51 protein-coding genes, 3 pseudogenes and 1 other annotated feature (1 of these 55 cut by a window edge) are annotated in these 56,722 nt (G+C 60.6%); of the genes and pseudogenes, 19 read left to right on the plus strand and 35 right to left on the minus strand.

Annotated features, from left to right (window positions below; genetic code table 11):
- Positions 1–862 (minus strand): annotated as a pseudogene (locus FFS12_RS12510) (IS3 family transposase); the annotation flags it as partial.
- Positions 468–584: a sequence feature (AL1L pseudoknot), on the minus strand. It overlaps the preceding pseudogene by 117 nt.
- 358 nt (positions 863–1,220) lie before the next feature.
- Between FFS12_RS12510 and FFS12_RS12515 the strand changes: the two are divergent.
- The 8 genes and pseudogenes from FFS12_RS12515 to arsJ all read left to right on the plus strand — a co-directional run bounded on the left by FFS12_RS12515 (position 1,221) and on the right by arsJ (position 7,106).
- Positions 1,221–1,634: an arsenate reductase ArsC gene (locus FFS12_RS12515; RefSeq protein WP_137887127.1), complete on the plus strand. Its 414-nt coding sequence runs from the start codon at positions 1,221–1,223 to the stop codon at positions 1,632–1,634.
- Between the two features lie 8 nt (positions 1,635–1,642).
- Positions 1,643–1,999 (plus strand): metalloregulator ArsR/SmtB family transcription factor, encoded by a 357-nt coding sequence (locus tag FFS12_RS12520; protein WP_137887128.1) that lies wholly within the window; start codon positions 1,643–1,645, stop codon positions 1,997–1,999.
- Between the two features lie 43 nt (positions 2,000–2,042).
- Positions 2,043–2,509, plus strand: a pseudogene (locus FFS12_RS12525) (arsenate reductase ArsC).
- Between the two features lie 18 nt (positions 2,510–2,527).
- Complete coding sequence (gene arsB, locus FFS12_RS12530) at positions 2,528–3,589, plus strand: ACR3 family arsenite efflux transporter (RefSeq protein ID WP_137887129.1); 1,062 nt, start codon at positions 2,528–2,530, stop codon at positions 3,587–3,589.
- A 4-nt stretch (positions 3,590–3,593) separates the two neighbouring features.
- Positions 3,594–4,310 (plus strand): arsenical resistance protein ArsH, encoded by a 717-nt coding sequence (gene arsH / locus FFS12_RS12535; protein ID WP_137887130.1) that lies wholly within the window; start codon positions 3,594–3,596, stop codon positions 4,308–4,310.
- Positions 4,311–4,323: 13 nt separating this feature from the next.
- A pseudogene (locus FFS12_RS12540) lies at positions 4,324–4,838 on the plus strand (cyclin-dependent kinase inhibitor 3 family protein).
- Between the two features lie 23 nt (positions 4,839–4,861).
- Complete coding sequence (locus tag FFS12_RS12545) at positions 4,862–5,866, plus strand: ArsJ-associated glyceraldehyde-3-phosphate dehydrogenase (protein WP_137887131.1); 1,005 nt, start codon at positions 4,862–4,864, stop codon at positions 5,864–5,866.
- A 19-nt stretch (positions 5,867–5,885) separates the two neighbouring features.
- Positions 5,886–7,106, plus strand: coding sequence for an organoarsenical effux MFS transporter ArsJ (arsJ, locus tag FFS12_RS12550; RefSeq protein ID WP_137887132.1), 1,221 nt, complete (start codon positions 5,886–5,888; stop codon positions 7,104–7,106).
- Positions 7,107–7,237: 131 nt separating this feature from the next.
- Here arsJ and queD read toward each other — a convergent pair whose 3' ends face one another.
- Together queD and norR are read right to left on the minus strand one after the other, a co-directional pair.
- Positions 7,238–7,594, minus strand: a complete 357-nt coding sequence (gene queD / locus FFS12_RS12555; RefSeq protein WP_137819238.1) for a 6-carboxytetrahydropterin synthase QueD — start codon at positions 7,592–7,594, stop codon at positions 7,238–7,240.
- Between the two features lie 141 nt (positions 7,595–7,735).
- On the minus strand, positions 7,736–9,289 hold the full coding sequence (gene norR, locus FFS12_RS12560) for a nitric oxide reductase transcriptional regulator NorR (RefSeq protein WP_137887133.1): 1,554 nt from the start codon (positions 9,287–9,289) through the stop codon (positions 7,736–7,738).
- Positions 9,290–9,441: 152 nt separating this feature from the next.
- Here norR and hmpA point away from each other — a divergent pair, with 152 nt between their 5' ends.
- Positions 9,442–10,623 carry an NO-inducible flavohemoprotein gene (gene hmpA, locus FFS12_RS12565; RefSeq protein WP_137887134.1) on the plus strand — a complete coding sequence of 394 codons (1,182 nt, stop codon included), beginning with the start codon at positions 9,442–9,444 and terminating at the stop codon, positions 10,621–10,623.
- A 149-nt stretch (positions 10,624–10,772) separates the two neighbouring features.
- Here hmpA and FFS12_RS12570 read toward each other — a convergent pair whose 3' ends face one another.
- Positions 10,773–11,600 (minus strand): hypothetical protein, encoded by an 828-nt coding sequence (locus FFS12_RS12570; protein ID WP_137887135.1) that lies wholly within the window; start codon positions 11,598–11,600, stop codon positions 10,773–10,775.
- 78 nt (positions 11,601–11,678) lie between these two features.
- Positions 11,679–12,758 carry a patatin-like phospholipase family protein gene (locus FFS12_RS12575; RefSeq protein WP_137887136.1) on the minus strand — a complete coding sequence of 360 codons (1,080 nt, stop codon included), beginning with the start codon at positions 12,756–12,758 and terminating at the stop codon, positions 11,679–11,681.
- A gap of 112 nt (positions 12,759–12,870) precedes the next feature.
- Between FFS12_RS12575 and FFS12_RS19925 the strand changes: the two genes are divergently transcribed.
- The gene (locus FFS12_RS19925) at positions 12,871–13,095 is read left to right on the plus strand and encodes a hypothetical protein (RefSeq protein ID WP_171011870.1); all 225 of its coding nucleotides are present in this window, start codon (positions 12,871–12,873) and stop codon (positions 13,093–13,095) included.
- Positions 13,096–13,295: 200 nt separating this feature from the next.
- On the opposite strand, the gene nuoN is transcribed toward FFS12_RS19925, so the two are convergent.
- The 24 genes from nuoN to FFS12_RS12700 form a co-directional block, all read right to left on the minus strand.
- The gene (gene nuoN / locus FFS12_RS12585; RefSeq protein ID WP_137887137.1) at positions 13,296–14,765 is read right to left on the minus strand and encodes an NADH-quinone oxidoreductase subunit NuoN; all 1,470 of its coding nucleotides are present in this window, start codon (positions 14,763–14,765) and stop codon (positions 13,296–13,298) included.
- A 7-nt stretch (positions 14,766–14,772) separates the two neighbouring features.
- Positions 14,773–16,305, minus strand: a complete 1,533-nt coding sequence (nuoM, locus tag FFS12_RS12590) for an NADH-quinone oxidoreductase subunit M (protein ID WP_137887138.1) — start codon at positions 16,303–16,305, stop codon at positions 14,773–14,775.
- Positions 16,306–16,343: 38 nt separating this feature from the next.
- Positions 16,344–18,197: an NADH-quinone oxidoreductase subunit L gene (gene nuoL, locus FFS12_RS12595; protein WP_137887139.1), complete on the minus strand. Its 1,854-nt coding sequence runs from the start codon at positions 18,195–18,197 to the stop codon at positions 16,344–16,346.
- Positions 18,194–18,502: an NADH-quinone oxidoreductase subunit NuoK gene (nuoK, locus tag FFS12_RS12600; protein ID WP_119952124.1), complete on the minus strand. Its 309-nt coding sequence runs from the start codon at positions 18,500–18,502 to the stop codon at positions 18,194–18,196. Before nuoK ends, nuoL begins: the two co-directional genes overlap by 4 nt.
- Positions 18,502–19,005, minus strand: coding sequence for an NADH-quinone oxidoreductase subunit J (gene nuoJ / locus FFS12_RS12605; protein ID WP_137887140.1), 504 nt, complete (start codon positions 19,003–19,005; stop codon positions 18,502–18,504). Before nuoJ ends, nuoK begins: the two co-directional genes overlap by 1 nt.
- A gap of 159 nt (positions 19,006–19,164) precedes the next feature.
- Positions 19,165–19,713: an NADH-quinone oxidoreductase subunit NuoI gene (gene nuoI / locus FFS12_RS12610; protein ID WP_137819229.1), complete on the minus strand. Its 549-nt coding sequence runs from the start codon at positions 19,711–19,713 to the stop codon at positions 19,165–19,167.
- Between the two features lie 10 nt (positions 19,714–19,723).
- Positions 19,724–20,731: an NADH-quinone oxidoreductase subunit NuoH gene (gene nuoH / locus FFS12_RS12615; protein WP_137887253.1), complete on the minus strand. Its 1,008-nt coding sequence runs from the start codon at positions 20,729–20,731 to the stop codon at positions 19,724–19,726.
- Positions 20,731–23,463, minus strand: coding sequence for an NADH-quinone oxidoreductase subunit NuoG (gene nuoG / locus FFS12_RS12620; protein WP_137887141.1), 2,733 nt, complete (start codon positions 23,461–23,463; stop codon positions 20,731–20,733). Before nuoG ends, nuoH begins: the two co-directional genes overlap by 1 nt.
- Before the next feature lie 98 nt (positions 23,464–23,561).
- Positions 23,562–24,926, minus strand: coding sequence for an NADH-quinone oxidoreductase subunit NuoF (gene nuoF / locus FFS12_RS12625; RefSeq protein ID WP_137887142.1), 1,365 nt, complete (start codon positions 24,924–24,926; stop codon positions 23,562–23,564).
- Entirely contained in the window at positions 24,923–25,420 is a 498-nt protein-coding gene (nuoE, locus tag FFS12_RS12630) for an NADH-quinone oxidoreductase subunit NuoE (protein ID WP_137887254.1), read from the minus strand. Before nuoE ends, nuoF begins: the two co-directional genes overlap by 4 nt.
- 13 nt (positions 25,421–25,433) lie before the next feature.
- On the minus strand, positions 25,434–27,215 hold the full coding sequence (gene nuoC, locus FFS12_RS12635; RefSeq protein ID WP_137887143.1) for an NADH-quinone oxidoreductase subunit C/D: 1,782 nt from the start codon (positions 27,213–27,215) through the stop codon (positions 25,434–25,436).
- Between the two features lie 62 nt (positions 27,216–27,277).
- Positions 27,278–27,952: an NADH-quinone oxidoreductase subunit B family protein gene (locus FFS12_RS12640; RefSeq protein WP_119952130.1), complete on the minus strand. Its 675-nt coding sequence runs from the start codon at positions 27,950–27,952 to the stop codon at positions 27,278–27,280.
- A 10-nt stretch (positions 27,953–27,962) separates the two neighbouring features.
- Entirely contained in the window at positions 27,963–28,379 is a 417-nt protein-coding gene (locus tag FFS12_RS12645) for an NADH-quinone oxidoreductase subunit A (protein WP_137887144.1), read from the minus strand.
- 520 nt (positions 28,380–28,899) lie between these two features.
- Positions 28,900–30,906, minus strand: coding sequence for a PhoX family phosphatase (locus tag FFS12_RS12650; protein ID WP_137887145.1), 2,007 nt, complete (start codon positions 30,904–30,906; stop codon positions 28,900–28,902).
- 199 nt (positions 30,907–31,105) lie between these two features.
- Positions 31,106–32,701: an isocitrate lyase gene (locus tag FFS12_RS12655; protein ID WP_137887146.1), complete on the minus strand. Its 1,596-nt coding sequence runs from the start codon at positions 32,699–32,701 to the stop codon at positions 31,106–31,108.
- A gap of 515 nt (positions 32,702–33,216) precedes the next feature.
- Positions 33,217–34,026 (minus strand): secretin N-terminal domain-containing protein, encoded by an 810-nt coding sequence (locus FFS12_RS12660; RefSeq protein WP_137887147.1) that lies wholly within the window; start codon positions 34,024–34,026, stop codon positions 33,217–33,219.
- Complete coding sequence (locus tag FFS12_RS12665) at positions 34,023–34,661, minus strand: histone acetyltransferase HPA2 (RefSeq protein WP_137887148.1); 639 nt, start codon at positions 34,659–34,661, stop codon at positions 34,023–34,025. The genes FFS12_RS12660 and FFS12_RS12665 overlap by 4 nt, the downstream gene beginning before the upstream one ends.
- A gap of 46 nt (positions 34,662–34,707) precedes the next feature.
- Positions 34,708–35,148, minus strand: coding sequence for a GNAT family N-acetyltransferase (locus FFS12_RS12670; protein WP_137887149.1), 441 nt, complete (start codon positions 35,146–35,148; stop codon positions 34,708–34,710).
- Positions 35,141–36,307, minus strand: a complete 1,167-nt coding sequence (locus tag FFS12_RS12675) for a cupin domain-containing protein (protein ID WP_137887150.1) — start codon at positions 36,305–36,307, stop codon at positions 35,141–35,143. Before FFS12_RS12675 ends, FFS12_RS12670 begins: the two co-directional genes overlap by 8 nt.
- A gap of 78 nt (positions 36,308–36,385) precedes the next feature.
- Entirely contained in the window at positions 36,386–37,756 is a 1,371-nt protein-coding gene (purB, locus tag FFS12_RS12680; RefSeq protein ID WP_137887151.1) for an adenylosuccinate lyase, read from the minus strand.
- A gap of 84 nt (positions 37,757–37,840) precedes the next feature.
- Entirely contained in the window at positions 37,841–38,710 is an 870-nt protein-coding gene (locus FFS12_RS12685; RefSeq protein ID WP_137887152.1) for a DMT family transporter, read from the minus strand.
- 3 nt (positions 38,711–38,713) lie between these two features.
- On the minus strand, positions 38,714–39,334 hold the full coding sequence (gene hflD / locus FFS12_RS12690; RefSeq protein ID WP_137887153.1) for a high frequency lysogenization protein HflD: 621 nt from the start codon (positions 39,332–39,334) through the stop codon (positions 38,714–38,716).
- Entirely contained in the window at positions 39,331–40,449 is a 1,119-nt protein-coding gene (gene mnmA / locus FFS12_RS12695; protein WP_137887154.1) for a tRNA 2-thiouridine(34) synthase MnmA, read from the minus strand. Before mnmA ends, hflD begins: the two co-directional genes overlap by 4 nt.
- 64 nt (positions 40,450–40,513) lie before the next feature.
- Entirely contained in the window at positions 40,514–40,960 is a 447-nt protein-coding gene (locus FFS12_RS12700) for an NUDIX hydrolase (protein WP_137887155.1), read from the minus strand.
- 323 nt (positions 40,961–41,283) lie between these two features.
- On the opposite strand from FFS12_RS12700, the gene icd reads away from it, so the two are divergent.
- Complete coding sequence (icd, locus tag FFS12_RS12705) at positions 41,284–42,540, plus strand: NADP-dependent isocitrate dehydrogenase (RefSeq protein ID WP_137887156.1); 1,257 nt, start codon at positions 41,284–41,286, stop codon at positions 42,538–42,540.
- 72 nt (positions 42,541–42,612) lie between these two features.
- On the opposite strand, the gene cspD is transcribed toward icd, so the two are convergent.
- Positions 42,613–42,876 carry a cold shock domain-containing protein CspD gene (gene cspD / locus FFS12_RS12710; protein ID WP_137887157.1) on the minus strand — a complete coding sequence of 88 codons (264 nt, stop codon included), beginning with the start codon at positions 42,874–42,876 and terminating at the stop codon, positions 42,613–42,615.
- 230 nt (positions 42,877–43,106) lie between these two features.
- Here cspD and clpS point away from each other — a divergent pair, with 230 nt between their 5' ends.
- Positions 43,107–43,469: an ATP-dependent Clp protease adapter ClpS gene (gene clpS / locus FFS12_RS12715; protein ID WP_119952144.1), complete on the plus strand. Its 363-nt coding sequence runs from the start codon at positions 43,107–43,109 to the stop codon at positions 43,467–43,469.
- 29 nt (positions 43,470–43,498) lie between these two features.
- Complete coding sequence (clpA, locus tag FFS12_RS12720) at positions 43,499–45,769, plus strand: ATP-dependent Clp protease ATP-binding subunit ClpA (RefSeq protein ID WP_137887158.1); 2,271 nt, start codon at positions 43,499–43,501, stop codon at positions 45,767–45,769.
- 61 nt (positions 45,770–45,830) lie between these two features.
- On the opposite strand, the gene infA is transcribed toward clpA, so the two are convergent.
- The 4 genes from infA to trxB form a co-directional block, all read right to left on the minus strand.
- Positions 45,831–46,049 (minus strand): translation initiation factor IF-1, encoded by a 219-nt coding sequence (gene infA, locus FFS12_RS12725; protein WP_002553999.1) that lies wholly within the window; start codon positions 46,047–46,049, stop codon positions 45,831–45,833.
- A gap of 113 nt (positions 46,050–46,162) precedes the next feature.
- On the minus strand, positions 46,163–46,870 hold the full coding sequence (locus FFS12_RS12730) for an arginyltransferase (protein ID WP_137887159.1): 708 nt from the start codon (positions 46,868–46,870) through the stop codon (positions 46,163–46,165).
- Between the two features lie 54 nt (positions 46,871–46,924).
- Positions 46,925–47,605 carry a leucyl/phenylalanyl-tRNA--protein transferase gene (aat, locus tag FFS12_RS12735; RefSeq protein WP_137887160.1) on the minus strand — a complete coding sequence of 227 codons (681 nt, stop codon included), beginning with the start codon at positions 47,603–47,605 and terminating at the stop codon, positions 46,925–46,927.
- A 59-nt stretch (positions 47,606–47,664) separates the two neighbouring features.
- A complete protein-coding gene (gene trxB / locus FFS12_RS12740) occupies positions 47,665–48,618 on the minus strand; it encodes a thioredoxin-disulfide reductase (RefSeq protein WP_137887161.1) in 954 nt (317 codons plus the stop codon).
- A 180-nt stretch (positions 48,619–48,798) separates the two neighbouring features.
- On the opposite strand from trxB, the gene ftsK reads away from it, so the two are divergent.
- The 6 genes from ftsK to cysG are packed head-to-tail and all read left to right on the plus strand — an operon-like array spanning position 48,799 to position 56,310.
- Positions 48,799–51,246 (plus strand): DNA translocase FtsK, encoded by a 2,448-nt coding sequence (gene ftsK, locus FFS12_RS12745; protein WP_171011872.1) that lies wholly within the window; start codon positions 48,799–48,801, stop codon positions 51,244–51,246.
- 30 nt (positions 51,247–51,276) lie between these two features.
- Positions 51,277–51,903: an outer membrane lipoprotein chaperone LolA gene (lolA, locus tag FFS12_RS12750; protein WP_137887163.1), complete on the plus strand. Its 627-nt coding sequence runs from the start codon at positions 51,277–51,279 to the stop codon at positions 51,901–51,903.
- Between the two features lie 19 nt (positions 51,904–51,922).
- Complete coding sequence (locus FFS12_RS12755) at positions 51,923–53,248, plus strand: replication-associated recombination protein A (protein WP_137887164.1); 1,326 nt, start codon at positions 51,923–51,925, stop codon at positions 53,246–53,248.
- Positions 53,245–53,619, plus strand: coding sequence for a fluoride efflux transporter CrcB (crcB, locus tag FFS12_RS12760; RefSeq protein WP_137887165.1), 375 nt, complete (start codon positions 53,245–53,247; stop codon positions 53,617–53,619). Before FFS12_RS12755 ends, crcB begins: the two co-directional genes overlap by 4 nt.
- Positions 53,620–53,634: 15 nt before the next feature.
- A complete protein-coding gene (gene serS / locus FFS12_RS12765; protein ID WP_137887166.1) occupies positions 53,635–54,915 on the plus strand; it encodes a serine--tRNA ligase in 1,281 nt (426 codons plus the stop codon).
- Positions 54,916–56,310: a siroheme synthase CysG gene (gene cysG, locus FFS12_RS12770; protein WP_137887167.1), complete on the plus strand. Its 1,395-nt coding sequence runs from the start codon at positions 54,916–54,918 to the stop codon at positions 56,308–56,310.
- A 106-nt stretch (positions 56,311–56,416) separates the two neighbouring features.
- Here the strand turns inward: cysG and FFS12_RS12775 are convergent, their stop codons facing one another.
- Positions 56,417–56,722 carry the 3' end of a glycosyl transferase family protein gene (locus tag FFS12_RS12775; RefSeq protein WP_137887168.1) on the minus strand. The gene runs 693 nt beyond the window's last position, so the window shows 306 of its 999 coding nt (coding positions 694–999); its start codon lies beyond the right edge, outside the window; its stop codon occupies positions 56,417–56,419.

Consider the following 56,722-nt stretch of genomic DNA (forward strand, 5'->3'; position numbering starts at 1 on the left):
TGCTCCAGCGCATCGAGCACAAAGTCGGTACGGGCTGAGCTGGACACGCGCCAGCCAACGATACGCCGGACGAATACGTCGATGACAAAGGCCACATAGACGAAGCCCTGCCAGGTGCTGACGTAGGTGAAATCCGAAACCCAGAGCGCGTTTGGCCGCTCGGCGCGGAACTGGCGGTTGACCTTATCCAGTGGGCACGCTTTGGCCTTGTCGCTGATCGTAGTCTTGACCGGTTTGCCGCGTACGACACCTTGCAGACCCAGTCGCCGCATCAACCGCTCCACCGTGCAGCGGGCCGCCACTACGCCTTCGCGCTTGAGCTGCCGCCAGACCTTGCGCACGCCATAGACCTGGAAGTTCTCCTCCCAGACCCGCTGGATATGCTCACTCAGCACCTCGTCACGCTGTGCTCGTGGGGAACGCCGCTCGGGGGCAGCCTGGCACAGCGCATGGGCGTAGTAGGTCGATGGAGCGATCGGCAGTACCCGGCAGATCGGCTCGACTCCATAAACCGCACGATGCTCGTCGATGAACGCTGTCATGGCTTGAAGCGGCGGTCGAGCTCCGCCTGGGCAAAATACGCGGACGCCTTGCGCAGGATCTCGTTGGCCTGGCGCAGCTCACGCACTTCACGTTCCAATGCCTTGATCCGCTCGCGTTCGCTGCTGGTCTAACCTTCGCGCTTGCCACTGTCGCGTTCGGCCTGGCGCACCCAGCGGCGCAGCGTTTCGGCGGTACAACCAATCTTGGCGGCAATTGAGCAGATCGCCGCCCACTCCGAGTCATGCCCGTCTTGATGCTCCAGCACCAAACGAACCGCTCGCTCGCGGACTTCCGGGGAATACTTCGTTGCTGTCTTCATGGCTCCATCCTCTCAAGAGTTGGAGCCTCCGGGAAAGCCGGGGCGGTTCAGATAGACTTTTTCGACTTTGGCGTCGGGACGCATCATGGCGGCTGGCTCCAAAAAGAAATTGGAGAGCAGCATCGACCGGCATTCAGATCATTTGAAGACGGGGTTTATGGAGCGCTTACGAATAATCAGATGTTGCGGTACTGGCGAGTTGCGCATTGTTCCTTTCGTAGCGCGCAGGCTTTTCAGCGAAGAGTCTTCCGGTGAGTAAGCGAGGATAGGAGGTGTCGTCGCCATTCGGCCATGGAGCTTTACTGAGTATTCGTTAAATCGTATATTCGTTTAACCATATCTATGCAGAGACTTAGCAATGGCCTACAAGACTCGCGTCCTGTTCGTTTGTGTCGCCAATGCCGTTCGTTCGCAATTGGCGGAGGCGCTGCTGCGGCATACCGATTCCGAGCGCTTCGAGGCCTTCAGTGCCGGTACTGCGCCGAGCGAAGTCGACCCCCGCACCTTCGAGTCCCTCGGACACCTGGGGGTGAGCACCGAGGGGCTGCGCAGCAAGTCGATCGATGAGTTCGCGGGCGAGCGTTTCGATTATGTCATCACCTTGTGCGATAAATCGGCGCTGGAGTGTCAGGCCCTACCCGGAGCGGGCGAGGTGCTGGCCTGGAACTTCGAAGACCCGCTAACCAGCAGCAAGCCCGATGCCTTCCGCCATACCCTTCACGAGCTCCATGAGCGCATCAAGATGTTCGTTCTGGTGAAAACCAAACGTTGAGACCTGCAATGGCCGACCACCTGACACCGACAACCGTATTCAAATGCCTGGCCGATGAAACCCGCGTGCGCATGACGTTGCTGATCGCCCGCGAGCAAGAGCTGTGCGTCTGTGAGCTGACCTGCGCCCTGGATGAAAGCCAGCCCAAGGTATCCCGCCACCTGGCGCAGCTGCGCAACTGCGGGATGCTGGCGGATCGTCGACAAGGGCAATGGGTGTACTACCGCCTGCATCCCAACCTGCCGGACTGGGTGCACAGCATCCTGAGCACCGTGCTCGACGCCAACAAGCACTGGCTCAGCCCCAACTTGAAACGCCTCGAAGAAATGGGAGATCGGCCTGAACGGCTTGCCGCTTGCTGCTGAGCCCATCCGCCTGAGCCACGCTCGGCCATTACGAGATCACCCGATGAAGATTCTGTTCCTCTGCACGGCCAACAGCTGCCGCAGCATCCTCTCCGAAGCCGTGTTCAATCGGTGCCCGTCGGGATGAAGGCGTACAGCGCGGGCAGCCAGCCGAAAGGCTATGTGCATCCGCTGAGCCTGAAGACCCTGGAGAAGGCGGGTATCTCAACCGACGGGCTGCACAGCAAATCCAGCGATGTCCACGAAGGGCTGGCTCCGGATTTCGTTATCACCGTTTGCGACAAGGCCGCCGGTGAAGTCTGCCCAATATTTTTCGGCCCGGCGACCAAGGCCCACTGGGGGCTGGCTGCCCCGTCGGACTATCAGGGGACTCAAGAGGAGGTCGAGGCTGCTTTCGAAAGCACCTTGGAAACCATCCGCACGCGTATCCAAGCCTTCCTCGCGCTGCCGTTCAAGCAGATAAATGCCGAGCAGCTCAAGGCCGAACTGGCCCTAATCGGCACCCTCTGAGCAGCAGGAGAATCAATGATGAGCAAAAGCCGCCTTTCCTTCCTAGATCGCTACCTGACGGTCTGGATTTTCCTCGCCATGGCGCTTGGTATTGGTCTCGGTAGCCTGGTCGATGGTTTTCCGGGTTGGCTCAACAGCCTGTCGGTGGGTTCGACCAATATCCCCATTGCCATCGGCCTGGTCGTGATGATGTACCCACCCTTGGCCAAGGTCAGGTACGAGGAGCTGCCTGAAGTCTTCAAGGACAAGCGCATCCTGGCGTTGTCTCTGGTGCAGAACTGGGTCATCGGCCCGGTATTGATGTTTTTTTTGGCTATCGTGTTTCTCGCCGACAAGCCGGAGTACATGACAGGCCTGATCCTCATCGGCCTGGCCCGCTGCATCGCCATGGTGCTGGTGTGGAATCAGATCGCGGGGGGCAACAACCAGTACGTCGCCGGGCTGGTAGCCTTCAACAGCATCTTCCAGATCCTGTTCTTCAGCGTGTATGCCTGGATTTTCCTCGGCCTGCTGCCGCCACTGTTCGGCCTGGAAAGCAGCGTGTTCGAGACCAGCTTCGTCGACATCGCCGAGTCGGTGCTGATCTACATGGGCATTCCGTTCCTGGCCGGCTTCCTCACTCGCAAGATGCTGATCAGCCGCAAGGGCCAAAACTGGTACAGCGAGCGCTTCATCCCGAAGATCAGCCCACTGACCCTGGTGGCCCTGCTACTCACCATCGTTGCGATGTTCAGCCTCAAGGGCGACAGGGTGTTGCAACTGCCGGTGGACGTGCTGCGTATCGCCATCCCGCTGACCATCTACTTCGTGGTGATGTTCTTCATCAGCTTCTGGATGGGCAAGTTGCTTGAAGCGGACTACCCGAAAACCACCGCGCTGGCCTTCACCGCTGCCAGCAACAACTTCGAACTGGCCATCGCCGTGGCCATAGCCACCTTCGGCCTCGCCTCGCCGGTGGCCTTCGCCACGGTAATCGGCCCGCTGGTGGAAGTGCCGGTGCTGATCTCCCTGGTTGGCGTCGCCCTCTGGCTGAAACGCCGCTGGTTCGATCAGCTCAAAGGCGCCCTCGCTCAGGAGTGAGTTCATGTACGACGATCACACCCCAAACCTCGATGCCGAACTGGTCGAGTTACCGACGCCCGAAAAGCTCGGCATTGAACTGAAAGCCACGCACAAGCCGCGGATCTTGCTGCTCTATGGCTCGACCCGCGAGCGTTCCTTCAGCCGTCTGTTGGTGGAAGAAGCTGCGCGCCTGTTGCAGCACTTTGGCGCCGAGACGCGCATCTTCAACCCTTCCGGCCTGCCCCTGCCGGATGACGTTCCAGATAGCCATCCAAAGGTGCAGGAGCTGCGCGAACTGATGCTCTGGTCGGAAGGCCAGGTCTGGTGTTCGCCGGAACGCCACGGCTCGATGAGTGCCGTATTCAAGGCGCAGATCGACTGGGTTCCGCTGGCCATGGGTGCGGTACGCCCGACCCAGGGCAAGACTCTGGCGGTGATGCAGGTCTGTGGCGGCTCGCAGTCGTTCAACGTGGTCAACCAGTTGCGCGTGCTGGGCCGCTGGATGCGCATGGTCACCATCCCCAACCAGTCCTCGGTGCCCAAGGCCTTCCTCGAATTCGACGAAGCCGGGCGGATGAAACCGTCCTCCTTCTACGACCGTGTGGTGGACGTGATGGAGGAGCTGGTCAAGTTCACCCTATTGCTGCGCGAGCGGCAGGACTACCTAGTCGACCGCTATTCCGAACGCAAGGAATCGGCGGAAGAACTCTCCAAGCGCGTCAATCAACGCTCCATTTGAGGAACACCCGATCGTGCAACAACACCCGTACTCCGTACTCACTGCGGCTGATGTGCAAGGCCAACTGATCTTCACACCATGCCCTGGCACCAAGGACACCTCGGTCGCCGATGCGTTGGACACGCTTCAAGAAGCCGGCGCTTCGGCCTTGCTGACGCTGATGCCGAGCGAGGAGCTGCGCCAGAACGAAATCGACCAGCTGCCCGAGCAATGCCAGCAGCGTGGCATCGAGTGGTTTCACCTACCGGTGGAGGACGAGCAGGCACCCGGCGAGCCGTTCCAGGCGGCCTGGGAATTGAACCGTGAGCGGATCAAGCAATGCTGGTTGAGGGCAAGAACATCGCCATCCACTGCAAGGGTGGCTCTGGCCGTACCGGGTTGATTGCCGCGCAACTGCTGATCGAGTGTGGCGTGCCGTTTCGCGCAGCGATCAATGAGGTGCAGGCACTGCGGCCCCGCGCCCTCCAGCATCCAGCCCATGTCCAGTACATCACTCAGTTCGACTCCGACAAGTCGGGCGCCAACTAACAACAGACTCAGAGAACAACAGCATGAGCATCAAAATAGGCATCAACGGTTTCGGCCGCATCGGTCGTCTGGCCCTGCGCGCGGCCTGGGACTGGCCGGAGCTGGAGTTCGTGCAGATCAACGACCCAGCCGGCGATGCGGCGACCCACGCCCATCTGTTGAATTTTGACTCGGTGCATGGCCGCTGGCAGCACGAGGCCAGCGCCGACGGCGATTGCGTGGTGATCGGCGGCAAGCGCATCCAGGTCAGCGCCAACAAGGCCATCGCCGACACCGACTGGTCGGGTTGCGATCTGGTGATCGAGGCCAGCGGCAAGATGAAAACCGTCGCAGTGCTCCAGGCCTACCTGGATCAGGGCGTGAAGCGTGTGGTGGTCAGCGCACCGGTGAAGGAGAAAGGTGCGCTGAACGTCGTCATGGGCGTCAACCAGCACCTGTTCGACCCGGCTGAGCACCGCATCGTCACCGCCGCCTCCTGCACCACCAACTGCCTGGCCCCGGTGGTCAAGGTGATCCACGAAAACCTCGGCATCCGCCACGGCTCGATCACCACGATTCACGATCTGACCAACACCCAAAGCATCCTCGACCAGCCGCACAAGGATCTGCGCCGCGCCCGCGCCTCGGGCATGAGCCTGATCCCGACCAGCACCGGCTCGGCCACCGCCATCGCGGAAATCTTCCCCGAGCTGCGCGGGCGCCTGAACGGCCACGCCGTGCGCGTGCCGCTGGCCAACGCCTCGCTGACCGACTGCGTGTTCGAGGTGGAGCGTGCGACCACGGTGGAGGAGGTCAACCAGTTGCTCAAGGCTGCCGCCGAGAACGAGCTGAAGGACATCCTCGGCTATGAGGAGCGTCCGCTGGTGTCCATCGATTACCGCACCGACCCGCGCTCCTCGATCATCGATGCGCTGTCGACCATGGTGGTCAACGGCACCCAGGTGAAGCTCTACGCCTGGTACGACAACGAATGGGGTTACGCCAACCGGACCGTCGAACTGGCCAAACTGGTCGGCCTGGCCGGTTGATAGGAGGCAGGGAGCGATCATGAAAGCGTTGTCAGCCCTTGCCCCGGAAGTGCGCCAATACCTGCTGGTGACCGGTAATTACTGGGCGTTCACCCTCACCGATGGCGCCCTGCGCATGCTGGTGGTGCTGCACTTTCATGCGTTGGGCTACAGCCCGCTGCAGATCGCGTTTCTGTTCCTGTTCTACGAGATCTTCGGGGTCATCACCAACCTGATAGGCGGCTACCTCGGTGCCCGTCTGGGCCTGAATCGCACCATGAACATCGGCCTGGGAATGCAGGTGGTGGCCTTGCTGATGCTCACGGTGCCAGCAGCCTGGCTGACCATCCCCTGGGTGATGGGTGCCCAGGCGCTGTCGGGCATCGCCAAGGATCTCAACAAGATGAGCGCCAAGAGCTCGATCAAGCTCCTGGTGCCGGGCAATCAGCAAGGCAGGCTGTACCAGTGGGTGGCCATCCTCACCGGCTCGAAGAATGCGCTCAAGGGCGTGGGCTTCTTCCTCGGTGGCGCCTTGCTCGCGCTGCTGGGCTTCAAGGGCGCGGTGCTGGCCATGGCGGCGGTACTGGCGCTGATCTGGCTGAGCAGCCTGTTCCTGCTGAAGAAGGATCTGGGCAAGGCCAAGGCCAAGCCGAAGTTCCGCGACATCCTGTCCAAGAGTCGGGCAATCAATATCCTGTCTGCCGCACGCTTGTTTTTGTTCGGGGCCCGCGATGTGTGGTTCGTGGTGGCGCTGCCGGTGTATCTGAGCAGCGTGTTCGGCTGGGACTTCTGGCTGGTCGGCGGCTTCCTCGCGGTCTGGATCATCGGCTACGGCATCGTCCAGTCCTTCGCGCCGGCGATCACCGGCAAGCGGCGCGGGCATGTTCCCGATGGTCGTGCCGCCTTCGTCTGGGCGCTGCTGTTGGCCGGTTTGCCGGCCGCTATCGCGCTGGGATTGAATGCCGGGCTATCCGCGCAGGTGCTGCTGCTGGGTGGCTTGCTGGTGTTCGGCGCGCTGTTCGCGGTGAACTCCTCGCTGCACAGCTACCTGATCGTCTCCTACGCCAAGGAAGACGGGGTGTCACTGGATGTGGGCTTCTATTACATGTCCAACGCCATGGGCCGGCTGATCGGCACCCTGCTGTCCGGGTGGATCTACCAGGTTTATGGGCTTATTGCCTGTCTGTGGATTTCAACGGCCTTCGTGTTGCTGGCCGCGCTGATTTCTATCGCCTTACCCAGGCGCGCCGAGGCGATATGAACCCGTCTGCATGGCGGGAAGAGCCTTGCGCTCTACGACTCCCGTTCGCATGGCGCGGGCAGGGAAGCTTAAGGCGCCAGTACCTGCGATAAATCGCGTGCAATAAAAAGCCACCTTCGCAGGCTGGCAGGTCAGTCACCGCGGTATTCGCAGCCGCTGGTACAGGTCTCATGGATGCGGACACGGGAGAGCTCGGGCAGCAGGGGCTTTAGCTGTTGCCAGATCCACTTGGAGAGAACCTCGCTGGTGGGGTTTTCCAGGCCAGGGATATCGTTCAGGTAGTTGTGGTCAAGCTGCTCGTAGAGCGGCTTGAAGATCGCTTTGATCTCGGAGAAGTCGCGAATCCAGCCGGTATAGGGATCGACTTCGCCCTCGATGTAAATGGCTACACGAAACGAATGGCCGTGTAGGCGGCCGCATTTATGGCCTTCCGGCACATGGGGGAGGCGATGAGCCGCTTCGAAGATGAATTCTTTAAACAGTTCCACGGTGTTGCGCTCTGAAAAGGTACGACCGCGGGTGCGATCAAAATAGGGAGCAAGTTTAACAGTTCTACCAGGGCTTTACCCGTTGCAGAGCTGTCCTTGGAGTCAGCACGGAGGAGGTGTTTGAGGCCGGCCCGGTTAGAGCTACTTGAGAGCCAACCGCCTGGCGAGTCGGTTCAGATTCGCGCGATCCAGCCCCAGTTCTCGGGCTGCCGCGGCCCAGCTGCCTTGGTGGCGTGACAGGCAGTCGCTAATTAATAGACGTTGATAATTGTCCAGCGCCTGGCGCAGGTCGCCTGTCTCTAGCTGGCTTGGTGTCTGAGGCTGCAGGACTTCAGCGATCGTTTGGCTGCCCTGTGGCAGCTCCAGGTCGATTGCATGAAGGCTGAGGATTCGAGGGCGTTCGGGGCAGGCCGCCAAAGCCTTGAGGGCGGCGCGGCCGATCAAGTGTTCCAGCTCGCGCACGTTCCCTGGCCACCGATAACCCACTAGCGCGGCCTGCGCGTCTGGTGCTAGGCGCAGGCTACGCAGGCCGAGGCGCGGGCGGTTCTCTTCGAGAAAATAGCCCGCCAGTAAAATAACGTCGCGTCCGCGCTCGCGCAGCGGAGGGACGCGAAGCGGATAAACGCTGAGACGGTGATAGAGGTCGGCGCGAAAGCGCCCAGCCCGAACCTCCTCGGCGAGATCACGGTTAGTGGCGGCAAGCACACGGACATTCACTTGGTGCTCACGATCCGAGCCAACCCGCTGCAATTGCCCGCTCTGCAGGACACGCAGTAGCTTGGCTTGTACGGCCAGCGGCAACTCGCCTAGCTCATCGAGAAATAGGGTGCCGCCATCGGCAAGTTCGAACTTGCCACGTCGTTCGCTGACCGCGCCGGAAAAGGCCCCGCGGACATGGCCGAACAGTTCGCTCTCCACCAGGGTTTCCGGCAGGGCTGCACAGTTCAGGCTGATCAGTGGCGACTGCGCGCGGGTGGACTGGGCATGAATGGCTTGAGCGACGAGCTCCTTGCCGACACCGGTTTCACCGCTAATCAGCACGCTCAACTCACTGTTGCCGACCAGCGCTATCTCTTCGAGTAAGCGTTTATGCGCGAGGCTTTGGCCAATCATCTCGCGTGGGCGTACCTGCCCGGCGGCCTGTTTATAGGCCTCGGCCAGTTGATGCTGATCTTCGGCGCGCCGGGTCAGGCTGTGTATGCGTTCGCTCGCTTTGACGGTGGCGGCGGCAAGGCTGGCGAAGGCCTCGAGGGTGTCCAGATCGGCAGGGCCGAAGCGTTCCGGGTTGAGCGCATCGAGGGTCAATACTCCCCACGGACGCTCGTCGAGATAGAGTGGGCAGCCGATACAATCATGGACTTCAAGCTGGCCATGATGCCCCTCGACCAGGCCGTCGTAGGGATCGGCTAGTTCGCAACCGGCGGCAAAGTGGGTGGGGCGGGAATTTTCCAACAGCGCCTGCAAACGCGGATGTTCTGCCACTTTGAAACGCCGGCCAAGGGTATCTGCGCTCAGCCCGTCTACTGCCAGCGGCACTAATTGTTCGCCATCCAAGCGCAGCAAGGCAGTCGCGTCGCAGGGCAACAACTCACGCAAGGAGCCGAGCAGCCGCCGGTAGCGCTCGCCCTCTGGCAGTTCGCGCGAGAGATCGGCAACCAAAGGCAGTAGGGTGGTAAGCAGTGGGTTTGTGGTCATTTTGACCCTTGTGGAGTCTATTTGACTCTGAATGGTTGCTGTCTTTATGACTCTTTCTAAGATTAAGTTATTGAAAAATATAGACTTAATTTATGGCATGAATACTGAATTGTACAGGTGTAGAAACCCTAACACGATTCAGGAGAGAACTCATGCTAAGCGCTGCGCAGACTGCTCTGATTAAAGCCACCGTCCCGTTGCTGGAGTCAGGTGGTGAAGCCCTGACCGCGCATTTCTACACCATCATGCTGAGCGAACACCCAGAGGTGCGACCGCTGTTCAACCAGGCGCACCAAGCCAGTGGGGCGCAGTCGCGGGCCTTGGCTAACGCGGTGCTGATGTACGCCAAACACATCGATCGCTTGCAAGCCCTAGGCCCATTGGTCGGTCAGATCGTGAGCAAGCATGTGTCGCTGCAGATATTGCCGGAGCACTACCCGATTGTTGGTGGCTGCCTGTTGCGCGCGATTCGCGAGGTGTTGGGCGCCGAGGTGGCAACCGATGAGGTGATCGCTGCGTGGGCCGCGGCTTACCAGCAGTTGGCCGGCTTGCTGATCGGCGCGGAAGAGCAGGTCTACGCCGAGAATGCCAGCGCCGAGGGCGGATGGCGTGGTGCGCGGCAATTCCGCGTAGCGCGTAAGCGGGTAGAGAGTGAGGAGATAACGTCCTTCTACTTGGTGCCGGTGGATGGCGGCGCGCTGCTGAGTTTCGAGCCAGGCCAATACATTGGCTTGCGCCTTGAATTGGACGGTGAAGAGGTGCGGCGCAATTACTCGCTGTCAGCGGCAGCGAATCAGCGTGAGTACCGGATCAGCGTTAAGCGTGAGCCGGGCGGGCGGGTTTCGAGTTTTCTCCACGACCGTCTGGCAGAGGGCGATACCCTCGATCTTTTCCCGCCGGCCGGTGCCTTCGTCTTGCGGCCTTCAGACAAGCCCTTGGCGCTGATTACCGCTGGCGTCGGCATCACGCCGGCACTGGCGATGTTGGAGCAGGCGCTGGACAGTGGTCGCGAGATCCACTTCATCCACTGTGCACGCCACAGCGGTGCCCACGCGTTTCGCGATTGGCTGGAGACCAAGGTGGCGGCGCATCCACAGTTGAAGCGCTTTTACTGTTACAGCGAGCCGCGAGCGGAGGATCACCAGGTGACCAGTGGCTTCCTGACCCCACAGTTGCTTGATCAGTGGCTGCCGGCGCAACGCGACCTGGATGCTTACTTCCTGGGGCCTAAGCCTTTTATGGCGCAGGTGAAGCGGCACTTGAGTGGGTTGGGGATACCGGATGCCCAGTGCCACTATGAGTTCTTTGGGCCAGCGGCGGAGTTGGAGGCCTAAGGCCTAAGTCATCGAGTGAAAACACCGGCGTGCACGCGCAGGCCGGTGCTATTTAAGGCTGCGACTGCCGTAATCGCTGTAGTTCCTGCTTGAGCCAGGAGGCTGATAGTTGCGCTTGACCTTGTGCATTCAGCGCAGCGTGCGTGCTTTCACTCAGCGCAAGCAGGGAGCAACTGACACAGATAATTCGCCACATAGGCATGAAACTGGGCATCGTCCCAATACTCCAGATGACTCAAGGGTGTGTGTCTTTTGTACCAGGGACCGACCGGCATGGCGCGGTCTTGCGTCACTACCTTGGCGTAGTCCGGCAGCGGCCGTAGCGGGTAGCCGAGTGGATCGGCCGGTGCATAGAGATTCAGCCAGCGCGCCTGTTCGCGCACCTGCTCGGTCAGGCAGTGGCCGGGAAAACGGATCGGCACCACCGGGTCGTAGGCGAAGGTGAACAGTGGGATGTTGCAGCCGAAGGTGATCAGGCCGGCCAGCGTCTCCAGGGCCAGGAAGGGATCGCGCGGGCAGCTCGGGGTGGCGTTGAGCTTCTGCTGGTCCCAGACGAAGTTGGAGAAGATGTGCCCACCCAGGGAGTGGGCCAGCACCACCAGCGGTGTCTGTGGCCCGACTTGCGCGCGCAGGGCGTTCAACCCATGCCACAGGCACTGGTGCACTTCTTCGTAGGTGGTGTCGTAGGCCTGGCTGACCTTGCGGTAGCCGCTGGCATCACCGAAAAACAGGGTGACGATACGCCGCAACCAGCGCCAGCTAACCGGTTCACCGGCGAGCTTGTCGAGGTAGGCCTGTTCGCGTTTATCCAGCACGCTGGCCCAGTACAGGCTTTGGAACGCAACGTGCTCCGCCTCGGCGCCGAGACGCCGGCGCAGGCTGCTAATCAGGTTCTGGGCGAAGACGTGTTGGCCGTCTGCATCGCGCAGATCAGGCTGTGTGCCGATGCCGTGGATTACCGCTACTGCAAGCTTCATGAACCTCTCCCTGGTTGCGCACGTGGCAGCCTAGCGCGCGGTTGTCGCCGCTTCAATCGGCTTGCGGGAAACGCTCGATCAGAGTGCTTGCAGCTGGGCGCCGAGGCGACCATTATCCACCAGCTCGAGGAACTCATCGCCGAGCCGGCGGCTTTCATCCATCGCTGTGTGCCAGTAGCGTTCGCGCCCGGCGTCGTCACCCAGATAGCGGCTGAAATCCTTACGGTCGGGCAGCTTGCCGTGGGGCAGGCGGGCCAGGTACTCGCGCGAGGGGGCGAGTAGCAACACGTTCTGCAGGCGGGTGGTATCGGCGCGGCGCCATGGCAGCCCTTTGTCGAACCACCCGGGGATGACTTTGTCGGTGAAGTGCGGGTAGAGCACCACATCGCTGCCGCTGTAGGGCAGATCGAGGTGATAGTCGAGCAGGCCGCCGTCGCGATAAGTCCCGGCGCCAGCACCGGGGATGTCGCGCACGCCTTCCATCACCATAGGGATGGAGCCGGAAGCCAGCAGGGCATGGCGCAGGTTGCCGGTATCCAGAGGCAGGTAGCGCGAGGGGAAGTCGTTGAGTGCTGCCAGCGGTGGCGCCAAGCGGGCATCGTGCAGAATCACCCGTTCGAAGTGCTTGGCCAGGCGCGGGCGGCCGAGCAGGTTGTTGCCGATTACCGAGGACAATCCCAGGCCGAGTGCGCTACGCCGATCATGGGCGAGCAAGCCGAGGCTCTTCACCACCATCACATTGAGGCGGTAGTGCGGGTTGCTGAGGATATGCGAGTCCTGACCATCGAGCAGTTCGTCGAGCATCCGGCTGCAACTGCGTGACACCTCGGCCATGCTCACACCCTTGGCGAAACGCTGTGCGCTGTACAACTCACCGAGGCGGCGGATGCCTTGCGCGGCGTTCGGCAGGCAGGCGCTGGCGAAGCGCCAGGAACCGATCGAGGCGCCAATCAGCGCGCGCTCGCGAGGTGCCCGTGGCAGCCAGTCGCCGAACAGCACCAAGTCCAGCCCCTGAATACCCAGCGCTTTCGGGCCACCGGCCGCACCCGGCAAAATGCCCACGTCTACCGGGCGCAAACCTGTGTCACGGATACGCGCATAGGCCTGTGGGCCGGCTTTCAGGGTTAGGGCGGGAAACTTGATTTGAATAGCGCTCATGCTGGCCTCCATCACGCAAGGCAGCGATTATAGAGGCCCGCGCGGTCAGACCAAGAGACTTCAGCGCATGAATGATGGCTGCATGGCTGGCGGCCTGTTTCCGTTGCCCTAAATGACGCCGAATGATTGGCTGCATGAGACCGCGGAAGAACTGCATGGCAATTTACCCTGGTTCGCCCTGGCCTTAATTGGCCTGTATATCGCCGTGTTACATGCCGTTAACGAACGCCGGGCAAGCCATGCCGCTCCACTCGGGGGCGATGATGATCACCGCGTCGGCGGCTTTCAGCTGCTGCGCGTAGAGGCTCCAGGGGCCGCTATCTTCACTGGCGACTGAACTCTGCTCTTCGGCAGCAACCTGCCGCTGCTGGTGTTCGGTTGGGTGGCGGCGATGGTGCTCTAAAGTCGTTGGACTTTGCGCAGTGTTTTATACAACAGGCTCAAGGGCGCCGAGCGTACTGAGGCCGCCGTACTGAGACCATGTTGCAAAACAAGAAACCCGGCACTCGGCCGGGTTTCTTGTGTCACGCACGGGGTTTAACCCGCGGCGATCAGTCCTGCCTGCTGCACCAGATCCAGCAAGGGTTGCGGGTACAAGCCAAGGACGAATGCCAGCAGCGCGATAGCCAAGAGCATGATGCCGCCGGTGCGTTGGCCCCAGTTGAAGGGCGCATCGTGGCGATGCAGGTTGGGCTCGATCAGGAACAGCGTGACCATCACCCGCAGGTAGTAGAAGACGCCGATGGCGCTGCCGAGCACCAGAGAACCGAGCAGCCACCACTGCTGCGATTGCACGCCGACGGCGATCACATAGAACTTGCCGATAAAGCCGGCAGTCAGCGGAATACCGGCCAGCGACAGCATCATCACCGCCAGCACGGCAGTCAGGTACGGGCGCCGCCAGAACAACCCGCGATACTCGTACAAGGCATCGCAATCGCGGCCCTTGAAAGGCGTGGACATCAGCGTGATGACGCCGAAGGCGCCGAGGCTGGTCAGCACGTAGGTCACCAGGTAAACGCCAATCGCCTCGACGGCCAGGCCCTTGCTGGCGATCAGGGCGATCAGCAGGTAACCGAAGTGGGCGATGGAGGAATAACCGAGCAGGCGCTTGAGGTTGTTCTGCATCAGCGCTAGCAGGTTGCCGATCAGGATCGAGGCTATGGCGATCACGCTCAGCGCATCGTTCAGCAGGCCGCCGTTAGCCGCCGGCGACAGTTGGAACAGCCGCAGCAGCACCGCGAATACCGCGATCTTGCTGGCGGTGGCGAGGAAGGCTGCCACCGGTGCCGGAGCCCCCTCATAGACGTCCGGTGTCCACAGGTGGAACGGTACCAGCGAGAGCTTGAAGGCCAGGCCGACCAGCATCATCCCCAGGCCAATCTGGGCCAATGCGCTCTGCATACCAGTTGCCGCGAGCTTGGCGCCGATCCCGGCGAAGCTCAGGCTGCCGGCGTCGGCATACAACAGCGCCATGCCGAACAGCAGGAACGTGGAGCCGGCGGCCGAGAGCACCATGTACTTGATGCCGGCTTCGAGCGAGCGCTTGTCGAAGAAGGCGTAGGCAACCATGCCGTAGACCGGCACCGAGAGCAGTTCCAGGCCGATGAACAGGCCAGCCAGATGCTGCGCGCTGACCAACACCATGCCGCCAGCCGCCGCCAGCAGAATCAGCAGGTAGAGTTCTTCGCGGTTACCTGGATAGCCAACCTTCGCATCACCCATATAGGCATGCGCCAGGGTCACACAGGCCAAAGTGGCGACCAGGGTCAGCGCCATGTAGAAGCAGGCGAAGTTATCCACCTGCATCAGGTCGGTGACTGCTAGCGGGGCCACTTTGAGTGCCGGGATGATCGACAGCAATGCCAGGTTGAGACCTACCACCGAGAGAATGAAGGTCTGCGAGTGGTTACGGCGCCAGGCAATCGCCAGCATCACGGCGACGATGGTGGCGCTGACGACCAGTAGTGGCAGCAGGGCGATGAAGTGTTGAGTGGTGAATTCCATAGCGCAACTACCGGGCCGAAGCGAGTTGAGTGAAAGCGGTGCCGAGCCACTGCTGAACGCCATGCATGGTGGCGGCGGAGGTATCGAGCACCGGTTGCGGGTAAACCCCGAGCAGGATCAGCAACACGGCCAAGCCGATCACCATGAGCAGCTCACGAGCGTTCAGGCCACGCAGTACCTGCTCCGACTTGCCCGGGCCGAAGTAGGCACGGTGGATCATGATCAGCGAGTAAACCGAAGCGAACACCAGACCAGGGGCGGCGATAACGGTGATCCACGGCACGCTCTTGAAGATACCGAGCAGAATCAGGAATTCGCCAAGGAAGTTACCGGTTGCCGGCAGCCCCAATGAAGCGGCAGCGAAGAACAGACTGATCCCTGGCAAGTAGGCGATGCGTGACCACAGGCCGCCCATCTCACGCATGTCACGGGTGTGGGTACGCTCATAGAGCTGGCCGCAGATAATGAACAGGGCTGCCGCGGACAGGCCGTGGGCGAGCATCTGCAGCACCACACCTTGCAGGGCCAACTGGCTGCCGGAGTAGATACCGATCAGCACGAAACCCATGTGTGCGACGCTGGAGTAGGCGACCAGGCGCTTGATGTCGGTTTGCGCGAACGCCAGGATGGCGCCGTAGAAAACCCCGATCAGCCCCAGGGTCATGGCAAACGGTGCAAACTCGGCCGAGGCATTCGGGAACAGTGGCAGGGCGAAACGCAGCATGCCGTAGGCCGCGGTTTTCAGCAGAATACCGGCGAGGTCGACGGAGCCGGCAGTCGGCGCCTGCGCATGCGCATCCGGCAGCCAGGAGTGGAAGGGCACCACTGGCAGCTTGACGGCGAAGGCGATAAAGAAGCCGAGCATCAGGATGTATTCGCTCGTCGGCGGCAGTTCAGCCTTGAGCAACTGGGTGTAATCGAAGGTGATCACGCCGCTCTGGCTGTAATTGACGAAGACCAGGCCGAGAATCGCCACCAACATGATCAGGCCGCTGGCCTGGGTGTAGATGAAGAATTTGGTCGCGGCGTAAATCCGCGACTTCTTGCCATCCGTTGCACTGTGACCCCAGAGCGCGATGAGGAAGTACATCGGCACCAGCATCATTTCCCAGAAGAAGAAGAACAGGAACAGATCGAGCGCGAGGAACACGCCGACCACGCCGCCGAGAATCCACATCAGGTTGAGGTGGAAGAAGCCGACGTGGCGTTGGATCTCCTTCCAGGAACACATGACCGAGAGCACACCGAGCAGGCCGGTGAGCAGGATCATCAGCAGCGACAGGCCATCCAGCGCCAGGTGCACGTTGATGCCGAAACGCTCGATCCACTGGAGCTTGAACTCAAGGGCCCAGGTCGGGTCGGCGCCAGGGGCGGGGGCCAGGTTGTAGTCGCCGGTGAACCAGAGCCAGAGGCCGAGTCCCAGCAATAGAACCATGGTCAACATGGCGATCCAGCGTGGCGCGGTGGCGCCGAAGCGCTCCGCTTGCCAGCACAACAGGCCGCCAATAAAGGGGATCAGGATTAGCCAAGGCAGGATCATGACGGGCTCAATTCCTTTCGCAAATGCGCAAATTCATTTCAGACAGTGACCAGCAGTACGGCGCCCAGCACCAGTACTGCACCGCCGGCGATAGAGGCCGCATACCAGCGCAGATTGCCGGTTTCGGTGCGACTCATGAGCTTGTGCCCACCCCGCGTCAGGCGCGGAATCAAGCCAATGCTGTGGTCGATAGGGTCATGTGCGAATAACTGGGTCAGCCACATATAGGGTTTGACGAACAGCTTGTCGTACAGCCAATCGAAGCCCCAGGCGGCGAACCACCAGGCTGAGAGAAAGCGTCCCGGTGCACTGTCGGCTAGTGCGCTGGCGAAACCACGCTTGCCGAGGAACAGCAGCGCAGCCAGCAGAATACCGGCCAGCGCGATGGCGCCCGAGGCGATTTCCAGGCTGTGTTTGGCTTCGCCACCGGCATGCCCGACGCTCTGCGGCAGTACGCCAGCGAGTGGCGGGGTGATCAGCGCGCCGACGAAAGTCGAGAGTACGATCAGCAAAGTCAGCGGTAACCAATGGCTGATCCCGTGGCCCGCGTGCGCTTCGGTCTTCACTTCACCGTGGAAGGTGATGAAGATCAGCCGGAAGGTGTACAGCGAGGTCATGAAGGCCCCGGCCAGACCGGCATACAGCAGCGGCTGATGGCCACTGGCGAACGCCTCCCAGAGGATTTCATCCTTCGAGTAGAAACCCGCGGTGAGCAGCGGTAGAGCCGCCAGTGCGGCGCCACCGACGATAAAGCTCACATAGGCCAGCGGCAGTTTCTTCCACAAGCCGCCCATCTTGAAGATGTTCTGCTCGTGGTGGCAGGCGACGATCACCGCACCGGAGCCGAGGAACAGCAGCGCTTTGAAGAAGGCGTGGGTCATCAGGTGGAAGATCGCCGCGTCCCAGGCACCGACACCCAGCGCCAGGAACATGTAGCCGATCTGGCTCATGGTCGAGTAGGCGAGGATACGTTTGATGTCGGTCTGTACCAGTGCGGCAAAGCCGGCGAGTACCAGGGTGATGCCGCCGACTATGCCGACCAGCTCGAGAATACTCGGTGCCAGGGCGAACAGACCGTGGGTCCGGGCAATCAGGTAGACGCCGGCGGTGACCATGGTCGCCGCGTGGATCAAGGCGGAGACTGGCGTCGGGCCGGCCATCGCATCGGCTAGCCAGGTCTGCAGTGGCAGCTGAGCGGATTTACCCACTGCGCCACCGAGCAGCATCAGTGTCGCCAGGACCATCCAAGTATCGCCGGCAACGAACTTCTGGGGTGCCAGGACCAGCAGTTCCTGAATATTCAGGGTGCCGAGCTGGACGAACAGAATGAACAAGCCGATGGCCATGAACACGTCGCCGATCCGGGTGACGATGAAGGCCTTGAGCGCCGCGTTACCGTTGGGCACGTGCTTATAGTAGAAGCCGATCAGCAGGTAGCTGCACAGGCCCACGCCTTCCCAGCCGAAGTAGAGGAACAGCAGGTTATCGCCGAGCACCAGAAACAGCATGCTGGCGATGAACAGGTTCATATAGGAGAAGAAGCGCGAGTAGCCCTCTTCCCCGCGCATGTACCAGGAGGCGAACAGGTGGATCAGAAAGCCAACGCCGGTGACCACGCCGAGCATGGTCAGCGACAAGCCGTCCAGATAGAGGGTGAAACTCGGTGTGAAGCCATCCACCGACATCCACTGCCAGAGCAGTTGGGTGTACACGCCACCTTCAGGCGGGGCGACGTTGAATTGCCAGATGATCCAGACCGTGGTCAGCGCGGAGAGTCCGACCGAACCCACGCCGATCAGCGCCGAGAGGTTTTCCGACCATCTGCCGCGCGAGAACGAGAGCAGCAGGAAGCCGAGCAGAGGGAATAGACAGGTTAGAAATAGAAGGTTCATCCGCGCATCTCGCTGGCAGCGTCGATATCGAGGGTGTGGAAGCGGCGGTACAGCTGCATCAGAACCGCCAGACCGATACTGGCTTCGGCCGCAGCCAAGCTCAGGACCAGAATGAACATGACCTGACCGTCAGGCTGTGCCCAGCGGCTGCCAGCGACGATAAAGGCCAGACCGGTGGCGTTCATCATGATCTCCAGGCTCATCAGCACGAAGAGGATGTTGCGTCGCACCATCAGGCCAACCAGACCGAGGCAGAACAGTACGCCGGCGACGGCCAGGCCATGCTCCAGGGGAATTGAGTTCATCATTGTTCCTTCGCCTCGTGACGGCCGAGGTGGAAAGCCGCCACTATTGCGGCCAGCAGCAGCATGGACGCGAGTTCCACGACCAGCAGGTAGGGGCCGAACAGGCTGATACCGACAACCCTGGCGTCCACGGTAGTCTGGCCGATCGCGCCAGCACTCGGGTTACCGAGCAGCACATACAGCAGTTCAGCCAACAGCAGCGCCGAGAGCAGCGCGGGGCCGCCCCAGATACCGGGCTTGAGCCAGGCGCGTTCCTGTTCGGCGGCGACTGGGCCGAGGTTGAGCATCATCACCACGAAGACGAACAACACCATGATTGCGCCAGCGTAGACGATGATCTCCAACGCACCGGCAAATGGCGCACCGAGGCTGAAGAAGGTCATCGATACCGCCATCAGCGAGATGATCAGGTAGAGCAGGGCGTGTACCGGATTGGTATTGGTGATCACCCGCAAGGTGGACACCACGGCGACGCCTGAAGCGAAGTAGAAAGCGAATTCCATAATCTTCCTTATTTAATCCGTAGGACCTGTTTAGGTCGTTGCGAGCGCAGGTCAGGCAAGGCGAAAACAGGCGAGGAAGCGCAGTTGACTGTAGTCAATGAGCATTCCGACCCTGTTTTCAACGCAGCATCACCAAGCGCAGCAGACATAAACTGGTCCTTAAGGCAGCAGGCTTTTCACGTTGATGGGCTGGGCTTCATTCTGCGCGGCGCCTTTCGGCTTACCGGCGATGGCCATGCCGGCAACGCGATAGAAGTTGTAATCCGGATTCTTGCCAGGTCCTGAAATCAGCAGGTCTTCCTTCTCGTACACCAGCTCCTGACGATTGAACTCAGCCATCTCGAAATCTGGAGTGAGCTGAATTGCAGTGGTCGGGCAGGCTTCCTCGCACAGGCCACAGAAAATGCAGCGCGAGAAATTGATCCGGAAGAACTCGGGGTACCAGCGGCCATCCTCGGTTTCGGCTTTCTGCAACGAGATGCAGCCGACCGGGCAGGCTACCGCGCAGAGGTTGCAGGCTACGCAGCGCTCTTCACCATCAGGGTCGCGGGTCAGGACGATACGGCCACGATAGCGCGGCGGCAGATACACCGGCTCTTCCGGGTATTGCAGGGTGTCGCGCTTGCGAAACGCGTGGGAGAAGATCATTACCAGGCTGCGCACCTGGGTATAGGTGCCATGCACTATGTGTAGGATTTCTTTGATCATTTTCGTCTCCTCACTGAGCCATGCCGGACGGGCTGTTGGACAACACCAGCGCCGCGGTCACCAGCAGGTTGATCAAGGTCAGTGGCAGGCAGAACTTCCAGCTGAAGGCCATTACCTGGTCATAGCGTGGGCGCGGAATAGAGGCGCGCAACAGGATGAACAGCATGATGAAGAAGCCGGTTTTGAGCGCGAACCAGATGAACGGAATCGATGGCAGGAGACCGAACGGGCCATGCCAGCCACCGAAGAACAAGGTCACCAGCAGCGCCGAGATCAGCACTATGCCGATGTACTCGCCAACGAAGAACATGCCCCATTTCATCCCGGCATATTCGATGTGATAGCCGTCGGCCAATTCCTGTTCCGCTTCCGGCTGGTCGAAGGGGTGACGGTGAGTCACCGCCACGCCCGCGATGAAGAAGGTACAGAAGCCGAAGAACTGCGGAATGATGAACCACAAGTTCTGCGCCTGGTAGTCGACTATGTCGCGCATATTGAACGAGCCCGCCTGCGCCACGATGCCCATCAGCGCCAGGCCCATGAAGACCTCGTACGACAGGGTCTGAGCCGAGGCGCGCAGGGCGCCGAGCAGGGCGAACTTGTTGTTGCTCGACCAGCCGGCGAACAGCACGGCGTACACCGACAGGCCGGCCATGGCGAAGAAGAACAGCAAGCCGATGTTCAGGTCCGCGACACCCCAGGTCGGGGTGATCGGGATGATCGCGAAGGAGATCAGCAAGGCGCTCATGGCCACCACTGGCGCCAGGGTGAAGATCACCTTGTCGGCGAACGGTGGTGTCCAGTCCTCCTTGAAGAACATCTTGACCATGTCGGCGGCGATCTGAAACATGCCGAACGGCCCGACCCGGTTCGGACCGTAGCGATCCTGCCAGAGTGCCAGCAAACGGCGTTCGACCCAGCTCAACAGCGCGCCACAGATCACCACCGTGAGCAGGATCACTATGGCCCGGATCACCGCCAGGAGCACGTCGATCACTTCAGGAGTCAGCCAATTCATCATTGTGCGGCCTCCTGTAGAGAGTCAGCGGATTTGCCGGCGAGTGCCGGTGGAATTCCAGCCAAGCCAACCGGCAAGGCCACCAGGCCGGCGCTCAGTTCCGCGCTGATGCGCAGCGGCAGGCGCAGCGCCTGCCCGGCCACGTTCAGGCTGAGCATGGCACCGTCATTCACCCCCAGGCGATCCGCTTCGGATTTAGCCAGGGCGACATAGGGCTGGGGAATGCGCTCTTGCACCGGTGCGGCGCGGGACGAGTTCTCTTCGCTGCCGAACAGGTGATAGAAGGGCACCACTTGCCAGGTGCCCGGAGCCGGATTGAAAGGCTGCGGAGCGCTGGCAAACCAGGACAGTCCGTCACCTTTTGGCTCGATCAGGCGTGCGCCCGGATCACCGGCACGCAGATGGCCACCGACTTCGGCCTGGAATTTGTTCCAGGCTTGCGGCGAGTTCCAGCCTGGCGACCAGGCGAAAGGAATCTGCTGACGCGGCTCGGCGGAACCCGAATAGCCTTCCATGGAGAAGGCGAACGCGGTGTCTTTGTCCTGCGAGGCACGCGGCTCATGCACGTTGATATCGGCACGCATGGCGGTACGACCGCTGTAACGCAGCGGCTCGCGCGCGAGTTTCATGCCCTTGATGCGGAACGAGGCGCTCGGTGCCGCATTGCGGATGCCGGCCAGGAGCGCCGTGCTCGCCGCGGTGGCTTCCGTCACGTGGTCGAGCAGCGTCCAGTCCACCGGCTGATCCAGCAAGGTGCTGCGCAGGGCATGCAGCCAGCGCCAGCCTTCGTGAACCATGACTTTGTCGTCGTAGAAGGTCGGATCGTAGACCTGGAAGAAACGCTGAGCGCGGCCTTCCTGGCTGACCAGGGTGCCGTCGCCCTCGGCGAAACTAGCGGCTGGCAGAATCAAGTGTGCACGGGCAGTGGTGGCGGTTTGTTGATGGTCGGCGACTATCACCACTTTGGCGGCCTGCAAGGCCGCATCGACCACAGCCGCATCGGCGCGGGTGTAGAGGTCGTTTTCCAGAACCACCACGGCATCGGCCTGGCCGGAGATCAGCGCTTGCAGCGCAGCGTCAGCCGAGTCGCCACCCTGCTCCTTATCAAGAAGCATGGCGAGGCCGAGGCTGTTGGCTTCGGCCACTACCAGACTGAGGGAGCCATTCTTCTCACGCAGCTTGAGCGCTTTGGCGATGTTCGCCGCCGCTTCGATCAAAGCTTTATTGCCCAGCGAGGTGCCGGCGATGATCAACGGCCGCTTGGCCGCGAGCAGGGCCGCAGCGATGCGCTGAGCCAGCTCGGCCGCTTCCGGGTCGAGGTTGGCCACGGCCGGTGCGCTGGCATCCAGCGCGTGCGCTACGGCGAAACCGATACGGGCCAGATCGTCCGGCGCGGCATGCACGCATTCCTCGGCGACGTCGTCCAGCTTGGTTTCCGCCAGGCTGGCGATAAACAGCGGGCTCAGCGCGTGCTGGCCAATGTTCTGCACGGCAGCATTGAGCCAGGGTTGAATCTTCATGGCGTCGGCCATGGCTTCGGCTTTGCCTTTGACCGACTGACGCAGGGCCAGGGCCATACGCGCGGCGGTCTGGGTCAAGTCTTCACCGAGCACGAATACCGCATCGTGCTCTTCGATTTCGCGCATCGAGGGAATCGGCAGCGGGCTGTCCTGCAGCACTTGCAGCACCAGGCGCAGGTTATCCAGCTCAGTGGCGCCGATGCCGGAGTAGAAGTGCTCGGCGCCGACCAGCTCGCGCAGGGCGAAGTTGCTTTCCAGGCTGGCGCGCGGCGAGCCGATACCGACGATGTTGCGCCCGCGCAGCAGCTCGGCGGCCTTGTCCAAGGCGCCATCCAGGCTCAGTTGGACGTTGCTGCCCGCCAGTTGCGGCTGGCGTGGGCGGTCTTCGCGGTTAACGTAGCCATAACCAAAGCGACCACGGTCGCAGAGGAAGTAGTGGTTGACCGAACCGTTGTAGCGGTTCTCGATCCGGCGGATCTCACCGTAGCGCTCACCGGGGCTGATGTTGCAACCGCTCGAACAGCCATGGCAGATGCTCGGGGCGAACTGCATGTCCCACTTACGGTTGTAGCGCTCGGAGTGGGTCTTGTCGGTGAATACGCCGGTCGGGCAAACCTCGGTGAGGTTGCCGGAGAATTCGCTTTCCAGGGTGCCGTCTTCGACGCGGCCGAAGTAGACATTGTCGTGGGCGCCAAAGACACCAAGGTCGGTGCCGCCGGCATAGTCCTTGTAGAAACGTACGCAGCGGTAGCAGGCGATGCAACGGTTCATCTCGTGGCCGATAAACGGCCCCAACTCTTGATTTTGATGGGTGCGTTTGCTGAAACGATAGCGGCGCTCGTTGTGGCCGGTCATCACCGTCATGTCTTGCAGGTGGCAGTGACCGCCTTCCTCGCACACCGGGCAGTCGTGCGGGTGGTTGGTCATCAGCCATTCGACGACGCTGGCGCGAAACTGCTTGGCTTCCTCGTCGTCGATGGAAATCCAGCTGTTATCGGTAGCCGGGGTCATGCAGGACATGACCAGGCGGCCGCGTTTATCGTTCTCGTCGCTGTACTGCTTCACCGCGCACTGGCGGCAGGCGCCGACGCTACCGAGCGCCGGATGCCAGCAGAAGTAGGGGATGTCGAGGCCGAGGGAGAGACAAGCCTGTAGCAGGTTGTCCGCACCGTCGACTTCGAGCGCTTTGCCGTCTACGTGGATAGTGGCCATATTCAAGTTTCTTCGTTGGCCCGCTTGTGGCGGACTTGGCTAATAGAATCACGGTTTGACTCGGGGCCAGCATTCACTGGCCGCCGCTTCATAAAGCCTTACGCGCCGACCACCTGGGCCGGCACGGCCGGACTGCTCTGACGGGCGATACCCGCTTCGAACTCCGGACGGAAATATTTGATGGCGCTGCCCAGCGGCTCCACGGCGCCCGGTGCGTGCGCACAGAAGGTCTTGCCTGGGCCGAGGAAGTTGACCAGTTGCTCCAAGGTTTCGATGTCGCCGGGTTGACCCTGGCCCGTCTCCAGTGCTCGCAGCACCTTGACGCTCCACGGCAAACCGTCGCGGCAAGGGGTGCAGAAGCCGCAGGATTCGCGGGAGAAGAACTCTTCCATGTTGCGCAGCAAGGAAACCATGTTGACGCTTTCGTCCACCGCCATGGCCAGGCCGGTGCCCATACGGGTGCCGACTTTGGCAATGCCTGCGGCATACATCGGTGCGTCCAGGTGCTCCGGCAACAGGAAGCCAGTACCGGCGCCGCCTGGTTGCCAGGCTTTCAGCTTGAAGCCATCGCGCATGCCACCGGCGTAGTCCTCGAACAGCTCGCGAGCCGGCACGCCAAACGGCAGTTCCCACAGGCCAGGGTTCTTCACCTTGCCGGAGAAGCCCATCAGCTTGGTGCCCATGTCTTCACTGCCTGGGCGAGCCAGGGACTTGTACCAGTCAACGCCGTTGCCGACGATCGCCGGCACGTTGCACAGGGTCTCGACGTTGTTCACGCAGGTCGGCTTGCCCCATACGCCAACGGCAGCCGGGAAGGGCGGCTTGGAGCGCGGGTTGGCGCGACGGCCTTCGAGGGAGTTGATCAGGGCGGTTTCTTCACCGCAGATGTAACGCCCGGCACCCGTGTGGACGAACAGCTCGAAATCGAAACCGCTGCCGAGGATGTTCTTGCCGAGCAGGCCGGCGGCCTTGGCTTCCTCGACGGCGCGATTGAGGTTGGTTGCCGCGTCGACATACTCGCCCCGCAGGAAGATATAGCCGCGATAGGCTTTCAGCGCACGAGCACTGATCAGCATACCTTCGATCAGCAGGTGCGGCAGCTGCTCCATCAGCATGCGGTCTTTCCAGGTGTTCGGTTCCATCTCATCCGCGTTGCACAGCAGGTAGCGGATGTTCAGGGATTCGTCCTTGGGCATCAGCCCCCACTTCACGCCAGTGGGGAAGCCGGCGCCGCCACGGCCTTTGAGGCCGGAGTCCTTGACGGTCTGGACGATGTCGTCCTGGGACATCTGGGCGAAGGCTTTGCGCGCTGCGGCGTAGCCATCTTTGGCCTGGTATTCGTCGAGCCAGACCGGCGCGCCGTCGTCACGCAGGCGCCAGGTCAGCGGATGGGTTTCCGCGGTACGCGTGATCAGGTTGGCGGGGCCGAAGGAGGTCAGGCGCTTGGACAGAGTGGATGTCATACGTAGGCCTCCAGCAGTTTGGCCACGCCGTCCGGCTGTACGTCGCCGAAGGTGTGGTCGTCGATCATCAGTGCCGGAGCCTTGTCGCAGTTACCCAGGCAGCACACCGGCAGCAGGGTGAAACGGCCATCTTCGGTGGTCTGGCCGAGGCCGATACCGAGCTGTTGCTGGATGCTGCTGACCACCGACTCATGGCCGCCGATGTAGCAGACCATGCTGTCGCAGACGCGAATGATGTGGCGGCCGACGGGCTGACGGAAGATCTGACTATAGAAGGTGGCCACACCTTCGACGTCGCTGGCCGGGATGCCGATGATTTCGCCGATGGCGGCAATGGCGCCATCCGGCACCCAGCCGCGGGCACTCTGCACGATTTTCAGCGCTTCGATGGACGCCGCACGCGAGTCTTCATAGTGGTGCAACTCGTGCTCGATGGCCGAACGCTCGGCATCGCTGAGGATAAAACGGTCGGTTTGAATCAGCGTGCTGTTCATAGTCTGGGGCATATCAGCGGTCCACGTCGGCCATAACGAAGTCGATACTGCCCAGGTACGCGATCAAGTCCGCCACCATGCTGCCACGGATCACCGAAGGGATCTGTTGCAGATGCGGGAAGCTTGGGGTGCGAATCCGGGTGCGGTAGCTCATGGTGCCGCCGTCGCTCGTCAGGTAATAGCTGTTGATGCCCTTGGTCGCCTCGATCATCTGGAAGCTTTCGTTGGCCGGCATCACCGGGCCCCAGGAGACTTGCAGGAAGTGGGTGATCAGGGTCTCGATGTGCTGCAGCGTGCGCTCTTTCGGCGGCGGCGTGGTCAGCGGGTGGTCGGCCTTGTACGGACCTTCCGGCATGTTGCGCAGGCACTGGTCGATGATGCGGATGCTCTGGCGCATCTCTTCGACACGGACGATGCAGCGGTCATAGGCGTCGCCGTTGTGGGCCAGGGGTATCTCGAACTCGAAGTTCTCGTAGCCGGAGTAGGGACGGGCCTTGCGCAGGTCGAAGTCCAGGCCGGTGGAGCGCAGGCCGGCGCCGGTGACGCCCCATTCCAGCGCTTCCTTGGTGTTGTACTGGGCGACGCCTACGGTGCGGCCTTTGAGAATGCTGTTCTTCAGGGCAGCCTTCTCGTATTCGTCGAGGCGCTTGGGCAGCCAGTCGACGAAGTCCTTGACCAGCTTGTCCCAGCCGCGCGGCAGGTCGGCGGCGACCCCGCCGATGCGGTACCAGGCCGGGTGCAGGCGGAAGCCGGTGATGGCTTCGATCACCGTGTAGGCGCGCTGGCGGTCGGTGAAGGTGAAGAACACCGGCGTCATCGCGCCGACGTCCTGGATATAAGTACCGAGGAACAGCAGGTGGCTGGTGATGCGGAAGAACTCGGCGAGCATCACGCGGATAAAGTCCACCCGGTCCGGCACCTTGATCCCGGCCAGCTTTTCCACCGCCAGCACGTACGGCAGGTTGTTCATCACCCCGCCGAGGTAGTCGATGCGGTCGGTGTAAGGAATGAAGCTGTGCCAGGACTGACGCTCGGCCATCTTCTCGGCACCACGGTGGTGGTAACCGACTTCCGGTACGCAATCGACGATCTCTTCACCGTCCAGTTGCAGGATGATGCGAAAGGCACCGTGAGCCGAAGGGTGGTTCGGCCCGAGGTTGAGGAACATGTAGTCCTCGTGCTCGCCGTAGCGCTTCATGCCCCAGTCTTCCGGTTTGAAGCGTGCGGCTTCTTCTTCCAGATTCTGTTTGGCGAGCGAGAGGCTGAACGGATCGAATTCGGTGGCGCGCGCCGGGTAGTCCTTGCGCAGCGGGTGACCTTCCCAGGTCGGCGGCATCATGATCCGGGTCAGATGCGGGTGGCCGGCAAAGGTGATGCCGTACATGTCCCAGACTTCGCGCTCGTACCAGTTGGCATTGGGCCAGATGTGGGTGGCGGTTGGCAGATTCAGGTCGCCCTCGGACAAGGCCACCTTGATCATTACGTCACTATTACGCTCAATCGACAGCAGGTGGTAGAACACACTGAAGTCGGCGCCGGGAAGACCGCGGCGCTGGGTGCGCAGGCGCTCATCGACACCGTGCAGGTCGTAAAGCATGACGTAAGGCTTGGGTAGCTGACGCAGGAAGGTCAGGACTTCGATGAGCCGTTCACGGGCAACCCAAAGTACCGGCATGCCGGTGCGGGTCGCCTGGACGGTGAAGGTCTCAGCGCCAAAGCGGGAATTCAATTCAACGACGACGTCTTGGTCGTCAGCCTTGTAAGGCGGGATGTACAGAGCGGTGTCTGCAGTCATGGTCTCGGTCGCTTTCAGTCAACGTAAAGAGTGAATCTGGCTTTCTTTTGGAAAGAACGAGATCACACTTCGTCGGGGCTGCGCAGGTTGGTAACCTGAATACGCTGTTCGCGGCGCGCATCCTTTTGCGACGGCATGTCGGCGCGGTAAACGCCTTGATCACCGACGACCCAGGAAAGTGGGCGACGCTCCTGGCCAATCGACTCCTGCAACAACATCAAGGCTTGCAGAAAGGCTTCAGGGCGTGGAGGGCAGCCAGGCACATAGACGTCCACTGGGAGGAATTTATCGACCCCCTGGACTACCGAGTAAATGTCGTACATGCCGCCAGAGTTGGCGCACGAACCCATGGAGATGACCCACTTGGGTTCGAGCATCTGCTCATAGAGACGCTGGATGATCGGTGCCATTTTGATGAAGCAGGTGCCGGCGATCACCATGAAGTCGGCCTGACGCGGTGATGCACGAATCACTTCGGCACCAAAGCGGGCGATGTCATGGGGAGCGGTGAAGGCGGTGGTCATCTCCACGTAGCAGCAAGACAGGCCGAAGTTGTACGGCCACAGAGAGTTTTTACGCCCCCAGTTGACCGTCGAATTCAGCACGTCTTGCAGTTTGCCCATGTAGATGTTGCGGTGGACCTGGCCTTCTAGCGGGTCGGGAACTGTCTCCCGCTCGCCGATCGGATACTGCTCATTAGGCGCATCCGGGTCGATCCTGGTGAGTTTGTATTGCATCGCCAAAGCCTCATTGTTTTAGCTTCGCCTGCCGCTTGCGGCGACCTTCGGGAGCCCAATCGAGCGCCCCGATACGCCAAAGGTAGACAAGACCTGCCAACAGAATTGCTATAAAAATTGCAGCTTCGATAAAGCCGGCCCAGCCGCTTTCGCGAACGGACACCGACCAGGCGAAGAGAAAGAGGGCTTCAACGTCGAAGATCACGAAGAGCATCGCGACCAGATAGAATTTTGCCGACAGGCGCAGACGAGCGCTGCCAGTGGGGAGCATCCCGGATTCGAAGGGCTCGTTTTTGCTGTGCCCCCAGGCCTTGCTGCCAAGCAGGCTGGATACGCCGAGCATAAAGGCGCACAGGCCTACGACACCCAACAGGAAAATAGCGAAGCCCCAGTTGTGGGACATAGTGACGACAGCTTCAACAGGCATGCCGGTACTCCTTAGACAAGGAACGGCGAATTCATTTAAAGGTGGAAGTTGCGGGTAGCTAATGCTTGGCCGGCAATCTATTCCTCTAATTTTATGCGTGTCTGCCTCAGTAAGTAAATTTTTCCTTATAAAAAATTAACTTAGCGGCCAGGTTATGGCCTCTTTGCTTGGCGCTAGGCCAGAGAGGGCGGGCTTATGCGGCAGTCTACGGCCTTGGGCTTTTATCCATGAGCTGTGCGCTTATGAAGAAGATTTTTAATGAGGATAATATTCATTATCATTAATGGTCTTAAATATCTTGCTGTAGATCGCGAGTTGCTGGCTTATATCCGCGTTGCAAGTAGATGTTCTGGCTCGGCGCTGAGTCTCTGTCCTTAATCAGGCAAAACTACCCTGTGGCCAACCGTGGCTGGCGTGATCACTCCTACTGTCGCAATCAAATGAAGGGCCGGGTTGTGTAGGGGAAAAGTGACCGACCAGGGCTGGCCGGTCACGTGCGCTTGGCATTTCGGCCAGCCTGTTAGAGCAGGCGGCGGTTGTCCTCGCGGGTGATGATTACCGTTGCTGAGCGTGGTCGTTTGCCTGGGCCGTCCGGCCAGGTGCTGAGCAGGTTATTGGCGGTCGAACCTTCACCGGGGTGCTGGATGTTGATGAACAGCGTGCGGAAGTCCGGAGTGGCGGCAATGCCGGTAATTTCGGCACCTAGTGGGCCGACCAGAAAACGCTTCATCTCGCCACTTTTGGGGTCGGCCACCAGCATCTGGTTATTGCCGAAGGGCCCTGTGCTCAACTGGCTGCCGCTCATGTCGGTTTGAATCCACAGTCGGCCCTCATCGTCAAACCAGAGGCCGTCCGGGCTGGCGAGGATGTTCGTGGCATCCAGCGGAGCAGCGTTTGGCCCGCGGCTGTCGCTTTGCGGGCCGGCGAGGAGGAACAGGTTCCAGGTGAAGCGGGTGCCGGCATGATTACGGCTTTCCTCGTTCCAGCGGATGATATGGCCGTAGGCGTTGGTTGGGCGCGGATTGGCGGCGTCTGGCGTGGTGCGGGTGGTGTTGTTGGTCAGCGTGAAATACACCTCGCCGGTATCCGGATGTACGGCTCCCCATTCCGGGCGGTCCATCTTGGTCGCGCCGACGATATCGGCGGCCAGGCGGGTGTTGATCAAGACTTCGCCCTGGTCGGCGAAACTCACGCCGGCGGTGACGCAGGCGGCCTGGAAGGAGGCGTCGGCGATATCCAGTGGCAGCCAGTCGCCGCTGCTATCGGCGTTGAAGCGCGCCACATAGAGCGTGCCCTCATCCAGCAGGCGGCCATCGCTGCGGCCGGGGCGATATTTGTCGCGGCTGACGTACTTGTAGATGTATTCGTTCTGCGAGTCGTCGCCGGAGTAGCAGACCACGGGCTTGCCCGGTTTCATCGGGGCGAAGATCAACCCCTCGTGGGCGAACCGACCGAGGGCCGTGCGCTTGACGGGCACGGAGTCTGGGTCGAAGGGGTCGATCTCGACTATCCAGCCGAAGTGATTGGGCTCGTTGCGATAATCGCCACTGGCATCGGCGGCCTTGCGGGTGGCATCGAAGCGTTCGAATTCATCACCGGGCAAAGTGTCCCAGCCGAAGCGACTGCGGCTGCGCAGGCCATAGCGCTTCAGCTCGCGCGGCAAGTCGGCGTCACGGCTGGCGAAGTAACCGGCCCAGTTTTCCTCGCAGGTCAGGTAGGTGCCCCAAGGTGTGAAGCCGTTCGAGCAGTTGTTCTGGGTGCCGCGGGCGGCCGTGCCGTCCGGGCTGTAGCGGGTCTTGAGCAGGGCATGACCGCGCGCCGGGCCGCTGATCTGCATCGGCGTGGCGGCAGTGATGCGGCGGTTGCGTGCGCTGGGCAGCACTTCCCAGTCGCCGCGTACATTGCGGCGGATTTCCACCACCGAGACGCCGTGAGCGTTAATTTCCTTGCGGACTTCATCGGCATTGACGCGCTTGCCGTTCACCGCGGTCGGGCCGTTCGGATGCAGTAGCGGTGCGTCCACATATTCATGGTTGAGCACCAGCAGGCCGTGATCAGAGCGGTGTCCCTGGCTGTAGCTGCGCGGGGCGTCGATGGGGAAGAAGTGCATGCCGTCGTGGTGCATGCCGATTTGTTCCGCCTGGTCCTGGGCACTGTTGCTGGCGTCCTCGAGGAACGCCGGATAGCGGCCGGTGATCGGCGTGCCCCAGGGGATAAAAGCGCTGACCTTGTAACCTTGCGGCACCGTGATGCTGTCGGCGCGGGTTACCGCTACGGGAGTGAAAGGCAAGCGGCTACGGCGCTTGAAAGGCAGGCCTAAGGCTGCGCTGGCGGGCTCTGCGGCCTGTGCCGCATCCGGTAGGGCGACGCCGAGGAAGGCCAGTGCACCAAGCGCGGCGCCACCGGCTAGTACCTGGCGACGACCGAGGTCGGCGATCAGCTCGTTGAGATGTGGGTTGCGGGAGTGGTTGCTGGGTAACTCATCACCGTTGCCAAACAGCACGGTGTCTTTGTTGTCAGGGCTCAAGATTCGGCTCCTCAGGGCAATCGACGGAGCCTTGACGCTAACGACGGAAGGCGACGAAGTAATGACAGTGGCTGTGCGTCATCGCACGAAAAGAAAAAACCGCAACTGCCAGGCACAAAAAAGGCGAGCCGAAGCTCGCCTTTTTCTAACACCTTAAGCCGAATCTTAATGAATCAATCCAAGCTAACTCTAAGAAGAATTAGTGGAATTGGTTCATGGTGTTGTCTTTACCGCTGGCCTTCAGAGCAGCTTCGCCAGCGAAGTACTCTTTGTGGTTGTCGCCCAAGTCGGAGCCAGCCATGTTCTGGTGCTTCACGCAAGCGATGCCCTGACGCAGCTCTTGACGCTGAACGCCTTTCACGTAGGCCAGCATGCCCTGGTCTGCGAAGTAACCTTTGGCCAGGTTGTCGGTGGACAGCGCGGCGGTGTGGTAGGTCGGCAGAGTGATCAGGTGGTGGAAGATGCCCGCTTCGCGGGAACCATCGCGCTGGAAGGTGCGGATCTTCTCGTCAGCCACTTGAGCCAGTTCGGTTTCGTCGTAGTCGACGCTCATCAGTTTGGCGCGGTCGTAGGCGGAAACGTCTTTGCCTTCGGCAGCGAACGCATCGAACACTTGCTGGCGGAAGTTCAGGGTCCAGTTGAAGGACGGGCTGTTGTTGTAAACCAGCTTGGCATTCGGAATGACTTCGCGGATGCGGTTGACCATGGCAGCGATCTGGCCAACGTGCGGCTTCTCGGTTTCGATCCACAGCAGGTCGGCGCCGTTCTGCAGCGAGGTGATGCAGTCCAGTACGCAGCGGTCTTCACCAGTGCCAGCGCGGAACTGGAACAGGTTGCTCGGCAGGCGCTTGGGACGCAGCAGTTTGCCGCCGCGGTTGATCACCACGTCGCCATTGCCCAGGTCGGCAGCGGAAACTTCTTCGCAGTCCAGGAAGGAGTTGTACTGGTCGCCCAGGTCGCCTGCTTGCTTGGTCACAGCGATTTGCTTGGTCAGGCCGGCACCCAGGGAGTCGGTACGGGCAACGATCACGCCGTCGTCAACGCCCAGTTCGAGGAATGCGTAGCGAACCGCGTTGATCTTGGCCAGGAAGTCTTCGTGCGGAACTGTGACTTTACCGTCTTGGTGGCCGCACTGCTTCTCGTCGGAAACCTGGTTTTCGATCTGGATGCAGCAAGCACCCGCTTCGATCATTTTCTTGGCCAGCAGATAGGTGGCTTCCGGGTTACCGAAACCGGCGTCGATGTCGGCGATGATCGGCACTACGTGAGTTTCGTAGCCATCGATCTGAGCCTGGATTTCATCTGCCTTGACTTTGTCGCCAGCGGCACGGGCGGCGTCCAGATCGGTGAACAGCAGGTCCAGCTCGCGAGCGTCAGCTTGACGCAGGAAGGTGTACAGCTCTTCGATCAGGCCGGAAACGGCGGTTTTCTCGTGCATGGACTGGTCAGGCAGCGGGCCGAAATCGGAACGCAGCGCGGCAACCATCCAGCCGGACAGGTAGAGGTAACGCTTATCGGTGGTCTTCAGGTGCTTCTTGATGGAAATCATCTTCTGCTGACCGATGAAGCCGTGCCAGCAGCCCAGGGACTGGGTGTACACAGAAGTGTCGGCATCGTACTCAGCCATGTCTTTGCGCATGATGGCTGCAGTGTACTTGGCGATATCCAGACCGGTTTTGAAGCGGTTCTGAGCGCGCATACGGGCGACGGACTCAGGGTTGATAGCGCTCCAGCTGCTGCCTGCGACTTCTTTCAGGGCGGCAACTGCTTTGATGTCGTTTTGATAAGCTGACATGGTCAATCCTTCAAAGTTGATGATTCGTTGAGCACGAAACTTCCCGCCCAAAACCTATGTACAGAAAAGTTTTGTCGCGGGCGGTATAACCGCAGGCGCCGAAATATCGACAGAGACGAGATTGAAACCAAGGAGGGGGATGAAGAGACGAACAGTTCGATGACGACAGCTGCTGTGGATGACCGGAGTCATTTGACGCTTGCCGGCTCGTGGATGCCGTTGGGCGACTCAGTAGGCTGAATCTGTCTATCTGGCTGATACGCTAAAACGCTTCCCCGTCCCTCAGGACAACTTCGTTCCAGTCGCAATCTCGTCGAACTGCCTTGTGGGCGGTAAAACACGAATCGGCTCTACGGTAAGTAGAGCGCGACCCGGAGGCCCATGCTAGGGCCCCTGATTAGCGGGAGCAGGGCAATGATGCCCTCCGCAAACAGCTTCGTCAAACGTTTTGTAGTGCTTTTTTTTTACTACTACATAATTGAAAAAGTGACTGTTCGGTCAGGCGCGGGGCGTCACTAGTCCAGAGCCTCGACCTTCAGCCGTAGCGTCATGTCTTCGCGGCCCTGGGTCGAGCGATGGCGTAGAAACCCGCTCCGATCGGCCTGGGAGTCCTCATTGACGCCACCAATGGTGATCCATTCGCCGAGGCGGCCGGTGACCCGGGTATCGGTGCTTTGCACGTTGATCGCGCCGGGCTGGGTTTGGCTGAGGCGGTCATTGTTGTTGCTGATGCTGACGTGCACCAGATCACCGGTAAGGCTGGCGGTGACGTAAAAGCCACGAGTGACATCGCGGTATTCGGTGTTGCTGTAGACGCGCCCGTAAGGGTCGCTAGTGGTAGTGGTCAGCGGCACGCTTTGGCCGACCTGAATCAGCGCCGGATAGCCCTCGGTGACCTGTACCTGCTGGGTGCCGCCGCCCCGGCTCTCGGTGCTGCGGCGAATGATGCGGACCTGATCTCGGCCGTTGATTTCGCCTTGGCCGGCCTGGATGTCCGCACCGCCGGCGCTGGCTGAACCATTGACGGCATAGCCGCGGTCATTCTGGTAGTTCGACTCGCTGGTATCGACGCTGATCAGCAGTCGCCTGGGCTGGGTATCCAATTGCTTGAGCAGGTCACGCACCTCCTGGATCTTTGCCGCTGGTGCGTTGACGACCAGTTGGTTGCCATAGGTGCTGACCCGGCCTTCATTGCCGAGTACCGACTGCACCACGGACAAAACCTCTTCGGCGCTGCGGTAGTTCAGTGCAATGACCTCGGTCGCGGCCAGCAGCGGCAGGCTGAAGGCAAACAGCAAGGCGGCGAGTAGGGCGCGTGGGGTCATAGCAGAAAGCTCTGTAGATCGGGGTCGGTGACGCTAGTGTCCCAGGCTTGGTCGAATTGCGTTTGGCGCAGGCGGACGCGAGCAGGGTCATGGTAGAGCGCGTAGCCGGCGTATTGGCCGAGTTCTGGGAGCAGTAGCAGGCCGTTGCCGTCAGCCAGTAGGAAGGCGATCTCTTCGCTTGGATAACTCGGGTGCAGCTTGCGGATTTGCAGGCTGCTGGGTAGCCGGCGGGCAAGTTGCAGCAAGCGGTGCCCCTCTTTCACGGCGCGAGTGGAATCGCGCAGAAGGATGCGCAGACGGTTTTTCGGGTGGGCAAGGAGAAAGTGGGCGCAGGCGTCCTGCACGCTGCTGTGGTGGTAGAGCCAGGGCTCGAGATTGGCGCTGTAGAGGCACAGGCTGCGTTGGGCCTGCTGTACTAGCGCCAGGGCATGGGCGCGGGCTTCTGGCGGTTGGCTAAAGCGCTCCAGCGGTTGGTGGCTGCCGAGGATGAAGGGGGCGGGCTCCCAGCGCTCGGCTTCAGGCGCCACCGCTTGCGGGTTGTGCACAGTAAAACGCCCCGGTGACTGGAATTCGATGGCCGGCAGTTCTACTGGTTCGGCGTCGTTTTCAGCTGACGGGGCGTTTTCGTCGTTCATCGTGACCTCTAGGAGCCTGTCTGGCTTAGGGCTACGGGTGCCAAAGTCAGCCAGGCTCCTGGCTGCTATGGCGCACCATGTCCACATGGGGAATGCCGGCGTCGAGAAATTCGCCACTGACAATGGCAAAGCCTAGACGCTCATAGAAGGGCGAGGCATGTACTTGGGCACTGAGCATCTGCTGTTTCAGGCCGCGGCGCTCGGCCTCGGCAATCACGGCATTCATCAGGGCATCGCCAACCTTCAAGCCGCGCCAGTCTTTCAGGACTGAAACTCGACCGATGTGGCCGTCCGGCAGCAGGCGGGCCGCACCTATGGCATAGTCGCCATCCAGCGCCAGAAAGTGCACGGCGCTGGCGTCTTCGGCATCCCACTCGAGTTCCGGCGGTACGGCTTGTTCGGCGATAAACACCGTTTCACGAATGCGGCGCAGATCGGCGTTGTCCTTCTGCCAGTTGGCAACCCGCACGTGGATTTGGCTACTCATCGGCAAACTCCAAACTTCCTTGTTTGACTAATTCCAGCAATAGATTACGCCCCTCGTCGTCGACCAGCCATTGGTCGAGGTTGTCGATATGCAGCGCTTCGGCGGCGCAGATCAGTTTGAGCAGCTCTCGCAGGCTGGCCGACAAGAGGCGGCTCTGGCCGCTGGCGAACAGCACCAGGTCCTCACCCACTTCGGACCAGGCTAGGCGAGCACTGGGGTTGCGCACCAGGACGGCGCCATCCTCCAGGCTGCCGAGCAGCTCTTCTTCGCTCAGCTCGGTGCCGGCGACCAGCTCGGGGTAGCGCGGTTCGGTCATGAACTGGCCAAACCAGGTCATCAGCAGGCGCTCATCGCCCATGTGCTCGGCGAGCAGGGCCTTCAGGCGATCCAGCGAGTCGCGTTGAATCTGGTGGGGATCGCTAGCCGGCGCGGCACCAGCATCGCTGTAGCGTTCTTCATCGGGCAAGAACTGGCCGAGGAAGTCGGTGAAATGGGTCAGTACTTCGGCGGCGCTAGGTGCGCGGAAACCCACGGAATAAGTCATACAGTCGTCCTCGGCAGTGCCGTAGTGAGCCAAACGTGGCGGCAGATAGAGCATGTCGCCGGGCTCCAACACCCATTCGTCGGTCTGTTCAAAGTTGGCCAGGATGCGCAGATCGGCGTGCGCCAGCAGCGGACTGTCGGCATCGCACATCTGGCCGATTTTCCAGCGCCGTTGTCCTTGGCCCTGAAGCAGAAATACGTCGTAGTTGTCGAAATGCGGGCCAACGCCGCCGCCAGGCGTGGCGAAGCTGATCATCACATCGTCGATGCGCCAGCTCGGCAGAAAGCGAAAATGCTGCAGCAGCTCGGCAACGTCCGGCACGAACTGGTCGACCGCTTGCACCAGCAGGGTCCAGTCGCGCTCGGGCAGGGATTTGAAGTCGTCTTCGCCGAAGGGGCCGCGACGCAACTCCCAAGGGCGCTCGCCGTGTTCGATGACCAGGCGCGATTCGACTTCCTCCTCCAGGGACAGGCCGGCCAGTTCGTCTGCGGAAATCGGGCTTTCAAAGTCCGGCAGCGCTTGGCGAATCAGCAGCGGCTTCTTCTGCCAGTAGTCGCGCAGGAACTCGCGCGCGGTGATGCCACCCAGAAGTTGAAGAGGAATATCAGGATTCATGTCTAAGCCCTTGAAATAGATCTAAGCCCTTAAATAAAAACGCCCGGCACAGCCGGGCGTGCAAAAGGGCGGTAGCGGTCAGATACGCTTGGCCTGAGCCGCGGCATTGCCCGCGTAGCCGGCAGGAGTCAGCGCTCTGAGTTGCACCTTGGCTGCGGCTGGAATGGCCAGGCCGTCGATAAAGCTTTGCAGGGCTTCGGCGCTGATGCCTTTGCCGCGGGTCAGCTCTTTGAGCTTCTCGTAGGCGTTTTCCACGCCGTAGCGGCGCATCACGGTCTGGATCGGTTCGGCCAGCACTTCCCAGCAGGCGTCCAGGTCTTCAGCAATTCGTTGAGCATTGAGCTCCAACTTGCTGATTCCTTTGAGGCTGGCTTCGTAAGCGATCACGCTGTGGGCGAAACCGACGCCGAGATTGCGCAGCACAGTGGAGTCGGTCAGGTCGCGCTGCCAGCGCGAGATCGGCAATTTGCTGGCCAGGTGCTGGAGCAGCGCGTTGGCGATACCCAGGTTGCCTTCGGAGTTCTCGAAGTCGATCGGGTTGACCTTGTGCGGCATGGTCGACGAGCCGATTTCGCCGGCGATGGTGCGCTGCTTGAAATAGCCGAGGGAGATGTAGCCCCAGATGTCGCGGTCGAAGTCGATCAGGATGGTGTTGAAGCGGGCAACCGCGTCGAACAACTCGGCAATGTAGTCGTGCGGCTCGATCTGCGTGGTGTAGGGGTTGAAGCCCAGGCCCAGCTCCTGCTCGATGAATTCGCGGGCGTTGGCTTCCCAGTCGACGTTCGGGTAGGCCGACAGGTGCGCGTTGTAGTTGCCGACGGCGCCATTGATCTTGCCCAGCAGCGGTACGCCGGCGACCTGGGCGATTTGCCGCTCCAGGCGATACACCACGTTGGCCAGTTCTTTGCCGAGGGTGGTCGGCGAGGCCGGCTGGCCGTGGGTGCGCGAAAGCATCGGCACCTCGGCGAAGCGCACGGCCAGTTCACGGATCGAATTTGCAATCTGACGCATCAGTGGCAGCAGTACGCTGTCGCGGCCTTCACGCAGCATCAGGGCGTGGGACAGGTTGTTGATGTCCTCGCTGGTGCAGGCGAAGTGAATGAATTCGCTGACGTTGGCCAGTTCCGGCAGCTTCGCCGCTTGTTCCTTGAGCAGGTATTCCACGGCTTTAACGTCGTGGTTGGTGGTGCGCTCGATTTCCTTGACGCGCGCGGCGTGCTCCAGTTGGAAGTCTTCGGCCAGCGTGTTGAGCAGGGCGTTGGCTTCGGCGGAGAAGGGCGCGACTTCCGGGATGCCGGCATGCGCGGCCAGGCGTTGCAGCCAACGGACTTCGACCATGACGCGAAAACGGATTAGGCCGTATTCGCTGAAGATTGGGCGCAGAGCGCTGGTTTTGCTGGCGTAGCGGCCATCAACGGGGGATACCGCGGTGAGCGAGGAGAGCTGCATGGGGCGTTCTCGGACAGTCGGGCGACGAAAAGGGGCGCGAATTATACATGAAAAAAGGCTCAGACTTGTGCTGGCCGATCAGCGTCAGGCGCGCCGTCGAGGGAGCGCTAGCAGGCTAGCGGTAAAAATCAGGCTGGCGCCGAGCAACGAGGTCAGATCCGGCGTTTCGCCCCAGCGTAGCCAGGCGATGATTCCGGCGAAGACGATGGCCAGGTAGGCAAAGGGTCCAATCAGGCCGGGTGGCGCCAGGCTGTAGGCTTTCGACATGATGATCTGGCTGGTGGTGGCGAGTAGCCCGATGATCAGCAGCAGCCATAGGTCATGGGGCTGCAAGGGTTGCCAGGACCAGGTCAGCGGAAGTGCGGAGATCAGGGCGCTGAACAACGAAAAGTAGAACACGATGCGAAAGGCGGGTTCGGTGTCGCTCATCTCGCGGATCGAGACAAAGGCGAGCGCGGCCAAAATACTCGCGGCGATACCGATCAGCGCCTGGCTGTCGAGCAGCGCTGCGGAGGGTTTTGCCACCAGCAGGACGCCGAGCAAACCGATGCCGGTGGTCAGTAGCATGCGCTTGGTTAACGGTTCTTTCAGCCACCACCAGGCGATCAACGGGGTAAATACCGGGGCCGAGTAGGTGAAGAGCATGGCGTCTGCCAACGGTAGATGGGCGATGGCATAGAAGAAGCAGTACATCGCCGCGAGGCCGTAGCCGGTGCGCCACAGGTGCGACTTCAGGCGTAGGGTCTTCAGTGGGCGAATTCCGCGAAACAGGATCAGCGGCAGGAAGAACAGCACGCCAATCAGGTTGCGGAAGAACACCACGGACTCGTTGTTGACGCTGTTGGAGACTTCACGGATACCGACACCCATCAAGGAAAACAACAGCGCCGACAGCGCCAGTAGCGCAGCGCCCTGTGCGGGCTTGACCGCGCGGCTGGCGATTAGGGTGGCCATGCGTCAGCCGCGCAGCAGTGGATAGAGGTCTTTGAGTAGCTTGCGTCGGCTGAAAACCAGCTGCCAGCGATGACCACCGAGCTGGCGCCACAGGCGTGCGGAGCGGATGCCTGCGAGCAGCAGGGCGCGAATTTTCGAGGCGTTGCTCGGTTGTTGCAGGTTGCGCATGTCGCCATGCACCTGAATGCGCTGGCGAAAAGTGCTCAGGGTGTCCTGGTAGAGGCCGCCACTGGCGGCGATGACGTTCTCGTGTACCAGGCCGAAATGCTGCACCTGTTGTTGGATCTGATCGAGGCGGCTGCCGATGACCTGCAGCAGGTCATCGCGTTTGGCCAATTGACGTTCCAGGCCGAGCATTGCCAGAGCGTACCGCAGTGGCTCGCGCTGCAGGCTGGCAGGGTCGCGTTCCAGGGCGCTGATGAGTGCACGGTAGCCATTGCGCAGGTTGAGATCGTCGCCACCATAGACCTCCAGGGTGTCCTTCGGGTCGCGAACCATCAGGCTGCCCAGCATGCAGCCGAGCGAGGCCTCACTGATCTGGCCGGTGCGCGCAATTTGATCCACCAGAAAGGCGGCTTCGAACACGCCGCCGAGGGCGACCAGTTGTTCCTGTGTCGGCGTCATGCGCGCTTATCCTTGCTGCTCCAGGGCTCGGCTGTTTCGATCACACCGCCACCGAGGCAGATCTCAGCGTCGTAGAACACCACGGATTGGCCGGGGGTAACGGCGCGCTGGGGCATGGCAAATACGGCGCGGTAGCCGTTCGCGGTTTTTTCCAGGGTGCAGGCCTGATCGCCCTGTCTGTAGCGCACCTTGGCCGTCAGTTGCCGAGGACTGCTCAGGTCGACGGGGTTGACCCAGTAGATTTCCGAGCACAGCAGGGCGCTGGAGAACAGCCACGGATGCTCGTTGCCTTGACCGACGATCAGCACATTGCGCTCGAGATCCTTGATCAGTACATACCAAGGTTCTTCGCCGGCGTCTTTGAGGCCGCCGATGCCGAGGCCCTGGCGCTGGCCAATGGTGTGGTACATCAAGCCGTGGTGGCGACCGATAACTTCGCCTTCGGTGGTCTCGATGTTGCCGGGCTGGGCTGGTAGATATTGCTTGAGGAAGTCGCTGAAGCGGCGCTCGCCGATAAAGCAGATGCCGGTGGAGTCCTTCTTCTTCGCGGTGGCCAGCTCGTGCTTCGCGGCGATGGCGCGGACTGCGGGCTTCTCCAGCTCGCCGACCGGGAACAGGGTCTTGGCGAGCTGCTCGCCACCGACCGCGTGCAGGAAGTAACTTTGGTCCTTGTTCGGGTCGAGCCCTTTGAGCAGTTCGGTGCGGCCGTGGATATCGCGGCGGCGCACATAGTGACCGGTGGCGATCAGGTCGGCGCCGAGCATCAGGGCGTAATCGAGGAAGGCCTTGAACTTGATCTCGCGGTTACACAGGATGTCCGGGTTCGGCGTGCGTCCGGCCTTGTATTCGGCGAGGAAGTGCTCGAACACGTTGTCCCAGTATTCGGCGGCAAAGTTGGCGGTGTGCAGCTTGATGCCAATCTTGTCGCAGACGGCCTGGGCGTCGGCCATGTCGTCCATGGCGGTGCAGTACTCGGTGCCGTCGTCCTCTTCCCAGTTCTTCATGAACAGGCCTTCCACCTGATAACCCTGCTCCAGGAGCAGGAGGGCGGAAACGGAGGAGTCGACGCCGCCGGACATGCCGACGATCACGCGCTTTTGAGTTGAATCACGCATAGGGATTTAGACGAGTGACTTTGAAAAAACGCAATTCTATCAGGCGAGGTTGCCAAGCGGCGATTTAAGCCGAACCGCGCAGCAGCGTGAGCGGGAAGCGTTCGCCGGCCAGGTAATCGTCAATGCAGCGCAACACCAGCTCGCTGCGCCAGCGCTCCGGCTGGGCGACCAGTTCTGCGCGGGTCAGCCAGCGAGGGCCGATGATGCCGTCATCCAGCGGGTGCTCGGGGCGCTGCTGCAGCGGCCGCCCGGCAAAGCAAATGCGCTGGTAGGTCACGCCATTGCTCGGGGCGGTGTACAGGTAGATGCCGGTCACCGCGGTCAGCTCTATGTCCCAGCCGGTCTCTTCGAGGGTTTCGCGCAAGGCCGCCTGTATCAGACTTTCGTCGGCTTCCAAGTGGCCGGCAGGCTGATTAAATACGGCGCGGCCGTTGGCCATTTCCTCGACCAACAGAAAGCGCCCTTGATCTTCGACCACTGTGGCCACGGTGACGCGAGGGATGAAACGCATACGAGTCTCCTTTAACGGGCCGGGGATGTTAGCCTGTGCATTGCCGCGGAGCGAGTAGAGGGAGTAATCCGCGGGTGAGCTGCTAGATTGAATAGCGCCCGATTCAATAGGCCTGTAGCGCTTATGTAGTTTGACTACATGTCGGTGTAAATGGCCGATTTCAGGCTGTCGCAGATCTATATCAAGTCGACCGAATGATGGAAAGTGCGTGACTTTCTGTAGAAAAACTACAAAAATGATTCGCCTTTTCGAGAGCCAAAAAGATCCATCCGCGCGCCATCCGCGTAGCGGGATGTCAGACCACGAAAACAACGGAGTCCAGCATGGGATACCAAAAGATCCAGGTGCCAGCAACCGGTGACAAAATCACCGTTAATGCCGATATGTCCCTGAATGTGCCGAACAATCCGATCATCCCTTACATCGAGGGTGACGGCATTGGCGTAGATATCAGCCCAGTCATGATCAAGGTGGTAGATGCTGCAGTGAGCAAGGCTTACGGCGGCACGCGCAAGATCTCCTGGATGGAAGTCTATGCCGGTGAGAAGGCTACCCAGGTTTACGATCAAGACACTTGGTTGCCAAAGGAAACTCTGGAGGCCGTGCGCGATTACGTGGTGTCCATCAAGGGTCCGCTGACCACGCCTGTTGGCGGTGGTATTCGTTCGCTGAACGTGGCGCTGCGTCAAGAGCTCGACCTGTACGTCTGCCTGCGCCCGGTGCGTTGGTTCACCGGTGTGCCCAGCCCGGTTAAGAAGCCGCAAGATGTCGACATGACCATCTTCCGCGAGAACTCCGAAGATATTTACGCCGGCATCGAGTGGAAAGCCGGTTCGCCGGAAGCGGAAAAGGTCATCAAGTTCCTCAAAGAGGAAATGGGCGTCAAGAAAATCCGCTTCGATACCGATTGCGGCATCGGCATCAAGCCGGTGTCCAAGCAAGGTACCCAGCGTCTGGTCCGCAAGGCACTGCAGTATGTGGTCGACAACAATCGTGACTCGCTGACCATTGTGCACAAAGGCAACATCATGAAGTTCACCGAAGGTGCCTTCAAGGATTGGGGCTACGAAATCGCCAAGAACGAATTTGGCGCGGAGTTGCTGGACGGCGGCCCTTGGATGCAATTCAAGAACCCGAACACTGGCAAGAACATCGTGGTTAAGGACGCCATCGCTGACGCCATGCTGCAGCAGATCCTGCTGCGTCCGGCTGAATACGATGTGATCGCGACCCTGAACCTGAACGGTGACTACCTTTCCGACGCCCTGGCGGCCGAAGTGGGCGGCATCGGTATCGCGCCGGGTGCCAACCTGTCTGACACTATTGCCATGTTCGAGGCGACTCACGGTACTGCGCCGAAGTATGCCGGCCAGGATAAGGTCAACCCGGGTTCGCTGATCCTCTCTGCCGAGATGATGCTGCGTCACATGGGCTGGGTCGAAGCTGCTGACTTACTGATCAAGGGCACTGAAGGTGCTATCGCCGCGAAGACCGTGACTTACGACTTCGAGCGCTTGATGGAAGGCGCCAAGCTGCAGTCTTGCTCGCAGTTCGGCGATGCCATGATCGCTCACATGTGAGCTGATTAGCGGCAACAAAAAAAGGCCGGTCATTTGACCGGCCTTTTTTATGCTTTTGAACTCTACCTGAGGTCAGGCTTCAGTCGTGGCGCCTTGTGACTGGCTGACAGTGGCGGGTGTTTCAGTCGATAGCGCGATCGAGCTGATATTGACGGCGTGCAGCCCCTTGGGGCCCTGAATAATATCGAAGCTTACCGGTTGGCCAGCTTTAAGCGTCTTATAGCCGTCCATCTGGATAGCCGAGTAGTGGGCGAACAGGTCCTCATCTCGGCCGTCAGCCAGGATAAATCCATAACCTTTGGCGTTGTTGAACCACTTGACCTTACCGCTAAGCATGCTGATATCCCTCTGCAAAGAACCCCATCACTGGGGTATCATCCATTTCGACTCCGCGCGCGAATCAACCGATTTTGGCGAGGGCGCGGAACCCCTTATACCCGGAAATGGGTATTCTCTGTTTGTAACACCGTTTTGCTGATAGTCAAGGCAATGCTGTGACCGCCTGAGAAGTCGGTCAAAATCTGTCTAGCATCCCAGTCATTCAACTACGAACCTTTCATTCCAGCATGCGTGTAAGTAGCCAGATTCGACTAACATTCAATCAGGATCATCCCGCATCACACGAGGATGATTCCACCGGTTTGGCTGTGCAGGAAGCCAAGCCGGCGCTGCAGGCGCCGCCTATGTATAAGGTGGTTTTATTTAACGATGACTACACGCCAATGGATTTCGTGGTCGAAGTGCTCGAGGTGTTTTTCAACCTGAATCGGGAACTGGCGACCAAGATCATGCTGACCGTCCACACAGAGGGGCGGGCAGTATGTGGAGTGTTTACCCGCGATATCGCCGAGACCAAGGCTATGCAGGTCAACCAATACGCGAGAGAAAGCCAGCATCCACTACTCTGTGAGATCGAGAAGGACGGTTAATTCCGACTGCTTGGGTATGAGGTGAAGCTATGTTAAATCGAGAGCTCGAAGTCACCCTCAATCTGGCCTTCAAGGAGGCCCGCACCAAGCGCCATGAGTTCATGACGGTTGAGCACCTTCTGTTGGCGCTATTGGACAACGAAGCCGCTGCCAGTGTCCTGCGCGCTTGCGGCGCCAACCTAGATAAGCTGCGGCATGATCTGCAGGAATTCATCGACTCCACCACGCCGTTGATTCCTCAGCACGATGAGGAGCGTGAAACTCAGCCAACACTGGGCTTCCAGCGTGTACTGCAGCGCGCGGTTTTCCATGTGCAGAGTTCAGGCAAGCGCGAAGTAACCGGCGCCAATGTGCTGGTGGCGATCTTTAGCGAGCAGGAGAGTCAGGCCGTATTCCTGCTTAAACAGCAAACTGTTGCCCGTATCGATGTGGTCAACTTCATCGCTCACGGTATCTCCAAAGTTCCAGGGCATGCCGATCATTCGGAAAGTGATCAGGAAATGCAGGATGACGAGGGTGGCGAGTCTTCCTCCTCAAGCAATCCGCTGGATGCCTATGCCAGCAACCTGAATGAGTTGGCGCGCCTGGGTCGTATCGACCCTCTGGTTGGGCGTGAGCTGGAAGTTGAGCGCGTCGCGCAGATCCTCGCGCGGCGGCGTAAGAATAATCCGCTGTTGGTGGGCGAGGCGGGTGTCGGCAAGACGGCCATCGCCGAAGGTCTGGCTAAGCGTATCGTCGACAGCCAGGTGCCGGATCTACTGGCGGATAGCGTGGTGTATTCCCTTGATCTCGGCGCTTTATTGGCTGGCACCAAGTATCGCGGTGACTTCGAGAAGCGTTTCAAGGCCTTGCTCAACGAATTGCGCAAGCGCCCGCATGCGATTCTGTTCATCGATGAAATTCACACCATCATCGGTGCTGGCGCGGCATCCGGTGGCGTGATGGATGCGTCCAATCTGCTCAAACCGATGTTGTCTTCCGGGGAAATCCGTTGCATCGGCTCGACTACGTTCCAAGAGTTTCGCGGGATCTTCGAGAAGGATCGAGCGCTGGCGCGGCGGTTCCAGAAAGTGGATGTGACCGAGCCTTCGGTGGAAGACACCATTGGCATTCTGCGCGGTCTCAAGGCGCGCTTTGAGCAGCATCACAGCATCGAGTACAGCGATGAGTCGCTGCGAGCTGCGGCTGAACTGGCATCGCGCTATATCAACGATCGCCATATGCCGGACAAGGCTATCGATGTGATCGATGAGGCGGGCGCCTACCAGCGTCTGCAGCCGTTAGAGAGGCGCGTTAAACGCATCGAAGTGGCGCATGTGGAGGATATCGTCGCGAAAATCGCCCGTATTCCACCTAAGCATGTCACCAGCTCGGATAAGGAGTTGCTGCGTAATCTGGAGCGCGACCTCAAGCTGACGGTGTTCGGCCAGGATGCTGCGATCGACTCGCTGTCCACGGCGATCAAGTTGTCCCGCGCGGGGTTGAAGTCACCGGATAAACCGGTGGGTTCGTTCCTCTTCGCCGGTCCTACTGGCGTCGGTAAGACTGAAGCTGCGCGGCAGTTGGCCAAGGCGATGGGGATCGAGTTGGTGCGTTTCGACATGTCCGAGTACATGGAGCGCCATACGGTTTCGCGTCTGATCGGCGCGCCGCCGGGCTATGTCGGTTTCGATCAGGGCGGTTTGCTGACCGAGGCCATCACCAAGATGCCGCATTGCGTGCTGCTCCTGGATGAAATCGAGAAGGCACATCCGGAGGTCTTTAACTTGCTGTTGCAGGTGATGGATCACGGCACCCTGACCGACAACAATGGGCGCAAGGCGGATTTCCGCAACGTCATCGTGATCATGACCACCAATGCTGGCGCGGAAACCGCGGCGCGAGCCTCTATCGGCTTCACCCATCAAGATCACTCCACGGATGCGATGGAGGTGATCAAGAAGAGTTTTTCGCCGGAGTTCCGTAATCGGCTGGACACCATTATCCAGTTTGGTCGCCTGAGCCACGAAGTGATCAAGAGTGTGGTGGACAAGTTCCTCACCGAGTTGCAGGCGCAACTGGAGGATAAGCATGTCACGCTTGAGGTCAGTGATGCGGCGCGTAGTTGGCTGGCGGCTGGCGGCTATGATGCGCAGATGGGCGCTCGACCAATGGCTCGCCTGATTCAGGACAAGATCAAGCGCCCGCTAGCCGAGGAAATTCTTTTCGGCGAATTGGCTGAGCATGGCGGTGTCGTGCATATCGATGTGAAGGATGGCGAGCTGACTTTTGACTTCGAGACCACGGCTGAACTGGCGTAGTCATCAGCTAGCGAGAAATGAAAACGCCCGGCAATTGCCGGGCGTTTTCATTGGGACTGGCTTAGCGCGCGCGGTAAGTAATGCGGCCCTTGCTCAAGTCGTAGGGCGTCAATTCAACACGTACTTTGTCGCCGGTCAGGATGCGGATGTAGTTCTTGCGCATCTTGCCGGAAATGTGCGCGGTTACGACGTGCCCATTTTCCAACTCCACACGGAACATGGTGTTGGGCAGGGTGTCGACGACAGTGCCTTCCATTTCGAAGCTGTCTTCTTTCGACATGCAGTAAAGCCCTCGGTATCCAATGAATGGCCCGGTGCAACTGGCGCCAGGCAAAAGCGGCGTGCATTGTGCCCGAAAATAGGCCCGCCCGCCAAGGTAATTAGGCTCAGAGCCTAGGAGAGGGTTATCCAGCGCTGATTGACGAACAGCTCGATGGGGCGGTATTGGGTCTTGTAGTTCATCTTCCGGCAGTTCTTGATCCAATAGCCGAGATAGACCGCCTGCAAGCCTAGGCGGACGGTTTCGCCAATCTGCCAGAGGATGGCATAACGGCCCAGGCTACGGCGCTCCTCGTCGGGGTCGTAGAAGGTGTACACCGCGGAAAGGCCATTGGGCAGTACGTCGGTTACGGCGACCGCGAGTAGGCGACCGGACAGCCGGAACTCGTAAAAACGGGAAAAAGGCAGGTCGCGCACCAAGAAGGTGGCGAATTGATCGCGATTGGGTGGATACATGTCGCCATCGGCGTGGCGCTGCTCGATATAGCGCGCGTAGAGCGCGTAATACTCTTCATTGAAGGCTGGGCGCACGGCACGAACCTGAAGCTCTTCGTTGCGTTTGAGGATTCGTCGCTGCTGGCGGTTGGGGGTGAATTGCGCCGCAGGAATGCGCGCCGGCACACAGGCTGTGCAGCGTTGGCAATGTGGGCGGTAGAGGTGATCGCCGCTGCGGCGAAAACCCATTTCCGAAAGCTCAGCGTAGACCTCCACGTCCATTGGCTGGCTGGGGTCAAGAAACAGCGTTGTGGCCTGTTCCTCGGGCAGATAGCTGCAGGGGTGTGGCAGAGTGGCGTAAAACTTGAGGCGAGCCAACTCGGTCATGGTGAACCCTCAAGGGAACCTTAGAGTAAGTGTATGCCAGGCTGCCGGACTCGCCTAGGCAAGCCAGTCCGCGGTATTCGCTTGATTCAGGTGGCGGGCCAAGTAGTCAGCGAACTCCACGCGAGGAATGGCGCGGGCGCCAAAGCTCTGTAGGTGCTGAGTGGGCATTTGGCAGTCGATCAGCACAAATCCCCAGTCCCTCAGGTGCTCGATCAGCGTGGCAAAGCCAACCTTCGAGGCGTTATCGGCTCGACTGAACATGGATTCGCCGAAGAACAGTTGGCCCATCGCCAACCCATAAAGCCCGCCGACCAGTTCCCCATCGAGCCTGACTTCGACCGAGTGGGCAATGCCGCGCCGATGCAATTCCAGATACGCCGCTTGCATGCTGGAGGTGATCCAGGTGCCGTCGGCATGGGTGCGCGGAGCTGCGCAGGCGTGGATCACGGCAGCGAAATCCCGATCGAAGGTTACCTGATAGCGGGCTTGGCGCAGGGTCTTGTTCAGGCTGCGTGAAATGTGGAGTTCGCTCGGAAATAGCACGGTGCGTGGATCCGGTGACCACCAGAGAATCGGCTGCCCTTCCTGATACCAGGGAAAGCAGCCGTGACGGTAGGCCTGCACCAGGCGGTCGGCGCTCAGGTCGCCGCCGGCCGCAAGCAGCCCGTTGGGCTCGCGTAGGGCTTTGTCGAGAGAGGGAAAGTCCAGGGTGTTGCGCTGGAGCCAGGTCAGCATGGTGGGCTATGGCCGAGAGGGTGGGGCGGAGGTGGGCGCTGGGCGCCCACCTGAAGGGCTCAGTTGCCGATGTCGAGGAATTTTTCGACATCCAGTGCGGCCATGCAGCCCGCGCCTGCCGAGGTGATGGCCTGGCGGTAGACGTGGTCGGCGACGTCCCCGGCGGCGAAGACACCTTCGATGCTGGTAGCCGTGGCATTGCCTTCGCTGCCGCCCTTGATCAGCAGGTAGCCGTTATGCATCTCCAGTTGGCCCTGGAACAGATCGGTGTTGGGTTTGTGGCCGATGGCGATAAACACGCCGGTCAGCGCTAGCTCTGTGGTCTCGTCGGTGTTGCTGTCTCGCAAGCGGGCACCGGTTACGCCGCTGGCGTCGCCCAGTATTTCATCCAGGTTTTGGTTCCAGTGCAGGCGGATATTGCCGTTGGCGGCTTTCTCGAACAGCTTATCCTGCAGTATTTTCTCGGAGCGCAGCTTGTCGCGACGATGCACCAGGTGCACTTCCTTGGCGATATTGGCCAGGTACAGCGCCTCTTCCACGGCGGTGTTGCCGCCGCCGACTACCGCCACCACTTGGTTGCGATAGAAGAAGCCGTCACAGGTGGCGCAGGCGGAAACGCCCTTGCCGGCAAAGGCTTCTTCCGACGGCAGGCCGAGGTACTGGGCGGAGGCGCCGGTGGCGATAATCAGTGCGTCGCAGCTGTAGGTGCCGCTGTCGCCCTTGAGGATGAAGGGGCGCTGCTGCAACTCGGCGGTGTGGATGTGGTCGTAGACGATCTCGGTATCGAAGCGCTCGGCATGCTTCTGCATACGCTCCATCAGCACCGGGCCGGTCAGGCCTTCGATGTCACCTGGCCAGTTGTCCACCTCGATGGTGGTGGTGAGCTGGCCGCCGGGCTGGATGCCGGTGATCATCAGGGGCTTGAGGTTGGCGCGGGCGGCGTATACGGCAGCGCTGTAGCCGGCGGGGCCGGAGCCCAGGATGATCAGGCGTGAATGCTTGACTTCGCTCATATAAACACCTCATAAGCCTTTGTCACAAAAGAGAATGCGTGCTCAAATTGAGCCGCACGGAAAGTGCTGTTGGCTATGCTACACCGAAGCGGGAGAGGCCGGCAAAACGCGCCATAAGCCTGCCGCGCGGCGTGGCATCAGGCGGGCAAACCCGTACAATAGGCCAAATTTTCGCCGTCAATCGATTGTTGGGCGCGCCGTAGGCGCAGGAAAAGACGCGTTTTGAAGAATTCCACCACCACCGCTCAAGCAGCAGTTTGGCGTCAGCAACTGCACTACCGGCTCAAGGAAGGTGCGCTGATCGCGCTGGGTGCACTCTGCCTTTATCTTTGGATGGCGCTGCTGACCTACGATCAGAATGACCCGGGCTGGACCCATACCAGCAATGTCGTGCAGGTTCAGAACGCCGCTGGCCGCGCCGGTGCATGGTTTGCCGATATCCTGTTCATGGCCCTCGGTTATTTCGCCTATCTGTTTCCACTGCTGTTGGCGGTGAAGACCTTCCAGGTCTTCCGCAGCCGTCACCAGCCCTGGCAGTGGAGTGGCTGGTTGTTTTCCTGGCGGCTGATTGGTCTGGTGTTCCTGGTGTTGTCCGGTGCGGCCTTGGCCTATATCCACTTTCATTCGGGCCCCAGCATGCCTGCTTCCGCTGGCGGTGCCTTGGGTGAGAGCCTGGGGCAGTTGGCTGTTTCGGCGCTGAATGTGCAGGGCAGCACCTTGCTGTTTATCGCCTTGTTTCTGTTTGGCCTGACGGTGTTTAGCGACCTGTCCTGGTTCAAGGTCATGGATCTGACCGGCAAGATCACCCTCGATCTGTTCGAGCTGATCCAAAACGCCACCAACAACTGGTGGAGTGCGCGGGTCGAGCGTAAGCAGTTGGTTGCCCAGTTGCGCGAAGTCGATGCTCGCGTCAGCGAAGTGGCCGCACCGATGGTGCATGACCGGCGTGAACAGGCGAAGGTCAAAGAGCGTCTGATCGAGCGCGAAGAAGCTCTGAGCAAACATATGAGCGAGCGCGAGAAGCGCCCGGCACCGGTGATTACCCCGCCTGCGGTGCCTAAAGCCGCTGAGCCGAGCAAGCGCGTGCAGAAAGAGAAGCAAGCGCCGCTGTTCGTCGATAGCGCGGTCGAGGGCACCTTGCCACCGATTTCCATCCTCGATGCGGCCGAGAAGAAGCAGAAGAAGTATTCCCCTGAGTCCCTGGAGGCCATGTCGCGCCTGCTGGAGATCAAGCTCAAAGAGTTCGGCGTCGAGGTTATCGTCGAGTCCGTGCATCCGGGCCCGGTGATTACCCGTTTCGAAATCCAGCCGGCTGCCGGGATCAAAGTCAGCCGCATCTCTGGTTTGGCCAAGGATCTGGCGCGCTCGCTGGCGGTGATCAGCGTGCGGGTGGTGGAAGTTATCCCAGGTAAAACCACTGTGGGTATCGAGATACCTAACGAAGACCGCCAGATCGTGCGTTTCTCGGAGGTGCTGTCCTCCCCCGAGTACGACGAAGCCAAATCGCCGGTGACCCTGGCGCTGGGGCATGACATCGGCGGCCGCCCGGTGATTACCGACCTGGCGCGGATGCCACACCTGCTGGTCGCCGGTACCACCGGTTCCGGTAAGTCGGTGGGCGTGAATGCCATGATCCTGTCGATTCTGTTCAAGTCCGGGCCAGAAGATGCCCGGCTGATCATGATCGACCCAAAAATGCTTGAGCTGTCGATCTACGAAGGCATTCCGCACTTGCTCTGCCCAGTCGTGACCGACATGAAAGAGGCTGCCAACGCCCTGCGCTGGAGCGTTGCCGAGATGGAGCGGCGCTATAAGCTGATGTCGAAAATGGGGGTGCGCAACCTTGCCGGCTTCAACCGCAAGGTGAAGGATGCAGAAGAGGCGGGTGAGCCGCTGGTCGATCCGCTGTATAAGCGCGAAAGCATCCACGACGAAGCGCCACTGCTGAAGACCCTGCCAACCATAGTGGTGGTGGTCGACGAATTCGCCGACATGATGATGATCGTCGGCAAGAAGGTCGAAGAGCTGATCGCGCGTATCGCCCAGAAGGCACGGGCCGCGGGTATTCACCTGATTCTCGCCACTCAGCGGCCGTCGGTGGATGTGATCACCGGCCTGATCAAAGCCAACATCCCGACGCGCATGGCGTTCCAGGTCTCCAGCAAGATCGATTCGCGGACCATTCTCGACCAGGGCGGGGCGGAACAGCTGCTCGGCCACGGTGACATGCTCTATCTGCCGCCGGGCACCGGTCTGCCGATTCGCGTGCACGGCGCCTTCGTTTCCGACGAAGAGGTTCATCGGGTGGTTGAGGCCTGGAAACTGCGCGGCGCGCCCGATTACATCGAGGACATTCTCGCCGGCGTGGAAGAGGCTGGCAGCGGCTTCGACGGCGGCAGTGGCGAAGGTGGCAGCGAAGGCAGTGAGGATGATCCGCTGTATGACGAAGCCGTGCGCTTCGTGACCGAGAGCCGTCGAGCTTCGATCTCCGCCGTACAGCGCAAGCTGAAAATTGGCTACAACCGCGCCGCGCGAATGGTCGAAGCCATGGAGATGGCCGGCGTAGTGACATCTATGAACACCAACGGCTCCCGTGAAGTGATTGCTCCGGGCCCGACTCGCGATTAACGCCTACCCATGGATTCAATGAGGATTTACATGCGCCTGATCCGCATGCTGTTGCTGGCAGCCATGGCTTTTGCCGTCATCCCAGCCCAGGCCGACGACGAGGCCGCCGTTCAGCGCCTGACCCAACTGCTCAGCCAGGCGCAGACCATCACTGCGCGTTTCTCCCAGCTGACCCTGGACGGTACCGGCACGCAGCTGCAGGAAACGGCTGGTGAACTGGCCTTGAAGCGTCCGGGCTTGTTCCGTTGGCACACCGACGCTCCGCAAGAGCAGTTGCTGGTGTCCAATGGTCAGAAGGTCTGGTTGTATGACCCGGATCTGCAACAAGTGACGATTCAGAAGCTCGACCAGCGCTTGACTCACACGCCGGCCTTGCTGCTTTCCGGGGATGTTTCGCAGATTCGCCAGAACTTCGACATCAGCTTCAAAGAAGCCGGCGATGTGGTGGACTTCACCCTCAAGCCGAAAGCCAAGGACACGCTGTTCGATAACCTGCGTCTGTCCTTCCGCAAGGGCGTGATCAACGACATGCAGTTGATCGACAGTGTCGGCCAGCGCACTAATATTCTGTTCCTCGGGGTGAAGATGAACGTGGCGCTGGACGCCGGCCAGTTCACTTTCGATATCCCGGCCGGCGCTGATGTGATTCAAGAGTAAGAGGTGCCGACCGCAGCCCATGGACCTGTTCCGTAATACCCCCGTCGCTCAACCCCTGGCCGCCCGCCTGCGTGCAGCCAGCTTGGACGAGTACGTCGGTCAGGAACACCTGCTGGCCCGTGGCAAGCCGCTGCGCGAGGCGCTGGAGCAGGGTGCGCTGCACTCGATGATCTTCTGGGGCCCGCCGGGTGTCGGCAAAACCACCCTGGCGCGGTTGCTGGCGCAGGTTTCCGATGCGCATTTCGAAACGCTCTCGGCGGTGCTGTCCGGGGTGAAGGAAATCCGTCAGGCAGTGGAGATCGCCCAGCAGCATGCCGCGCAGTACGGCCGGCGAACCATTCTCTTCGTCGATGAAGTGCATCGCTTCAACAAGTCGCAGCAGGATGCCTTTCTCCCCTACGTGGAAGACGGCACGCTGATCTTCATCGGCGCGACCACCGAGAACCCCTCGTTCGAGCTGAACAACGCGCTGCTTTCCCGCGCTCGCGTCTATGTGCTGAAAAGCCTGGATGAACAGGCGCTGCGCAAACTGGTAGCGCGCGCCCTGAACGAGCCGAAAGGCTTGGGCGATCGCCGCTTGAGCTTGCCGGAAGACAGCTTCAAGATTCTCCTGGCGGCCGCCGATGGCGATGGTCGACGGTTGCTGAACTTCCTCGAGAACGCCGCCGATCTGGCCGAAGACGACAGCGAGATCAGCGTCGAGCTGTTGCAGAACCTGCTGGGTGACAGCCGTCGTCGTTTCGATAAGGGCGGCGAAGCCTTCTATGACCAGATTTCCGCACTGCATAAGTCGGTCCGCGGCTCCAGCCCGGACGGCGCCTTGTATTGGTTCGCGCGCATGCTCGACGGTGGCTGCGACCCGCTGTATATCGCCCGTCGGGTGGTGCGTATGGCCAGTGAAGATATTGGCAACGCCGACCCGCGGGCGCTGAGCCTGTGCCTGTCCGCCTGGGATGTGCAGGAGCGCTTGGGCAGCCCGGAAGGCGAGCTGGCGGTGGCGCAAGCCATCGTGTATCTGGCCTGCGCGCCGAAGAGCAACGCGGTCTACAACGCCTTCAACGCCGCGCTGCGGGATGCCGCTGAGCATGGTTCGCTGGAAGTACCGCTGCATCTGCGCAATGCCCCGACCAAATTGATGAAAGAACTGGGTTATGGCGACGAATACCGCTATGCCCACGATGAACCGGAGGCCTACGCCGCTGGCGAAGATTACTTTCCGGACAGCCTTGAACCGCGCAGTTACTACCAGCCGGTGCCACGCGGCCTGGAGCTGAAGATCCGTGACAAGCTGAATCATCTCGCGGCGCAGGATCGCGCCAGTCCGCGGCAACGGAGAAAGCCATGATCCGAGTGATTCTTGCGGTCGCCGTAGGCGGTACAGCGGGCACCTTATTGCGCTTTGCCACCGCCAATTGGATCAGCGCCCATTGGCCGCAGCACTTCAACGTCGGCACGCTGCTGGTCAATCTTGTCGGTTGTCTGCTGATCGGCTACCTCTATGGCCTGTTCTTGCTCCGCCCGGATATACCGCTGGAGTTGCGCGCCGGTTTGATCGTCGGCTTTCTCGGTGGGCTGACGACCTTTTCCTCCTTTTCCCTCGACACGCTGCGCTTGCTGGAAAGCGGGCAGTTGCCGCTAGCTCTTGGCTATGTGGCACTCAGCGTGCTCGGCGGCCTGCTCGCCACCTGGGCGGGCTTGTCCCTGACCAAACTCTGATGATGAGAGACGAACATGCTTGATCCCAAACTGATACGTACTGAACTGCAGGCCATCGCCGAGCGTCTGGCTGCCCGCGGTTATGAACTGGATGTGGCGCGTATCGAAGGGCTGGAAGCCCAGCGCAAAAGCGTACAGAGCCGCACCGAGCAACTGCAGGCCGAGCGCAATGCGCGTTCCAAATCCATCGGTCAGGCCAAAGCCCGCGGTGAGGATATCGGTCCGCTGATGGCCGACGTCGATCGCATGGCCAACGAGCTGAGCAGCGGCAAGCAAGAGCTGGATGCGATCCAGGTCGAGCTCGACTCCATTCTGCTGGGCATTCCCAACCTGCCCCACGAGTCGGTGCCAGTCGGCGACGATGAGGAAAGCAACCTCGAGGTACGCAGCTGGGGCACACCGAAGGTTTTCGACTTTGAGATCAAAGACCATGTGGCCCTGGGTGAATTGCACGGCTGGTTGGACTTTGAGCGCGCTGCCAAGCTCTCGGGCGCACGTTTCGCCTTGCTGCGCGGCCCCATTGCCCGTCTGCACCGCGCGCTGTCGCAGTTCATGATCAACCTGCACACCGGCGAGCATGGCTACGAAGAGGCTTACACGCCTTACCTGGTACAGGCGCCAGCGCTGCAGGGCACGGGCCAGCTGCCGAAGTTCGAAGATGACCTGTTCAAGATCAGTCGCGACGGCGAAGCCGACCTCTACCTGATCCCGACGGCCGAGGTTTCGCTGACCAATATCGTCAGCGACGAGATTCTCGACGTTAAGCAGCTACCGCTGAAATTTGTCGCGCATACCCCGTGCTTTCGCAGTGAGGCGGGTGCTTCCGGCCGCGACACCCGCGGCATGATCCGTCAGCACCAGTTCGACAAGGTCGAGATGGTGCAGATCGTTGAACCGAGCAAATCCTATGAAGCGCTGGAAAGCCTGACCGGCAACGCCGAGAAGGTCTTGCAGCTGCTCGAGCTACCGTACCGTGTGCTGGCTCTGTGCACCGGCGACATGGGCTTCAGCGCCAGCAAGACCTATGACCTGGAAGTCTGGGTGCCGAGCCAGGACAAGTATCGCGAGATTTCCTCCTGCTCCAACTGTGGCGACTTCCAGGCCCGGCGCATGCAGGCGCGCTGGCGTAACCCGGAAACCGGCAAACCGGAGCTGGTACACACACTGAACGGCTCGGGTCTGGCGGTTGGCCGGACCTTGGTCGCCGTGCTGGAAAACTACCAGCAAGCCGACGGCTCGATCCGTGTACCGGAAGTGCTCAAGCCCTATATGGGCGGCATCGAGGTAATAGGTTAAATGGATTTTTTGCCGCTGTTTCATAACCTGCGCGGACAGCGCGTATTGGTGGTTGGTGGCGGCGAAATTGCCTTGCGCAAATCGCGCCTGCTAACTGACACCGGTGCTGTTGTGCGCGTGGTGGCGCCGCAGATCGAGGCGCAACTGGTCGATCTGGTCGAGCAGAGCGGTGGTGAGCTGCATGAGCGCGGCTATGTTGCAAGTGATCTGGAGGGCTGCGTGTTGGTTATCGCCGCCACCGATGACGAGCCATTGAATGCCAGGGTGTCGCACGATGCTCGCGGCCGTGGCCTGCCGGTCAATGTGGTCGATGCGCCGGCCCTGTGCAGCGTTATTTTTCCGGCCATTGTCGACCGTTCGCCATTGCTGATGGCGGTCTCCAGTGGTGGCGATGCGCCAGTGCTGGCACGCCTGATTCGCGCCAAGCTGGAAACCTGGATTCCAGCCAGCTATGGCCAGCTGGCAGGGTTGGCCAAGCGTTTCCGTAGCCAGGCCAAAGATCGGTTTCCCAATCTGCAGCAGCGCCGGGTGTTCTGGGAGGACGTGTTCCAGGGCCCAATCGCCGAGCGCATGTTGGCCGGGCAGGGCGCCGAAGCCGAGAAACTGCTGCAAGCCAAACTCAGTGGCGCCGCCCCCACGGGGCTCGGTGAGGTCTATCTGGTTGGTGCCGGCCCTGGCGATCCCGATCTCCTGACCTTCCGCGCCTTGCGTTTGATGCAGCAGGCCGACGTAGTGCTGTACGACCGTTTGGTCGCGCCGGCGATCATCGAGCTGTGCCGACGGGATGCCGAGCGCATCTATGTCGGTAAGCAGCGCGCCGAACATGCCCTGCCGCAAGAGGAGCTCAACCAGCAGTTGGTCGAGCTGGCGCAGCAAGGCAAGCGCGTATTGCGCTTGAAGGGCGGCGATCCCTTTATTTTTGGCCGTGGTGGTGAAGAGATCGAGGAGTTGGCCGCCAACGGCATCCCCTTCCAGGTGGTGCCGGGCATCACCGCCGCCAGCGGTTGCGCGGCCTATGCCGGTATTCCGCTGACCCACCGCGACTATGCCCAGTCAGTGCGCTTTGTCACCGGTCATTTGAAGGATGGCAGTTGCGATCTGCCTTGGGGCGACCTCGTTGCGCCAGGGCAAACCCTGGTGTTCTACATGGGTTTGGTAGGGTTGCCGCTTATCTGCGAGCAGCTGATCAAGCACGGACGCGCCAGCACGACTCCGGCCGCGTTGATTCAGCAGGGCACCACTGCCAAGCAGCGCGTGTTCACCGGTACCTTGGCCAACCTGCCGGAACTGGTGGCGCAGCATGAGGTGCATGCGCCGACGCTGGTGATAGTCGGTGAAGTGGTGACCTTGCGGGACAAGTTGGCCTGGTTCGAAGGTGCTCAAGAACAGGTGTAGTTGAGTGGGGTGGAAAATCCGCATAGCGGTTTTCCACCATGGGGCGTCCAGGCTACCGCGTTAAGAATTCGAACGAATGGCGCAAACTCTACGCCTTCAGGATCGATTAAATCGGTTGATTGCGCGCATCCCAGAACTGCTGAGCTTGCGCGAACGCCTCTTCACGCGGCGTGCCTAGCCCGCGTAGAGCCAGCGCCATTGTGGCTTGCACCGCCAGGCGGCCATAGTCGTCTTCGACTTCGCCCTTCCAGAAGGCGCGCAGATGTTCCGGATCAAGCCTTTCCGGTTTGACGTGGCGCTGCGCCGAAAGCGCCGGCCATTCCTCATCCCAGTTGCTGCCGCCGGTCGTGCCGTACAGGTGCGAGCCGACATCCGGATTGATTTCGATCTCGCCGCCATCACCTTTGATCAC

Origin of the sequence: Pseudomonas sp. 2FE, from assembly GCF_005503735.1 — a bacterium.
Classification (GTDB): Bacteria; Pseudomonadota; Gammaproteobacteria; order Pseudomonadales; family Pseudomonadaceae; genus Aquipseudomonas.

Excerpts from the sequence above, each read along its gene's own strand:
- FFS12_RS12515 (WP_137887127.1), top strand. The coding sequence starts at position 1,221 with ATGGCCTACAAGACTCGCGTCCTGTTCGTTTGTGTCGCCAATGCCGTT.
- FFS12_RS12520 (WP_137887128.1), top strand. The coding sequence starts at position 1,643 with ATGGCCGACCACCTGACACCGACAACCGTATTCAAATGCCTGGCCGAT.
- arsB (WP_137887129.1), top strand. The coding sequence starts at position 2,528 with ATGAGCAAAAGCCGCCTTTCCTTCCTAGATCGCTACCTGACGGTCTGG.
- arsH (WP_137887130.1), top strand. The coding sequence starts at position 3,594 with ATGTACGACGATCACACCCCAAACCTCGATGCCGAACTGGTCGAGTTA.
- FFS12_RS12545 (WP_137887131.1), top strand. The coding sequence starts at position 4,862 with ATGAGCATCAAAATAGGCATCAACGGTTTCGGCCGCATCGGTCGTCTG.
- arsJ (WP_137887132.1), top strand. The coding sequence starts at position 5,886 with ATGAAAGCGTTGTCAGCCCTTGCCCCGGAAGTGCGCCAATACCTGCTG.
- norR (WP_137887133.1), bottom strand. The coding sequence starts at position 9,289 with ATGACCACAAACCCACTGCTTACCACCCTACTGCCTTTGGTTGCCGAT.
- hmpA (WP_137887134.1), top strand. The coding sequence starts at position 9,442 with ATGCTAAGCGCTGCGCAGACTGCTCTGATTAAAGCCACCGTCCCGTTG.
- FFS12_RS12570 (WP_137887135.1), bottom strand. The coding sequence starts at position 11,600 with ATGAAGCTTGCAGTAGCGGTAATCCACGGCATCGGCACACAGCCTGAT.
- FFS12_RS12575 (WP_137887136.1), bottom strand. The coding sequence starts at position 12,758 with ATGAGCGCTATTCAAATCAAGTTTCCCGCCCTAACCCTGAAAGCCGGC.
- FFS12_RS19925 (WP_171011870.1), top strand. The coding sequence starts at position 12,871 with ATGACGCCGAATGATTGGCTGCATGAGACCGCGGAAGAACTGCATGGC.
- nuoN (WP_137887137.1), bottom strand. The coding sequence starts at position 14,765 with ATGGAATTCACCACTCAACACTTCATCGCCCTGCTGCCACTACTGGTC.
- nuoM (WP_137887138.1), bottom strand. The coding sequence starts at position 16,305 with ATGATCCTGCCTTGGCTAATCCTGATCCCCTTTATTGGCGGCCTGTTG.
- nuoL (WP_137887139.1), bottom strand. The coding sequence starts at position 18,197 with ATGAACCTTCTATTTCTAACCTGTCTATTCCCTCTGCTCGGCTTCCTG.
- nuoK (WP_119952124.1), bottom strand. The coding sequence starts at position 18,502 with ATGAACTCAATTCCCCTGGAGCATGGCCTGGCCGTCGCCGGCGTACTG.
- nuoJ (WP_137887140.1), bottom strand. The coding sequence starts at position 19,005 with ATGGAATTCGCTTTCTACTTCGCTTCAGGCGTCGCCGTGGTGTCCACC.
- nuoI (WP_137819229.1), bottom strand. The coding sequence starts at position 19,713 with ATGATCAAAGAAATCCTACACATAGTGCATGGCACCTATACCCAGGTG.
- nuoH (WP_137887253.1), bottom strand. The coding sequence starts at position 20,731 with ATGAATTGGCTGACTCCTGAAGTGATCGACGTGCTCCTGGCGGTGATC.
- nuoG (WP_137887141.1), bottom strand. The coding sequence starts at position 23,463 with ATGGCCACTATCCACGTAGACGGCAAAGCGCTCGAAGTCGACGGTGCG.
- nuoF (WP_137887142.1), bottom strand. The coding sequence starts at position 24,926 with ATGACATCCACTCTGTCCAAGCGCCTGACCTCCTTCGGCCCCGCCAAC.
- nuoE (WP_137887254.1), bottom strand. The coding sequence starts at position 25,420 with ATGAACAGCACGCTGATTCAAACCGACCGTTTTATCCTCAGCGATGCC.
- nuoC (WP_137887143.1), bottom strand. The coding sequence starts at position 27,215 with ATGACTGCAGACACCGCTCTGTACATCCCGCCTTACAAGGCTGACGAC.
- FFS12_RS12640 (WP_119952130.1), bottom strand. The coding sequence starts at position 27,952 with ATGCAATACAAACTCACCAGGATCGACCCGGATGCGCCTAATGAGCAG.
- FFS12_RS12645 (WP_137887144.1), bottom strand. The coding sequence starts at position 28,379 with ATGCCTGTTGAAGCTGTCGTCACTATGTCCCACAACTGGGGCTTCGCT.
- FFS12_RS12655 (WP_137887146.1), bottom strand. The coding sequence starts at position 32,701 with ATGTCAGCTTATCAAAACGACATCAAAGCAGTTGCCGCCCTGAAAGAA.
- FFS12_RS12660 (WP_137887147.1), bottom strand. The coding sequence starts at position 34,026 with ATGACCCCACGCGCCCTACTCGCCGCCTTGCTGTTTGCCTTCAGCCTG.
- FFS12_RS12665 (WP_137887148.1), bottom strand. The coding sequence starts at position 34,661 with ATGAACGACGAAAACGCCCCGTCAGCTGAAAACGACGCCGAACCAGTA.
- FFS12_RS12670 (WP_137887149.1), bottom strand. The coding sequence starts at position 35,148 with ATGAGTAGCCAAATCCACGTGCGGGTTGCCAACTGGCAGAAGGACAAC.
- FFS12_RS12675 (WP_137887150.1), bottom strand. The coding sequence starts at position 36,307 with ATGAATCCTGATATTCCTCTTCAACTTCTGGGTGGCATCACCGCGCGC.
- purB (WP_137887151.1), bottom strand. The coding sequence starts at position 37,756 with ATGCAGCTCTCCTCGCTCACCGCGGTATCCCCCGTTGATGGCCGCTAC.
- FFS12_RS12685 (WP_137887152.1), bottom strand. The coding sequence starts at position 38,710 with ATGGCCACCCTAATCGCCAGCCGCGCGGTCAAGCCCGCACAGGGCGCT.
- hflD (WP_137887153.1), bottom strand. The coding sequence starts at position 39,334 with ATGACGCCGACACAGGAACAACTGGTCGCCCTCGGCGGCGTGTTCGAA.
- mnmA (WP_137887154.1), bottom strand. The coding sequence starts at position 40,449 with ATGCGTGATTCAACTCAAAAGCGCGTGATCGTCGGCATGTCCGGCGGC.
- FFS12_RS12700 (WP_137887155.1), bottom strand. The coding sequence starts at position 40,960 with ATGCGTTTCATCCCTCGCGTCACCGTGGCCACAGTGGTCGAAGATCAA.
- icd (WP_137887156.1), top strand. The coding sequence starts at position 41,284 with ATGGGATACCAAAAGATCCAGGTGCCAGCAACCGGTGACAAAATCACC.
- cspD (WP_137887157.1), bottom strand. The coding sequence starts at position 42,876 with ATGCTTAGCGGTAAGGTCAAGTGGTTCAACAACGCCAAAGGTTATGGA.
- clpS (WP_119952144.1), top strand. The coding sequence starts at position 43,107 with ATGCGTGTAAGTAGCCAGATTCGACTAACATTCAATCAGGATCATCCC.
- clpA (WP_137887158.1), top strand. The coding sequence starts at position 43,499 with ATGTTAAATCGAGAGCTCGAAGTCACCCTCAATCTGGCCTTCAAGGAG.
- infA (WP_002553999.1), bottom strand. The coding sequence starts at position 46,049 with ATGTCGAAAGAAGACAGCTTCGAAATGGAAGGCACTGTCGTCGACACC.
- FFS12_RS12730 (WP_137887159.1), bottom strand. The coding sequence starts at position 46,870 with ATGACCGAGTTGGCTCGCCTCAAGTTTTACGCCACTCTGCCACACCCC.
- aat (WP_137887160.1), bottom strand. The coding sequence starts at position 47,605 with ATGCTGACCTGGCTCCAGCGCAACACCCTGGACTTTCCCTCTCTCGAC.
- trxB (WP_137887161.1), bottom strand. The coding sequence starts at position 48,618 with ATGAGCGAAGTCAAGCATTCACGCCTGATCATCCTGGGCTCCGGCCCC.
- lolA (WP_137887163.1), top strand. The coding sequence starts at position 51,277 with ATGCGCCTGATCCGCATGCTGTTGCTGGCAGCCATGGCTTTTGCCGTC.
- FFS12_RS12755 (WP_137887164.1), top strand. The coding sequence starts at position 51,923 with ATGGACCTGTTCCGTAATACCCCCGTCGCTCAACCCCTGGCCGCCCGC.
- crcB (WP_137887165.1), top strand. The coding sequence starts at position 53,245 with ATGATCCGAGTGATTCTTGCGGTCGCCGTAGGCGGTACAGCGGGCACC.
- serS (WP_137887166.1), top strand. The coding sequence starts at position 53,635 with ATGCTTGATCCCAAACTGATACGTACTGAACTGCAGGCCATCGCCGAG.
- cysG (WP_137887167.1), top strand. The coding sequence starts at position 54,916 with ATGGATTTTTTGCCGCTGTTTCATAACCTGCGCGGACAGCGCGTATTG.